This window comes from Metabacillus rhizolycopersici, assembly GCF_020075705.1.
In genome coordinates, this window is the sequence record NZ_JAIQUM010000003.1 from 57672 (window position 1) to 115342 (window position 57671).

At 38.0% G+C, this 57671-nt stretch carries 55 protein-coding genes (2 of these 55 cut by a window edge); 10 read left to right on the forward strand and 45 right to left on the reverse strand.

Going from position 1 to position 57671, the window contains the following annotated elements; genetic code table 11:
* The 5 genes from K9V48_RS02195 to K9V48_RS02215 all read right to left on the reverse strand — a co-directional run.
* A protein-coding gene (locus tag K9V48_RS02195; protein WP_224136512.1) for a CDP-glycerol glycerophosphotransferase family protein crosses the window boundary here: on the reverse strand, positions 1-2160 show its 5' portion. The gene continues 24 nt to the left of window position 1, outside the view; the window shows 2160 of its 2184 coding nt (coding positions 1-2160); its start codon is at positions 2158-2160; the stop codon falls past the left edge of the window.
* A gap of 84 nt (positions 2161-2244) precedes the next feature.
* Complete coding sequence (galU, locus tag K9V48_RS02200) at positions 2245-3126, reverse strand: UTP--glucose-1-phosphate uridylyltransferase GalU (protein ID WP_224136514.1); 882 nt, start codon at positions 3124-3126, stop codon at positions 2245-2247.
* 148 nt (positions 3127-3274) lie between these two features.
* Complete coding sequence (tagD, locus tag K9V48_RS02205; RefSeq protein ID WP_224136516.1) at positions 3275-3667, reverse strand: glycerol-3-phosphate cytidylyltransferase; 393 nt, start codon at positions 3665-3667, stop codon at positions 3275-3277.
* 174 nt (positions 3668-3841) lie between these two features.
* On the reverse strand, positions 3842-4591 hold the full coding sequence (locus tag K9V48_RS02210; RefSeq protein WP_224136518.1) for a CDP-alcohol phosphatidyltransferase family protein: 750 nt from the start codon (positions 4589-4591) through the stop codon (positions 3842-3844).
* Positions 4551-5609, reverse strand: a complete 1059-nt coding sequence (locus tag K9V48_RS02215) for a glycosyltransferase family 2 protein (RefSeq protein ID WP_224136520.1) — start codon at positions 5607-5609, stop codon at positions 4551-4553. Before K9V48_RS02215 ends, K9V48_RS02210 begins: the two co-directional genes overlap by 41 nt.
* Before the next feature lie 460 nt (positions 5610-6069).
* On the opposite strand from K9V48_RS02215, the gene K9V48_RS02220 reads away from it, so the two are divergent.
* Positions 6070-7017, forward strand: a complete 948-nt coding sequence (locus tag K9V48_RS02220) for an NAD-dependent epimerase/dehydratase family protein (protein WP_224136522.1) — start codon at positions 6070-6072, stop codon at positions 7015-7017.
* A 638-nt stretch (positions 7018-7655) separates the two neighbouring features.
* Here the strand turns inward: K9V48_RS02220 and K9V48_RS02225 are convergent.
* Together K9V48_RS02225 and K9V48_RS02230 are read right to left on the reverse strand one after the other, a co-directional pair.
* On the reverse strand, positions 7656-9359 hold the full coding sequence (locus tag K9V48_RS02225) for a NosD domain-containing protein (protein ID WP_224136524.1): 1704 nt from the start codon (positions 9357-9359) through the stop codon (positions 7656-7658).
* Positions 9360-9602: 243 nt separating this feature from the next.
* Positions 9603-10337 (reverse strand): PIG-L deacetylase family protein, encoded by a 735-nt coding sequence (locus tag K9V48_RS02230; RefSeq protein WP_224136526.1) that lies wholly within the window; start codon positions 10335-10337, stop codon positions 9603-9605.
* A 149-nt stretch (positions 10338-10486) separates the two neighbouring features.
* Here K9V48_RS02230 and K9V48_RS02235 point away from each other — a divergent pair, with 149 nt between their 5' ends.
* The 3 genes from K9V48_RS02235 to K9V48_RS02245 all read left to right on the forward strand — a co-directional run bounded on the left by K9V48_RS02235 (position 10487) and on the right by K9V48_RS02245 (position 15113).
* Positions 10487-11599: a heparan-alpha-glucosaminide N-acetyltransferase domain-containing protein gene (locus K9V48_RS02235; protein ID WP_224136528.1), complete on the forward strand. Its 1113-nt coding sequence runs from the start codon at positions 10487-10489 to the stop codon at positions 11597-11599.
* A 382-nt stretch (positions 11600-11981) separates the two neighbouring features.
* Positions 11982-14267: a cell wall-binding repeat-containing protein gene (locus tag K9V48_RS02240; protein ID WP_224136530.1), complete on the forward strand. Its 2286-nt coding sequence runs from the start codon at positions 11982-11984 to the stop codon at positions 14265-14267.
* Between the two features lie 186 nt (positions 14268-14453).
* A complete protein-coding gene (locus K9V48_RS02245; RefSeq protein ID WP_224136532.1) occupies positions 14454-15113 on the forward strand; it encodes a hypothetical protein in 660 nt (219 codons plus the stop codon).
* Between the two features lie 179 nt (positions 15114-15292).
* On the opposite strand, the gene K9V48_RS02250 is transcribed toward K9V48_RS02245, so the two are convergent.
* The 3 genes from K9V48_RS02250 to K9V48_RS02260 form a co-directional block, all read right to left on the reverse strand.
* Positions 15293-16264, reverse strand: a complete 972-nt coding sequence (locus tag K9V48_RS02250; RefSeq protein ID WP_224136533.1) for a cell wall-binding repeat-containing protein — start codon at positions 16262-16264, stop codon at positions 15293-15295.
* Between the two features lie 249 nt (positions 16265-16513).
* Positions 16514-17719, reverse strand: a complete 1206-nt coding sequence (locus K9V48_RS02255) for an SEC-C domain-containing protein (protein WP_224136535.1) — start codon at positions 17717-17719, stop codon at positions 16514-16516.
* Between the two features lie 161 nt (positions 17720-17880).
* Positions 17881-18024, reverse strand: coding sequence for a YwzD family small protein (locus tag K9V48_RS02260; protein ID WP_224136537.1), 144 nt, complete (start codon positions 18022-18024; stop codon positions 17881-17883).
* 591 nt (positions 18025-18615) lie between these two features.
* Between K9V48_RS02260 and K9V48_RS02265 the strand changes: the two genes are divergently transcribed.
* Entirely contained in the window at positions 18616-20247 is a 1632-nt protein-coding gene (locus K9V48_RS02265) for an SWIM zinc finger family protein (protein WP_224136539.1), read from the forward strand.
* A complete protein-coding gene (locus tag K9V48_RS02270; protein ID WP_224136541.1) occupies positions 20240-23002 on the forward strand; it encodes a DEAD/DEAH box helicase in 2763 nt (920 codons plus the stop codon). The genes K9V48_RS02265 and K9V48_RS02270 overlap by 8 nt, the downstream gene beginning before the upstream one ends.
* A gap of 333 nt (positions 23003-23335) precedes the next feature.
* Here K9V48_RS02270 and K9V48_RS02275 read toward each other — a convergent pair whose 3' ends face one another.
* Positions 23336-23683, reverse strand: coding sequence for a single-stranded DNA-binding protein (locus tag K9V48_RS02275; protein ID WP_224136543.1), 348 nt, complete (start codon positions 23681-23683; stop codon positions 23336-23338).
* A gap of 628 nt (positions 23684-24311) precedes the next feature.
* On the opposite strand from K9V48_RS02275, the gene K9V48_RS02280 reads away from it, so the two are divergent.
* The gene (locus tag K9V48_RS02280) at positions 24312-24752 is read left to right on the forward strand and encodes a YwpF family protein (protein ID WP_224136545.1); all 441 of its coding nucleotides are present in this window, start codon (positions 24312-24314) and stop codon (positions 24750-24752) included.
* Between the two features lie 137 nt (positions 24753-24889).
* Here the strand turns inward: K9V48_RS02280 and K9V48_RS02285 are convergent, their stop codons facing one another.
* The 10 genes from K9V48_RS02285 to K9V48_RS02330 form a co-directional block, all read right to left on the reverse strand.
* Positions 24890-25459: a manganese catalase family protein gene (locus K9V48_RS02285; protein ID WP_224136665.1), complete on the reverse strand. Its 570-nt coding sequence runs from the start codon at positions 25457-25459 to the stop codon at positions 24890-24892.
* Positions 25460-25514: 55 nt separating this feature from the next.
* Complete coding sequence (locus K9V48_RS02290) at positions 25515-25781, reverse strand: spore coat protein CotJB (RefSeq protein WP_224136547.1); 267 nt, start codon at positions 25779-25781, stop codon at positions 25515-25517.
* A gap of 3 nt (positions 25782-25784) precedes the next feature.
* Positions 25785-26033 (reverse strand): spore coat associated protein CotJA, encoded by a 249-nt coding sequence (locus K9V48_RS02295; RefSeq protein ID WP_224136667.1) that lies wholly within the window; start codon positions 26031-26033, stop codon positions 25785-25787.
* A gap of 804 nt (positions 26034-26837) precedes the next feature.
* Positions 26838-27098 (reverse strand): hypothetical protein, encoded by a 261-nt coding sequence (locus tag K9V48_RS02300; protein WP_224136549.1) that lies wholly within the window; start codon positions 27096-27098, stop codon positions 26838-26840.
* 321 nt (positions 27099-27419) lie between these two features.
* On the reverse strand, positions 27420-27860 hold the full coding sequence (gene fabZ / locus K9V48_RS02305) for a 3-hydroxyacyl-ACP dehydratase FabZ (protein WP_224136551.1): 441 nt from the start codon (positions 27858-27860) through the stop codon (positions 27420-27422).
* 84 nt (positions 27861-27944) lie between these two features.
* Positions 27945-28226, reverse strand: a complete 282-nt coding sequence (locus K9V48_RS02310; RefSeq protein ID WP_224136553.1) for a DNA-directed RNA polymerase subunit beta — start codon at positions 28224-28226, stop codon at positions 27945-27947.
* A 12-nt stretch (positions 28227-28238) separates the two neighbouring features.
* Positions 28239-29069 (reverse strand): flagellar hook-basal body protein, encoded by an 831-nt coding sequence (locus K9V48_RS02315; protein ID WP_224136555.1) that lies wholly within the window; start codon positions 29067-29069, stop codon positions 28239-28241.
* Between the two features lie 15 nt (positions 29070-29084).
* Positions 29085-29885 (reverse strand): flagellar hook-basal body protein, encoded by an 801-nt coding sequence (locus K9V48_RS02320; protein WP_224136557.1) that lies wholly within the window; start codon positions 29883-29885, stop codon positions 29085-29087.
* A gap of 232 nt (positions 29886-30117) precedes the next feature.
* Positions 30118-30456, reverse strand: coding sequence for an ArsR/SmtB family transcription factor (locus K9V48_RS02325; RefSeq protein WP_224136559.1), 339 nt, complete (start codon positions 30454-30456; stop codon positions 30118-30120).
* Positions 30457-30482: 26 nt separating this feature from the next.
* Positions 30483-32243, reverse strand: a complete 1761-nt coding sequence (locus K9V48_RS02330) for a SulP family inorganic anion transporter (RefSeq protein WP_224136561.1) — start codon at positions 32241-32243, stop codon at positions 30483-30485.
* A gap of 152 nt (positions 32244-32395) precedes the next feature.
* On the opposite strand from K9V48_RS02330, the gene K9V48_RS02335 reads away from it, so the two are divergent.
* Both K9V48_RS02335 and ytzI read left to right on the forward strand, forming a co-directional pair.
* Positions 32396-32845, forward strand: coding sequence for a DNA mismatch repair protein (locus tag K9V48_RS02335; protein ID WP_224136563.1), 450 nt, complete (start codon positions 32396-32398; stop codon positions 32843-32845).
* 52 nt (positions 32846-32897) lie between these two features.
* Positions 32898-33056: a YtzI protein gene (gene ytzI / locus K9V48_RS02340; RefSeq protein WP_224136565.1), complete on the forward strand. Its 159-nt coding sequence runs from the start codon at positions 32898-32900 to the stop codon at positions 33054-33056.
* A gap of 89 nt (positions 33057-33145) precedes the next feature.
* Here ytzI and K9V48_RS02345 read toward each other — a convergent pair whose 3' ends face one another.
* The 3 genes from K9V48_RS02345 to spoIIQ all read right to left on the reverse strand — a co-directional run bounded on the left by K9V48_RS02345 (position 33146) and on the right by spoIIQ (position 36280).
* On the reverse strand, positions 33146-34147 hold the full coding sequence (locus K9V48_RS02345; RefSeq protein ID WP_224136567.1) for a rod shape-determining protein: 1002 nt from the start codon (positions 34145-34147) through the stop codon (positions 33146-33148).
* 142 nt (positions 34148-34289) lie between these two features.
* Positions 34290-34565: a sporulation transcriptional regulator SpoIIID gene (gene spoIIID, locus K9V48_RS02350; RefSeq protein WP_111616055.1), complete on the reverse strand. Its 276-nt coding sequence runs from the start codon at positions 34563-34565 to the stop codon at positions 34290-34292.
* Positions 34566-35335: 770 nt separating this feature from the next.
* On the reverse strand, positions 35336-36280 hold the full coding sequence (spoIIQ, locus tag K9V48_RS02355; protein ID WP_224136569.1) for a stage II sporulation protein SpoIIQ: 945 nt from the start codon (positions 36278-36280) through the stop codon (positions 35336-35338).
* Between the two features lie 101 nt (positions 36281-36381).
* On the opposite strand from spoIIQ, the gene K9V48_RS02360 reads away from it, so the two are divergent.
* Positions 36382-36801, forward strand: coding sequence for a VanZ family protein (locus tag K9V48_RS02360; protein WP_224136571.1), 420 nt, complete (start codon positions 36382-36384; stop codon positions 36799-36801).
* A gap of 201 nt (positions 36802-37002) precedes the next feature.
* Here the strand turns inward: K9V48_RS02360 and spoIID are convergent, their stop codons facing one another.
* The 21 genes from spoIID to K9V48_RS02465 all read right to left on the reverse strand — a co-directional run.
* A complete protein-coding gene (gene spoIID, locus K9V48_RS02365) occupies positions 37003-38013 on the reverse strand; it encodes a stage II sporulation protein D (RefSeq protein WP_438803859.1) in 1011 nt (336 codons plus the stop codon).
* Between the two features lie 816 nt (positions 38014-38829).
* Entirely contained in the window at positions 38830-40134 is a 1305-nt protein-coding gene (gene murA, locus K9V48_RS02370) for a UDP-N-acetylglucosamine 1-carboxyvinyltransferase (protein WP_224136581.1), read from the reverse strand.
* A 32-nt stretch (positions 40135-40166) separates the two neighbouring features.
* Entirely contained in the window at positions 40167-40895 is a 729-nt protein-coding gene (locus tag K9V48_RS02375; protein WP_224136582.1) for a YwmB family TATA-box binding protein, read from the reverse strand.
* Between the two features lie 286 nt (positions 40896-41181).
* A complete protein-coding gene (locus tag K9V48_RS02380; protein WP_111616048.1) occupies positions 41182-41412 on the reverse strand; it encodes a DUF1146 family protein in 231 nt (76 codons plus the stop codon).
* Between the two features lie 562 nt (positions 41413-41974).
* Positions 41975-42370: a F0F1 ATP synthase subunit epsilon gene (locus K9V48_RS02385; RefSeq protein ID WP_224136584.1), complete on the reverse strand. Its 396-nt coding sequence runs from the start codon at positions 42368-42370 to the stop codon at positions 41975-41977.
* Between the two features lie 25 nt (positions 42371-42395).
* The gene (atpD, locus tag K9V48_RS02390) at positions 42396-43814 is read right to left on the reverse strand and encodes a F0F1 ATP synthase subunit beta (RefSeq protein WP_224136586.1); all 1419 of its coding nucleotides are present in this window, start codon (positions 43812-43814) and stop codon (positions 42396-42398) included.
* A gap of 198 nt (positions 43815-44012) precedes the next feature.
* The gene (atpG, locus tag K9V48_RS02395) at positions 44013-44870 is read right to left on the reverse strand and encodes an ATP synthase F1 subunit gamma (protein ID WP_224136588.1); all 858 of its coding nucleotides are present in this window, start codon (positions 44868-44870) and stop codon (positions 44013-44015) included.
* A gap of 84 nt (positions 44871-44954) precedes the next feature.
* On the reverse strand, positions 44955-46463 hold the full coding sequence (gene atpA, locus K9V48_RS02400) for a F0F1 ATP synthase subunit alpha (protein WP_224136590.1): 1509 nt from the start codon (positions 46461-46463) through the stop codon (positions 44955-44957).
* 15 nt (positions 46464-46478) lie between these two features.
* A complete protein-coding gene (locus K9V48_RS02405; RefSeq protein WP_224136592.1) occupies positions 46479-47024 on the reverse strand; it encodes a F0F1 ATP synthase subunit delta in 546 nt (181 codons plus the stop codon).
* Entirely contained in the window at positions 47021-47539 is a 519-nt protein-coding gene (gene atpF, locus K9V48_RS02410; RefSeq protein ID WP_224136594.1) for a F0F1 ATP synthase subunit B, read from the reverse strand. The genes K9V48_RS02405 and atpF overlap by 4 nt, the downstream gene beginning before the upstream one ends.
* A 261-nt stretch (positions 47540-47800) precedes the next feature.
* The gene (gene atpE, locus K9V48_RS02415) at positions 47801-48013 is read right to left on the reverse strand and encodes a F0F1 ATP synthase subunit C (protein ID WP_111616041.1); all 213 of its coding nucleotides are present in this window, start codon (positions 48011-48013) and stop codon (positions 47801-47803) included.
* Between the two features lie 76 nt (positions 48014-48089).
* The gene (gene atpB, locus K9V48_RS02420) at positions 48090-48800 is read right to left on the reverse strand and encodes a F0F1 ATP synthase subunit A (protein ID WP_224136596.1); all 711 of its coding nucleotides are present in this window, start codon (positions 48798-48800) and stop codon (positions 48090-48092) included.
* Between the two features lie 21 nt (positions 48801-48821).
* Positions 48822-49190, reverse strand: coding sequence for an ATP synthase subunit I (locus K9V48_RS02425; protein WP_224136598.1), 369 nt, complete (start codon positions 49188-49190; stop codon positions 48822-48824).
* A 379-nt stretch (positions 49191-49569) separates the two neighbouring features.
* On the reverse strand, positions 49570-51795 hold the full coding sequence (locus K9V48_RS02430) for a S8 family serine peptidase (protein ID WP_308012490.1): 2226 nt from the start codon (positions 51793-51795) through the stop codon (positions 49570-49572).
* Positions 51796-52023: 228 nt separating this feature from the next.
* Positions 52024-52653, reverse strand: a complete 630-nt coding sequence (gene upp / locus K9V48_RS02435; RefSeq protein WP_224136600.1) for a uracil phosphoribosyltransferase — start codon at positions 52651-52653, stop codon at positions 52024-52026.
* Between the two features lie 231 nt (positions 52654-52884).
* Positions 52885-54126, reverse strand: coding sequence for a serine hydroxymethyltransferase (gene glyA / locus K9V48_RS02440; RefSeq protein ID WP_224136602.1), 1242 nt, complete (start codon positions 54124-54126; stop codon positions 52885-52887).
* A 604-nt stretch (positions 54127-54730) separates the two neighbouring features.
* Positions 54731-55303: a TIGR01440 family protein gene (locus K9V48_RS02445; RefSeq protein ID WP_224136604.1), complete on the reverse strand. Its 573-nt coding sequence runs from the start codon at positions 55301-55303 to the stop codon at positions 54731-54733.
* Between the two features lie 19 nt (positions 55304-55322).
* Entirely contained in the window at positions 55323-55769 is a 447-nt protein-coding gene (gene rpiB / locus K9V48_RS02450; RefSeq protein ID WP_224136606.1) for a ribose 5-phosphate isomerase B, read from the reverse strand.
* A 208-nt stretch (positions 55770-55977) separates the two neighbouring features.
* Positions 55978-56427: a low molecular weight protein arginine phosphatase gene (locus K9V48_RS02455; protein WP_224136608.1), complete on the reverse strand. Its 450-nt coding sequence runs from the start codon at positions 56425-56427 to the stop codon at positions 55978-55980.
* Positions 56428-56635: 208 nt separating this feature from the next.
* Positions 56636-57196, reverse strand: coding sequence for a manganese efflux pump MntP (locus K9V48_RS02460; protein ID WP_224136610.1), 561 nt, complete (start codon positions 57194-57196; stop codon positions 56636-56638).
* 98 nt (positions 57197-57294) lie between these two features.
* Positions 57295-57671, reverse strand: the end of a protein-coding gene (locus K9V48_RS02465; protein ID WP_224136611.1) for an L-threonylcarbamoyladenylate synthase. 673 nt of this gene lie beyond the right edge of the window; only the last 377 of its 1050 coding nucleotides appear in the window; the start codon falls outside the window, past its right edge; its stop codon occupies positions 57295-57297.

Consider the following 57671-nt stretch of genomic DNA (forward strand, 5'->3'; position numbering starts at 1 on the left):
ACTACCTAAGTTACGTACGAACCGAATTTTTTTATATCGAAACCAAGTCGACTGAATTAAATCGCTTTTTCGTATAACGGATAGCAAGTCCCCTCTTTTTACTAGGTCTTTTTCCTTGAGCTTAATCTCATTGAAAATTCTTGAGCTGTTCTGCTTATCGTTATATTTAAAATACTGATTTCTTTTTAACGTAAATATCGGCTTTTCTTTAAAATTAGTATGAATATACTCTTCTATTTTATCCACTAAAGTTGTAGCATCATATGTTACCTCTCCAAATAGGTCATTTTCTAAATCTAGATATGCCCCTTGGTACTCGTTATATTTCGCAAGATCAAATTGGAAGAATAAAACCGGTTTTTTCAAATAATGCATTTCCCAAGCCACACTCGAATAATCCGTAATTAATAGACTTGATCGCATAATCAGCTCATTCACCTTCTCATCACCAAATTGGATGATTCGTACATTTGAACGATTTGTATGAAAGTGAGGAACATAAGGCATAAATTTAGGATGAATATAAAAGTTCAATCGCACATTATTCTCTTTTAATAAATTATTTAATTTTTTCGACTGTAATAATGCACTGTACGATTGATAATAATCTGATTCCATAAATTTTCCATCTTCAACCTCTTCAAGCCAATTTCTCCAAGTAGGCATTAAGAGGATTTCTTTCATAGCCTTAGAACTTACTTCAGACTTATCTTCTAATACATCCCATCTTGCAAGACCTGTGACGGCAATATTCTTCGGATGATAGTCAAAATCGTTTTCGACAATTTCCTTTTCAAAATCTGAAGATACGATAAATAGATCTGCTGAGTTTGCCGAATTCACTTTAAACGTATTTTCTACCTTTTTTAACCCTAAGACACCGTGTTGTAAAAAAACGAATTTTTTGGCAACGACATAATCTCTAATAACACCTCTAGACACTCGCCAAGCATATCCATGCCCTTTTGTCTCAGAGGAGATAATTAATTTTGAAGCAATTAATAAAAGCAAGTGCTTGACACTCATGAAATACACAACACGTTTTTTGTATTTAGTCAGGTTCTTCGTATCCTGTGAATCTTTTTTAATAACGTAATAGATCTTTTGAGAGTAATGATTTTCATAGCAATCCTTAAAGAAATAGAACCCGTTATCTTGTGCTGTTTCTGAGTATTTTTCATGGATTAACCAGATTGGATTAAACGAAAAATACCAGAAAAGGATACGATATAAAAAGAAAGCAACATATTCATTAACCTTATATTTTAAAGCCTCGTATTCTCCTTTTTGTCGATAGGTAATACTAAAACCACCGTGCATCGTAATATAAGGATAAATTTGATAGTTATCGTCTGTATGAATCGTATATTTCAACATTCTATGCTTGAGCTTTTTACTTATTAAATAGCTATCATTTACAATTCGAATGAAACGTTGCTCACCATTTTCAACTTGTATCGCTACAAACACATCCCAATAGAACTGTTGAAAATGAAGATTGTTTAAATTAACTGAACAGGTGATCTCTTTTTTGTTTACCCCTGTGTCTTTTACATCTATTTCGTGGACAACCATTTGTTGATTATGGTCATGGCGAAGTCTCAAAAGAATATTCGTTACTTTAAAGTCCTTTAGTCCATCCATTTGAATAAATGTTTTAAAGCTTAATGTACCACTTTTATTATCCATGTTAATTTTTCGTAAAAATGCATATCCAGGATATTTTTCTTTTAAGTATTGATCGTTAGAACATATATAGATAGCAAATTTATGATCTTTCGTCATGTATGGGACAACAAACATGTCATTGTCTATTGATATTTTTCCGCTGATACGCTCAGTAGTCGATTCTACGTGTTGTTCAATCCTACTTATTACTTTGCTATTCTCTTGAACATGTTCGAGATACATATCCCAGCGACTAGTTTTCAGCGTTTTCCCTGTGAATTGTGAGATTGGAATAAGTATACAGTCATCCATTTTGTTAAAATCCAGATACATCTTTTCTTTCGATTTTCTGTTAATAATGACTATCTCAAAATGGAACGTTACACTCTTATCATTAATTTCAAAACAGATCTCGTTATTTTTCGTAATGAAAAGATTATCGGCTATTATGCTGTGTTTTGGTTTAATATTTTTAAGTTGTAACCATTCCATCCTTTGTCTTCTCCTTGCTGCCTAGGCACAAAAATAGTCTCTCTAACAGCTGTTAATGAGACTATTTTTACGCACAACTAATTTTTATTTTATCGTTTCACTTTTCAATAATCCCTCTAAATAAGGGATTAATGACGAGCGTAATTCATCATTTTTCAAAGCAAACTCGATCGTTGTTTGTACAAAGCCTAACTTTTCACCAACATCGTAACGTTTCCCTTTGAAATCATACGCATAAACCGGTTGCTCACTGTTTAATTTTTGAATAGCATCCGTTAATTGGATTTCTCCTCCTGCACCGATATCTTGTTGCTCTAAATAACGGAAAATTTCTGGTTTCAAGATATATCTTCCCATGATTGCAAGATTCGATGGAGCTTCACCTTGGTTTGGTTTTTCTACAAAAGAGTTTACACGATATCTTCTTCCATCTTGTGTAAGAGGATCAATGATTCCATAGCGATGTGTCTCTTCATCTTTAACCGTTTGAACTCCAATGACTGAAGACTGTGTTTCTTCGTATTGATCGATCAATTGCTTTAAGCAAGGCTCATCACTTGCAACAATATCGTCGCCTAATAAAACGGCAAACGGCTCATCACCAATAAATTTCCGAGCACACCATACCGCATGACCGAGGCCTCTCGGTTCTTTTTGTCTAATGTAATGGATATCAACAAGGTCTGAAGCTTTACGAACTTCATTAAGTAATTCAAATTTCTCTTTTTCAAGTAAATTTTGTTCCAACTCAAATGCATGATCAAAATGATCTTCAATTGCACGTTTTCCTTTACCAGTTACAATAATAATGTCTTCTATTCCTGACTTTACAGCCTCTTCAACAATATACTGGATCGTAGGTTTATCAACGATAGGTAACATTTCCTTCGGCATCGCTTTTGTTGCTGGTAAAAATCTCGTTCCCAGACCTGCAGCAGGTATAATTGCTTTACGTACTTTTTTCATGTCATCCTCCTAAGGTTTTTCCCACTTTAATCTATCTGACTTTTTCATCTCTTTATCTCTATTTACATGGAACATTCGAAAGACAACTCGCCCTAGTGGTTCCCACAAAACAAGTTGTCTTCTATATTTTTCAAAACGTTAATCGTTTTTATTTGGCAATAGCTAATTCTTTCACAATCTTTGTCGTTGATATTCCAGCTGTACGAGGGAGATACACGACCTCACAATGTTCTTTTAGAAAATCAAAATGTCCATCCCAGTCACTGCCCATCACGAAAACATCAGCATCATTTGACTTAATGTCGTTTATTTTTTGTTCCCAATTATTTTCAGGAATAACTTCATCAACGTAACGAATAGCTTCCAAAATCATTTTTCTATTCTCATAACTATGGTAAGCCTTCTTATTTTTAATCGCATTGAATTCATCCGTAGATAATCCAACGATTAGATAGTCGCCAAATGATTTTGCTCTTTTTAGTAGAGCGATGTGACCCCAATGTATCAGATCAAAAGTCCCGTATGTGATAACTTTCTTCACGTATACTCCCTCCTCCTCTATTAATATATCAAATAAATCTATCTTAATAATTTACAATTATTTTACATAAAATATGTTGCTTTTTACAAACTGTTAATAATCCATCATAGAATTATAGCATATTCTTACAGTAAACGACATGCTACTTCAAGCAGAATGTTCCTACTTGTTCTCTCATTTTATATTTCTCAATGTTGTCATTAATCTCACAAACGTTTTTACTATTGTAGTTGTTAAGAATAACAACAAATAAAACTTAACTACGTGGATTTCGAACAACATAGTAAACAGGAACAAACAAACGAACAAGCCTGGGAGACCTGTAAGAAAAGCGATCAAATCAAGCACAAAGGACTTATTCCGAATCTTATTTAATGGATCTTGAACCAGATTTGCAGATTGAGTTAACTGATAAGAAATCGGAACCAACAACCCCATAATAATAAATACAGTGATTGTATATATGAACAGGATTTCTACGTTTGTTAAAAGAAGTTTGTCTGTATGAATTAACAGTGTCATAGCAATCGAAAGGTAAACAGGTAAACTCGCTGCCTGTATAAGAAAATCTATGAATATACCTTTTTTAGATGTCCTCTTTGTTATTCTTGCTAGTTCTCCATCTACACAATCAAACAAATAACCAATATTATAAAATAATGCCGCTAACAAATAAGTGAATGGTTGAGAATAAACAATCATTAAGCCTGAAAGTAACATAAAAAAAACACTCAACCAACTAACGAAGTTCGGAGTTGCTTTGATAGATTTAAAGAATAAAGTAAAATAGATTGAGATCCTTCTTAAGACAAACCAAGACCATAAATCTTCTTTTTCACTAAATCCTTGACTCATTTCACGATATCTTACAATAGAATTTGTATCAAAGAACGTTATTGGAAGTTGCTTTTTGGCGTTTCTCATATCCTATTTTCACCTTCCAATATTGTTTACTTGTTAAACCACTTAATAATCCATATCCTCTAATAAAATGAAGTAAAAAGAATACTAAAAACGTTGGGAAAAAATAAGCAATATTTTTACGTTTCTTCACCATACTTACAGAACCGATGCCAATAAGCGTAAAATAAATCGCTAAAAGTAAGATAAAACTCTTTAAAATAAGGGGGCTAAAAAATGATCCGAGAGTAAACATAATTCCCATCATAAAGACGATAATAGGTACGAGATGTCGAAAACGAAAAAGGCCCTTCGTACCACTAGATGCGATCATTGTCCATTTTCCGTCAGCCAATGCTTTTTTAGTAAATGCTTTCAATGTAGACCTTGAAAAATATGTGGAAACAATTGAACTTGATAAGAAGAACTTCCCACCAGCCTTACGAATTCGTGCATGCATATCCAAATCTTCACTTCGATTTAATCTTTCATTGAAAAGTCCAACCTCTTTAAAGATCTCACGTTTATATGCACCGTATGGGACCGTGTCAACTTCACCTTCCCATTTGTCTTTCGTAATCCTAAATAAACTGTTACCAACCCCAAATGGATGCGAGTATACATGAGCAATTATTTCTCCCCAAAAACCTACACCCTTTGTCTTAATTACTCCACCAACACATGCCATCTCAGGTTTCCTTTGGATTAAATCATAATATTTCGTTAAAAAGTCGGTTGGGATTTGTGTATGGCCATCTACCCTAATGATATACTTTCCACTAGAATTGGTAATGCCGATGTTCCACCCTGTTGGTAAAATCCCCTTTGGGTTCTCATAATAACTTATTCGATTAGGATGCTCGTCCATAATTTTTCTTACTACTTGCTCAGTACTGTCTGTCGAATCTCCATTTATTACGATAATCTCATATTTCTCTTCTGGAAAATCTTGATTCAATACTCTTAGAAGTAAATCATTAATATATTTTTCTTCATTCCTTATGACCAATAGGAATGAGAATACTATTTGTTTAGAATCCAATTTTCCTCCTCCAATAATCAGTTCTTTTCTCTGTATATAAAAGTATTAAGATTTTTTATGATTTTTGTAAATTTTATTACAAACGCATTTACAAAATAGTATACATATAATTAACTCAAAATGAAACAGTTAATTATTTTCCAATAGGAAAAAAGACTCATTTCCCCTGAGTTTCGTCCGTCTTACATCCTTCTCACCATCCCACTCTTGTTTACAACTTAATTAAAAATTACTATTATAAATAGTTGTATGTGTGTGCCAAATTTCAATGGTGGTACAGACATTTACTTAGCATGTTAGTATTTTCTTGTTTAAAGTCTGAGATAAAGCGAGACTTATCGGGCTTTTACGGGCAGTTATCCCCCACCTTCGCCTCTTTGTGATTCACTCAAGCTTAGAGGTGGGGGTATTACTGCCCGTTAATGCGGGATAAAATTTAGTGTTTAAGGGAGTTATCCGATTGCAAACTGTACTTATAACAGGAGGAGCTGGCTTTGTCGGCTCGCATATTGCTCGTGAATTGATAAAGCGATATGAAAAAATAGTGGTATTAGATAATCTTTCAACGGGGTTAAGGTCAAATATTCCTACGAATGAAAAGATTATTTTTGTTGAAGGCGATTTTTCAGATAGGAATACGGTTGAACAGTTATTTTCTATCTATCGATTCAATTATATTTATCATTTAGGAGCAATTGCTAGTGTAGCTGCTTCTATAGATAATCCTTTATTCACACAACAAACAAATTTCCAAGGTACCCTTAACTTACTTGAGGCTGCTCGCAAACAAGGGATAGTCAATCGATTTATCTTTGCATCTTCAGCTGCTATTTATGGAAATGAGGGTACTTTACCTAAAAAGGAAAATACAATGATACAGCCTCAAACTCCATATGCGATCGATAAATTTTCATCTGAACAATATGTCCTTGCTTATCATCATTTATACGGATTGCCTACAACTGCTCTTCGTTTTTTTAATATATATGGAATAAACCAAAATCCACATTCTCCATATTCAGGTGTGATTTCGATCATGACAAAGCACTTCGAATTGAAATCGAAAGGGGAAAATCCAGCATTCACACTATTTGGATCCGGACAACAAACTAGAGACTTTGTTTATGTGAAAGATGTTGTTGATGCTAGTTTACTCGTAGCAACAAATGCAGCAGCAGTAGGAAAGGTGTTTAATGTGGGTACCGGGAAGGCAGTTAGTATTTTAGATATCATAAAAATCTATGAACAAATCTCTGGTTATTCATTAGACCTAACTTATCAACAGAAACGCAATGGAGATATTGATCATTCCTATTCAGATATTTCTCTCCTTTCATCATTAGGATATAAACCCAGATACTCTATTGAAGAAGGTCTAAAAGAGTATTGGGAAGAAGTATCAAATTGAACTCTATTTCCCCAATATCTGTACGTTAGCAATGTCACGCCTAACAAGTTTCTTCCTTTTACAATATCATTCGTTCTATACTTTCCAGTCTATCCATTCAAAAAAGACAGCGGATTTCAACCTCCGCTGTCTTCTTAACGTTCAACTACCTCTCACTATTTTTGGGCTAATAGGATGGGGTCATTCGTTGTACTATTTATACTTTGGCTTATTCTATATAAAACCACAATAACTGTCTATATAATCGCTACTTTTATTATCCATGATCATTCTATTTGTGCAAAGTCAGTCAAACACTCAAACCACATCTGTTAATGAAATTGGTTGCTTAATTTGTTCCTACAATGACTGTATAATAAGTTCAATTAATGCTTCGGATACCATAGATTAACCGGATCATCCGTATCTACATAAAATTCGTCTTGTATTTCTTCCTCAAACTCATTATACTGCTCATTATCAAATTCAAGCTTGCTTTTTATTATAGAGAAAAATTTTTTTAACAAAAAAAGCACCTCATCTCATTTGGTTAAACATGATAGATTCATTTTATCCAAAACATATTAAGCAAATGTTAAGAGTGTTATAATCTTTTGTTAATATTCTTGTCCTTGTGTAGTGAATAATCGTAGGTGTGATTATCGAATACCTATAATCTTCCTTATGTGACATGGTCCATGTATATCATCAATTGTTATAGTATGAAGGTTATTTGAGTCCGTATCAAAATGAAATTGTATAAAATCTGCCATTGATGGTGATGGCATAAACCGAAACGTGTTTACACTAGACCCAAAACGTAATAATGGTCGAGGAATATTCATTGTCACCATAGAAATAACAGATGAATTATTATTATTGCCGATAATAATAATCTGACTAAATGTCCGTAAATCATCCTTAAAATTAACCGTATTACCGACCAATCGAAGGTCACCTTCAAACAAAACAACATCTTTAGCACCAAAATATTGTGAAGCTAACTGATTACCATCCCCGCCAATACCCCCACTATCTTTTGTTCCGGTGCCTTTTGAATAGTCAAAATTTCTAATAATGTTTCTATAACTGTCACTAAAATACATTGCATATTGATGGAACGTTTTACTACCACTTCCGATCACATCGTCATCAAACGTGTTATCATTACTAAAATCAAGTCTGATCGCACTATGGCCTTCTGCTTTACACGAATCTCTAAAATAATTTTTCTTAAAGTTATTCCTATCTGAATAGCTTAAATAAACAGCACTTTTACTTGAACCGAACCCTGTGTTACTTTCAACTTTACAATGATGTGAGTGGTGTAAATAAACGATATATTCCCCAATGTCTTCAAATACATTATCTCTAATCATCACATTTTTAAAAGCTTCCATATGAATAGCAGTTGAAATTGTATTTTTAAAGACATTATTGATGATCGAAATATTTTCACAATACTTTAGAGGTTTGACACCATTTTTTTCTCTTATATAGCCGTGCGTACCAATAGCACGTACAACATTTTCAAATCTACAATTTTGAATGGTTATATCACGTGAAACGGTTCCATCATAGCCACCAAATGGCGGAAAGGATAATTTTGTTAATATCTCAATTTGGATTAATTCGAAGTCTTTAGATCCGGCATGGTTTGTGTAGTTCACATCACCAAGCCAACAGGACTCAATCAATATATTTTTACATGAAGAAATTTGAAAATAGTGTCCATTCTGCCCATTCTTTATTGTTAAGTTCTTGAATGAGAAATTCTCTCCATGTCCTAGGTCAAAAGCAGACACGTTATTATTGACAGTTTTTAATGGACTTTTAACTGTATTAAGATCAATTGTTCCACCTTCAAAGTGAATATTTCCATCACCATTGTATTTCGTCGCATAGGAGGCATTTCCTCTTTCTCCATTTGCGAAAATATTCGTATGAGTAGCTCCACCAATCCTTTTTATTACGCCTTCCTGGTGAATTGTAATCTTTGTATTTTTAAATAAGCGTAAGGGCTCTGCAACACCATAGATTCCTTTAGGGAAATAAATACGGACAGATCCTTCATTTTTAGCAAGGTCTAATATTTCTTGAATCACAGAACTTTCGTCTGATCCGTCTGCTTTAAGGTTAAAAGGAGGTTGTCTCACGTTTATCTCACGCTGAGCTAAGTCATTCACGGTTTTTGCTAATTCTTCCGTTATTTCATCAATACTGTCATAAACTGATTTTCCTTCACTATCTTTAATCTTTGCGGGAAAAGACGAATTAGAATCACCAAGATTTCCAAGTCTATAGCCCACAAAGACAGATAATACCCATAGGAAAAAGTTTACTAAGAAGTTTCTTCTGTTCACGAGATCACCCCATTTAAGACTATACCTTGAATCCTTTATAAATAGCAATAATCCTAATAGCATATAAACATTACATATAATGGAGTACTTATAATAGAGAATCAAGGGAATGGATGGGGTGACTTTTTGTCGAGTATTTATCTTATTTTTTAAACAAGTTTGAGTATAGTGGTGATTCTTCCAGATGCTTGTGTGATGCTTTCATCTGCCATTCGTTAAGCGACGACAATAAATTTTAATAATCTAGTCATGCCATCTACTTTCCATAAATACCTCCGCTGTGTTGAAGTAAGGAAGAACAGATGTATTACCAATAGCATAAAATCCATTATCAGGGTTCCATATCTTATATGTGTTTAAGCTGTTTGTAAAACCTTCTTTATACCTTTCTGGAACTTTATAACTCCCTTCTGAATCAATGTTTTTATGTTCTTGTACAGGTATATAAAATAATCCCGAGATGTTCTTTTCTTCTTCCATTAATTCCTTTAACGCATAACCGGATGCCGCATGATCATGGTGTGGATCTAAGTAGGACAAAGCATGATTAGTTGCTGAAGGGTATCGCTCATTCATTTCCTTCATAATCTTTTTTACGTCTTCTTTTTGAATATCACCATCTGGTAACTGATAGACAAATACATCATCAGGCTTTACCCCTAGTGCTTCTACCGATTTCTTAAATTCACTTACTCGTGATGCGCCAAATTCGTCTCTTGTAATCGTTGGTAGCCCTTTTTCTTCTAGTTTCTCATTGACTTTATGGAATGCACCGCTTGCCTTCCCCTCCGATAATAAGACGACGACAACCCTATCACCACGTTCTCTATGATGTAAAATTGATGGCCCTAGGCTAAGTACCTCATCATCTGCGTGTGGCGAATAGAAGATCGATGTTTTCTGTTCATTACCCGAAAGTTCACAAGCAGTTAGGATCGGCAATATGATTGTAGAAAGTAATACAAAGAGAATTCTCATGATAACCTCCATTTTAAAATCTTAGCGATTATGATAGCATCTTTTTATAGATTGTATTGTAACATTAGTTTATATGGCTAGTGTGTGCTTTGCTACTAGTAAGCAGGTTAAACTTGCGTTGAAAGGAACGTATTATGGAACCTTTACAAATGAAAACTGTTAAAAAAGGAAGAATTTATTCCCTAGACATGTCGAGAGGATTAATTGTCTTCTTGTCTGTTTTTTTAGGCACCATTCCAGCCGGAGGATATGAATATTTCCGCCATGCTGCATGGTATGGTTTTACCATCATTGACCTCATATTACCATCCTTTATAACCATTTTTGGGACAAGCATGGCGATTGCTTATCAAAAAGGAGTAAATTGGGGGAAACTCACAAAAAGAACGATTCGATTGATCGTTTATGGGTTAGTATTTACGATTATCGTGTCTTGGAGTTTGGATTTTTTTACACTGAGGCTAACAGGAGTCTTACAAATGTTTGCTTTGTTAGGCATTGTCACAGTGGTCATTACAAAGTTTGTCAAATCACCGATCAAATTAGTCCTACTAGCATTCTTACTTCTTTTTGTTTATGGATTCGTTACCTTAGCGACAAGCCAATCGTGTGAAGGTGGTCTACCACAACCAACATGTAATCTCTCAGGGATTGTTGATGCAAACGTGTTTGGTGAAAACCATATGTATGCCCAAGGTGAAAGAGGATTTGATCCAGAAGGGTTAATGACTAGCTTCGCTGCCGTTTCAAATGTCCTCATTGGTTTTGCGATTGGACGTTTGCTCCTCACCAAAAAAGAGAGTGGAGCATGGAAAGAAATATTGACTTTAGGTATGATACTCGTACTATTATCACTGGTCGTTTATCAGATTATACCTTTTAATAAGAGAATTTGGTCCCCTTCATTCGCCCTACTTACTTCTGGTATAACAGCCATTTTGATTTCAACCTTTTATTTATTTTTTGATAACAGAAAAAATGGTGATGTGAAGGAAACTGCCCTAGGACCCATCGTATGGTTTTTAGAAGCCTTTGGCCGAAATAGCTTCTTTATCTACTTTGGTAAATTTATTATTGCCTCTCTTTTGGCTCATATTACGATCATGGTTCATCACGAGGAGAAATCTCTTGCGTCAATTTTGTTCCATTGGATTGAAGCAATTAGTCCCTATCCGCAGCTATCATACGCTTTTTTCATGCTGTTGTTTTGGACGGCTATCGCTTTAACTTTTCATAAGAAGAAATGGTATGTAAAGGTATAAGAATTAGGTTACTTAAAGAAGAATCTGGTTTCTGCTACATGATTTAGCATATTACTATTAAAGAGTCTGACACAAAAAGAAGAGGATGATTCAATTAGTCGTTATACAACGAGCTTTTGAGTCATCCTCTTTATTTATTTTCAGTTTTTAATTGCCTCTTCTATTAACCTTCTATAGCTTATTTTATAAAATAAGTATCCCTTTTACTCAAATGATGTTTAAATCGTACTCTTCAACAAAAAAACGCGTTTTCTGACAGATTACTAGTTAAAGAGAAAAATAGGAATGTAGAATCATGACAAATATAGAACTTTTATCCTTTCCTTCATTTGGCTTATTTGTTATAACTAATAGAGTAAACTATATTATTCGGGGGAATTAGATGCGAAATTTCATAAAAATCGTACTAGCAATCGTAATTGTCTTTCCAATTCTATTTAATCCAAATGTCGACGCAAACGCTGCAAGTGAACCCATTGTCACTGTTGAATTACGAAATTATATAGGAAATAAAGACTCCTTACAAATAAACATGAATGGTCAATATCTGACAGGAAATGATGCTAATGATGAATTACTCAAAGAACTTACTAGTTTTATCTTAAAAATTGAGAATGGCACATTAGTAGTTTATGATGATTCTGAAAAATTAGGAATTGTTGAAGGTAATCTGTTCCTAAATCCTACTAATATCGCAACAGATAGTGTTCAAATTGTTGGTGATAATGGAACAAGAAGATATCGAGGTTCGTTTGAATTTAAAATTGAAACGATTGAAGCTAAGGAGTATATACGTCCTTATAACGAAGTGCTATTAGAGGAATATGTAAAGGGTGTTGTCCCTAGAGAAGCATTGGCAAGTTGGCATAGTGAAGCATTAAAATCACAGGCCATTGCTGCAAGAACATATGTGACTCGTAAAAGTTTTAACGTAAATGATACACAAGGAAATCAAGTTTATGGGGGAATTGAAGAAACCTCCTATCAACAAAAAATTTCAGATGTTGTCGAAGCAACTAAAGGGGAAGTATTAAAGATTGGTAGCTCTTATGCAGATACTGTTTTTTCCTCAAGTAATGGAGGGCATACTGAAACGAATCAAGGTGCTTGGGGATATCCAGCCCTTTCCTATCTTCCTGCAAAACCAGATTCCTTTGATCCATTACATCGTTGGGATTTCAGCTTAAAAGAAGATCAAATTTCATTACAAGGATATAACTTAGCAAAACCAGAAGCATGGTGGAATAACATCCAAGAAGCTGATGCTATTGTTCGAAATAATATGAAGCCTTGGCTTAAAACAGAGCTTAAGCTTCCTTCAACCTCAGATATCAAGATTTTATCTATTGAAGAATTAACGATTCATCCAGAGAGAACTGCTGGAAAGAGAATAAAAAGTGGTACAGCTAAAATCAGCTATATCGAAAAGTCCAATACTGACTTTAGTAAGGATGCTAATGGAAATATCGACATTAAAATCTATCAAAATACTAAACTAACTGGTGATCAAATACGAGCTATGTTCGGAACAATGAACATGAAAAGCTTGCTTGTCGATACGATCGAATCGCCAACTTCTACAGATATTACTCGAATTAGTGGTACAGACAGAATTGCAACATCAGTAGAAATAGCAAAACAGCTTTATCCAAATGGTTTTCCAGCAAATCATGCTCATAAAACAGTTTTCATTGCAACAAGTAATGACTTTGCAGATGCCTTATCAGCAGGCCCGCTTGCATACCAATATGGAAATGCCCCTATCTTACTTACAGGTGCAACTAGTCTAAGTAACGACGTAGCAACTGAGATTAAAAGATTAAAAGCAACGAAGGTCTTCATATTGGGTGGCAAAGTGGCAGTATCTGACCAAGTAATGAATCAAATTAAAAATATCAGTACAGTCGATTCTAACCAAGTCATCCGTATAAGTGGACCAAGTCGTTACGAAACCAATGCTGAAATTAATAATCGATTAACTAGCGTTGAAGGTCTATTTGTTGCTTCAGGAGAAAACTTTGCAGATGCATTAGCTGGATCTTCTGTTGCTGCTATCAATAAATATGCTGTTGTCTTAACAAAGCCAAATGCTTTACCTAATGGTAGCCAAACATTCATTTCAAAGCACGCAAGTAAGCCGGTTTATCTTTTAGGTGGACCAATTGCGATAGCAGACAATGTCTTACAACAAGTTAAACAGGTAAAAGGTAACGCAGAAAGACTTTCAGGTGCTGATCGTTACGCAACATTAGCAATGATTCTAAATAAATTCAAAGCTTCCTTTAATGGAACTGAAGTCATTTATTCAACAGGAAGCGACTTTCCAGATGCTTTAACAAGCTCATCTTTAGCAGCAGCTAAAAAAGCCCCACTAATCCTTGTTGGTGGAGATTTAAGTAAAGCAATTGAACCATTTTTAACTGGCTATCGAGATAACCTTGAACAAATCAATGTACTCGGAGGAACTGTTGCCGTTTCTGAAGATAAAGTAAACCAATTGAAGGATAAATTAGATGTGATTACAATCCTTCGCCTAAGTGGTACTGGCTTCGGTCACGGTGTCGGAATGAGTCAGTATGGTGCACAGGCACGAGCTTTAAAAGGTCATTCCTATACTCAAATTTTAGCTTTCTATTATCCTGGTACGAGAATAGATCATTTATATTAATTTACTTGAGGATGCTCAAAAGCTTGGATTAAACAAGCCGTTGAGCATCCTTTTCTATTTATTAAAACAAAATGAAAAGTTGATATTGTCGTTTATAAGAATTACAAATATCGACAATATTATGGTAAGAATTTCTCCTATTATGTATACTTTTTTTATTACATCTAAGAAAGCAGAGGATCGATTATGATACATAAAAAGAAATCAAAAGCAATTCTTCAAAAAGTCGGAATCATTTTCATAAGTAGTATGGCAGGCATTCTAGTGGCTTGTTCCAATGAAACGGTAAAGGAAGAGGAGAATGCTCCGGGTCAATCGAATTCAAGTGTAGTAGAAGAAGCTGTACCAAATGCTACGGAAACAAAAAAAGAAGAGGTACAAGAAGAGGTACAGGAAGATGTACTTCTTACTCATGAAGAATTTATCAAACGTTGGAATCAGATTACGGAAGAAAATGGCCAAACAAACTATCATTTAAACGGTGAAATTGAAACCCTTGATAGTGATGAAGAAGTCTTAGAAATGGGGTTCATCTCAATTTCAGATTCTTATCTCGTTCTAGCAAATCCTGAAACGGGTGCAATTCAAAAAGTCTCCCTTAATCTATCTTATCCAATAGACGAAGATCCAAATAGTCCGCATATTCATGATGTAACAAAAATTCTTATGCAAGTACTGCAGCCAACATTGACAGAGGTTGACCTTAAATTCAACTTAAGTGAGCTAGGAGTCAGCACAAATGACTATTCAAGGGAAGAAGTAACCCTAGTTGAAAATGGTGTGACTTACACAATTAATAACGGGGACGATCGTTTTTGGTTAGATGCGATTGTTGAAGAAAATTAAAATTTAGAATAAGGAGTCAGACCCAGTTGTGATCGAGGTCTGACTCCCTTTTACCTTGTAAAATGTAGCGATAGTGGTACCTTTCCTTTTGGGTTCTTCTCCCACCATTTTCAAGGTCAATGTTTCTATTTATTTGTAAATCTAAAATGATATCGACTCCTGAATTTTGAATGAATTGTTTACTTCAACAATTCATTGATCACACTAGTAGGAAGAGCTTTTTCACCACCAACGATGATATATCCTTCAGCAAGATCAGCGTATTTTTTAACAGTCGCTTTCGTTGATGGATAAGGTTTTTTAGGATCTGTTAAGATGACACCATTATAATATCCTGCTGCTAAAGCTGATGCAGATAACGCATCAGGGAAGTCCTGTCCTGTTGCGATAAATGGATAATCCATATCTAGAATGCCCTCATCAGCAAAGTAAGTAATAATTTCGCTGTTCGTTTCATATCGGTCTTTACCACTAAGTCTCTCTGGATTAGGCAATTGCGTCATCACATTGTTAGAAATTACTCCCTCTCCTCCAACAACAAGAGAACCTGAAACTGAATCTAGTGAATCAACATATTCTGCAACTGATTTCGGAAGTCCTTCTTTATTTGTTAATAGAATTGGTGCTTCTAATTGTGCAGCAACTGGCGCAATCGAAAGAGCGTCTGGAAAGCTTTGACCTGCTGCAACAACAATCCCTTCAGATGGACCTACTTCCTTTGCAATATTGACCGAAGTTTCATAGCGATCCGCACCCTTGATTCTAGTAATATCGGTAATTCCTAATTCTTTCAGTTGGTTTTCAACATTAGCTGAAATAGCAACAGCTCCGCCAATAAGAAACACTTTACTTACCTCTAAGTCAACTAATTCTCCTTTTACACTATCCGACAATGATTTCGTTCCTGTTAACAACAAAGGCGCATCGTATTTATATGCTAATGGCGTAGCACTAAGAGCATCAGGAAAATCTTGGCCAGTAGCGATTACTGCAACGTCTGATGTTTCCCAGCCTTCATAAGATATATTTGCTGATGTTTCATATCGATCCACCCCTGAAATTCGATATGTAGGTGGTCCTTCTGCTGCAAAAGCTTGTCCGAATGGCAGGCTAAGCGTTAATAATAATGATAGAGCAATTGATTTTTTCATATTATCCTCCTAAGTTGTTTATCTTAAGCTATTAATTATACATGCTCGTTGGTTTCATTGTTTAGGTATTCCTTCGACATTTTCTAACAATAGCTTTAGGACGTACCTGATCATCACTTTCATAGTATGGTATCGGTATGTTGACCTAATCATAGAAATCGAAATATTAACTAATAAAGTGCCCATCCATTAGGTGAATGAACACTCCCCTTATGGACAGGCACTTTTACTTTTTTTGATATTTACCCCTTATTTGCGTTTTCGGTTGAAGGGTGATTCTTTATCTTCCGAAAAAAAATCATTCCTATCAGGGTCATCCTCATCAATCCCATCTTCATCATCGAAGTCATCCTCAGCGAAAATATCTTCAAACGTGACATCATCAAAATCGAGCTCATCTTGTTCCATGTACTCGCGGAAATGATCCAGTTCATCTTCTAAACCATTTTCAAGCTGGCGATAGGCCTTAGATAAAGAACCTACACTGACACGGTGAAGCTCAGCGATATCTCCTTGTGTATAAAATTCAAGGAAAGAGATGTTTCGATCAATAAAGTAGTGCAAGGCTGCCGCATAGATTTCCGGCTTGCGAAAAACTGGTTTTTCCTTTGTACAGAACTTATACCAAAACATCACCCCTAAATCCTGAAATTGCTTTGGTAGATCCTCTTCCTCAACATGTTGGCGGTATAAATCAGCAACTTCTTCATACTTAGGGTTATCCCATTCTAGTTGTTCGATATTAGACTCCTCACCTAATTCAGCACCAAATATGGCGAGGATGAGACCTGGGAAAACACTTCTCATAAAGTCCTTTCCATTCTCAAGATCAGCTTCCGCAAAGCCTTGGCGGATTTCCGAAACCAATCCAGGGGTTTCATTTGCCTCAAAATCGAGGTACATCGTGAAGTACATTTCATAATTTCCATAAGGAAGGAGCAATCCTAAAAGCGATCCCCCTTCTTCAATCATCTCATCCTTTTCAAGCAGTTTAACCGTTTTCTTTTCATTTGAAAACACATCTTCAATCTCCAAATGAAGATCATCGATTATCTTCGTGACAATAGAATAAGATGGAGCCGTATCCACCCAAGACTCTAGTTGCTTCATTGTCGAAGTACGCAATTTATTTTCTTTCTTTTTCAGATTGATAAATTGCTCCATTATTGTCTGTTTTCCATCATATTGAACGGTAAAGATCACCCACATTATCAGATATACTACGAGGATTTCCTCTTCGTCATCATCTAAATACTCATCATCTAAAAATTCATCTACCAGATCATCGATAAATTCATCATGCTGATAGGTAGCAAAGTCCAATAACTCAAACTGAAGTCTATTTAATTCAAAATCACGAATATTGTCTAATGAAACTACGTTATTTTTCATGCAACATTTCTTATATTTTTCCCCACTGCCACACATGCAGAGGTCGTTTCTACTAATACTCATGATTTCACCGCTTTCTGTTGATATATTGCTAGTTTAACTTATTTTGATGCGGGAGTGAAGTCGGGTTCAGGGCCTTCTTTTTCTTAATAGAAAGTTCCATTTTGTAAAATAGTGACTGTCCCTAACTCCAAAAAACGCAAGCACCTAAGGCGCTCGCGTTTTTATGCTGTATATATTTTCTTTATTTGAGCGATTAGATCCGCTAATAATTCGGTGGTTGTGATGTTCATTGTTGTTTCGCCTTTATCATGGGCGTGTAACAGAATTTGCAGCAGCTCTTCCTGTTTCAGCTGAATTTCCTTCATATTTTACAAATCCCTTTCTTTTTTTACAATATCAGACAATTTAGATTCATTATACTTGCGCGTAGACATCAGCGCAAGCAAAAAAATACTAGATGAATTTCATAGACTACTGAAACTACGAATCAATTACTATTAATATTTTCATATTCTGAACATGAAAATAAATCATACGGATTTACACTGAAAAAATGGACAGTGAAAATCCCCTCTTTGTAACACGAATAAACAATTCGAAAGTAGCTTAGTTTTTGTGTCCAGCGCAAGCGTCCTAGCCCCTCTTGAATTGAAGGTAAAAACACCTTCTATTCAAAGAGCGTCTTATTTACCCGAGGCTGATCAAGGCGCTTGCGCTTTTCTTAGTCCCCTGTGTAATATTTTACAAAACCTTTTTGATCGAATCGTAATAAGTTATAATAGAAGAATTAGGGTTTTCCCACATTAACTGAATGTACGCAGCGCACATTTTTAGCAAGATATCGCAGGAGTTTGCGGCGGGAAAAACGTCCAGTCATAGTCCGATAAGTTCAACTAGCCATCATGGAATCAACCTGATGGAAGTTTTGCTTGTTTATCGAAAGGGGTTCAAAGTATATGCTTGGTCGGGAACTTAGTAAAGAACTTGTACTTGGTGCCGGTGAACAAATTAAACAATTGCTTCCTCACAAGAATGAGGATGATCGGAATTTAATAAAAAAAGGACTTATCTTATATCGACAAGGCAGTATTTATAATGTAAGCACAACGAGTCATACTGTTTCGGCAAAGGTACATGATATCACTGGTGTGCAGGTTGAACTCGATTTAGATGATTTTGTGATGAGTACTTGTACGTGTCCTCAAGCTGATATATGCAGGCACCGCATTGCTACTTTCCTTTATGTATATGCAAGTGTTGACCGAGTTGGTACTTTTGTCGACCTTTGGAAAGAAGAAAAACCAGTTGATGACGTGCTAAAATCGGTTCGTAAGGCGAGCTCGTTCTTAAAGCCTGACAAGGATTATGAGGATTCATCATTAGCAAGCTGGATCGCGTTTTTTGATCGTGAGTATGATGAGTGGTATGAAAACCTTGTTTCAACAAATCAGCTATATCAAAGTCTTTTTCATCACTATTATCAAACACTTAAGAAAAAGGCACCTAAGTCACCTGAGATGAGGCAATTTTTTATTGTGCAAGCATCTGTGACTGTATTATTAAAAATCTTGCAGCTCCTTAATGAGACGAAGCCATCAGATTATCTGTTACAGCATATTGTTTATCCATTTGTTGATCAGCTGATTGACAATGTCGGAGCAGCCATCCGTGAGATGAAGCGCTATGCCTTACCGTTTGCGCTTGATCCGCTTTTGGTTGACAGTATTGAACGTTTTCGGGAGCTTTTATATACAAGCAAGTATTATCAATATGAACGAAACAATCTTTATCAATTGCTTTGGATTGAACTATTGCGACGTGATAAGTTTATCTCGATTGAACGAGAATGGCTTGAAGATCATCTTGAACAAGAGCTTGAAGCTGGTTCACCTTCTGCCGTGGAATTTGAAACGGCGTTAATGCATATGGATTTCTTACAGTCACGTGATGAGCAAATTTTTACTAAGATGCGTAAGCTAACACCAACTGCATTGCCGTTCATGTTTACTTGGGTTGAGGACATTTTGAACAAGAAAAATTGGAAACGGCTTTCGAGTTGGGTTTCCTATCTGATGGCGCATTCCCCAGAATATATTAATAGTCCATTACCATATGAGGAAAGGCGGCAAACGATCCGCTATTTGATGCAATTTTTAAAACAGTACGGGGACGCCACAAAGGATGAACAGCTATTTGAAAAAGCTTGTCAAACCATGCTTCCATTTAGCTATGCGGAGTATCATGATCATCTGCTCATGAAAGAGAATTATAAAACGTGGATTGAGCTTCAAGTCTTATTAGGGTTTTCCTTGGATGAAATGGACTCTTATGTATTGAAGGACATTGAGAAACGTGAGCCTGGAGCTCTTTTACCTCTTTATGTCAAAACGGTTCAGGAAGAGATTGGCATGAAAACACGTGAAAATTATAAAATGGCTGTCCGCTATTTAAAGCGAATTAAAGCCCAGTATAAAAAACTGAAACGCGAAGAAGTGTGGGAGAATTACCTCGGGCATCTCACAGAGGAGCATAAGCGTCTCCGTGCCTTTAAAGAAGAATTAAAGAAAGGGAAGCTGATTCATGATTAATACGGTCAACATTGTCGTTCATGCAGAGCAAATTGAGGATCATCATTTTTATGTGTATTGTACATCCGAACATGATGATTCCCCTTTAGAAGTTGCTGAATTTACCCGCTACCTTTTCACATGGCATGAATCCTCCTTTTTCGGCACAAATCTAGAGGAGATTCCATCATTCGCAGTACCTGCTGTGCGGCTTACTCCATGGATGATGGTTGAACTGCTTGGGAAGGAAACATATAACTCGCTGGCATCGATCACCTTATCAGAGGAGACACTGAAGCTCGCAGATGAGGCACAGATCATCTATGAACTTATTTCGAATGGACAATATGTACCAGATTTTGAAGGCTGGAAGCATGGTGTGACACGCTTTAAAGATTCCACTAATTCGCTCGAGGGCTTTGCGTTAGATTGGTTCTCTGCCGCCCTTACCGACTTGATTAAACATGATCGGGTTCTCCATGATGCGTGGGCAGATATTGTGAATGCCTACCCTGTCTTAGACACATTCATGGGACATTTCATCGATGAAACGGATTTCCTTGAAAAAATCGGTTGGCAACTAGATGCAACGCCATTTTCTATTGGCTTGCGGTTAAATGAGCCAGATGTAGATGGCGATGACTGGCAACTTGAAATCCTCCTTCGCAGCAAGACGAACGAAGAGGAGCTTATCCATTTTCAAGGTGAAGGAGAACTACCGAAAAAGTGGCATCCATATCTTAATAAAATTGAACGCGAGCAAGAGCGCTTTTCAAAAGTTGTCCCTTGGTTAAGCTTTCAAACTGGAACAACATTTGTTACTGAAGATGAAGCTTGGCTCTTTTTAACCGATGCAAGTGAGACGCTTATTAATATGGGTGTCGAAATTTTACTCCCTTCTTGGTGGCAGGTCGTCAAGGAATCACAGCTTATGTTGAAGGCTAAGGTTTCGTCAACTCCACGCGGGCAATCCTTTGTCGGCATGAATTCCCTTATTGACTTTAACTGGCGCTTTGCAACGAATGGTGTGGAAATGAGTGAGGAAGAGTTTTTAGAGCTTGTGTCACAGCAGCGTCGTTTGGTTCACTTTAAAGGCCAATGGATTAAGCTTGATCCCGCTTTTATTAAGCAGGTCCAAGCGATTTTGAAAAAGGCTGATCGTGAAGGCTTGCATCTGTCAGATATTTTACAACAGGAGCTGAATGCAAAGGATATTGATGCAGATGACGAAGACCTGCTTGATACGCGGGCGTTCGCGAATATTCAGATTGAGCTTTCACAGCAAATGAAAAGTATGCTACGTAAGCTGACAGACACGAGCGAGCTGCCGACACATGAGATTCCGAAAGAGTTTCTTGGCACACTGCGTCCATATCAACAAAACGGTGTCGATTGGCTATTATTTTTACGAAGTGTTTCCTTTGGTGCCTGCCTGGCTGATGATATGGGATTAGGGAAAACGATTCAAATGATTGCCTATTTTTCGTATGTCAAGAGTACGGAACAACTTGAACAGCCGGCGTTAATCATTGCCCCAACATCTGTCCTCGGAAACTGGCAGAAGGAATTTGAGAAATTTGCCCCCCATCTGCGTGTAAAGCTTCATTATGGTGGGAATCGAGCGAAGGGTGAGAATTTCACAGAAGCGATTAAGGATGCTGATATCGTCTTAACATCCTACGGCTTGTCACATGCTGATGATGAGGAAATTTCGGCAATTACTTGGAGCACAATTTGTCTTGATGAGGCGCAAAATATTAAAAACGCCCATACGAAGCAATCGCGCGCCATTCGTAAGCTGCATGGTCAGCATCATATCGCGTTAACAGGTACACCGATGGAAAACCGTTTGACAGAGCTATGGTCGATTTATGATTTCCTTAATCGAGGTTATTTAGGTAGCTTGCATAGCTTCCATAAGCGCTATGTCTTACCGATTGAAAAGGAGCGTAATCTCGCACAGATTGAGCAATTGCAGCGTTATATTAAGCCGTTTTTATTAAGACGAACGAAGCGTGATGAAATGGTTGCCTTAAACCTTCCTGAAAAGCAGGAGCAAAAGGAATATGTCCCACTGTCAATCGAGCAGGCCTCACTTTATGAACAGCTTGTGAAAGATACGTTTGACCAAGTAACAGCACTTGCCGGAATGCAGCGCAAGGCATTAATTTTAAAAATGCTCGGCAAACTTAAGCAAATTTGCAATCATCCGGCCTTATATTTAAAAGAGCAACAACCGAAACAGCTTGTCACACGTTCACATAAAATAGAAAAGCTCGTTGAGTTAGCAACAAATATTCGCGAGCAACAAGAAAGCTGTCTCATTTTCACGCAATACATCGGAATGGGTGAAATGATGAAAAGCTTGCTCGAAAAGGAATTCGATGAAAAGGTATTGTTTTTAAATGGAAGTGTCATGAAGTCAGAGCGTGATCGCATGGTTGAGTCCTTCCAAAATAAAGAATACCCATTCTTAATTCTTTCATTAAAGGCTGGTGGCACAGGGTTAAATTTAACGGCCGCTAACCACGTCATCCATTTTGACCGCTGGTGGAATCCAGCTGTTGAAAACCAAGCAACTGACAGGGCATATCGAATCGGCCAAGACCGCTTTGTTCATGTCCATAAACTCATTACCACTGGTACAATTGAAGAAAAGATTGATGAAATGCTCGAAAAAAAGCAGTCACTAAACGACGAAATCATCCAAAGCGAAAATTGGATCACCGAGCTTTCATCTGACGAACTTGAAAAGCTCTTTACCTTGTCGATTTGAGGATGGGAAGAGGGTGCGAGCAAGCGGTGAATTGTAGCTTCTTTGTATTCTTAATTCTTTAAAAAGGAGTCGTGTGATGGCAGTTAAGCAGAAGAAGTCGAAAAAAAATGTAGAACAAAAAGCCCCACAATGGGAAAAACTCGTAAAGCTAATTGAAAAGAAGGTTCAGAAGTAGAGCGACAGTTTCATGACTGTCGTTTTTTTGCCTTTATACCACTCTTCGTCAAAAAAATTGGCTAGTTACTCGAGGGAAAGTAGTAACCAGCCTTATCATTTGGGGAAGTTTCGGGGCTACCATTGATTTCCTCTCATGGAGAAAAAGATGGATATTGATTAACTCTCTTGCTCGACTAATTCACGTGGTTTTCCACCCATAAAGCGGATGGAATCAGCGATAACTTCAGTGACGTAAACACGGTTTCGTTCAGCATTTTCATAGTTACGGGTTTGGATTCTGCCGGTGACTCCGACGATTGATCCTTTTCGACAATAATTCGCGGTATTTTCTGCCGCTCGTCGCCACACTGTGCATTGCACGAAATCAGTGTCTATTTCTCCAGCGGCATTACGAAATTGACGGCTAACTGCAAGCGTGATGTTCGCAACAGGTGCCCCATCGGATGTATAGCGAATTTCTGGATCCTTCGTTAACCTGCCTACTAAAATAACTTGATTGATCACTTCGTTCCTCCTCTCTTTCCATGTACAAGCGTATTGTAATCGATAGATGAAAGTTGGAAAAATGAGTGAATCGTTGTTTTGCTTTTTTAGATTGCTCGTAAATTGTTTTTTTCTACCTTGTATTTTTCCTATTTAAAAGGTAGTCGATGCTTTATTTAACAAGATTCAACAATTTTCAACCTTTTTTCTAGCTAGTGTATCGGTTGATGTTTGTCGAGAATTTACGATGTAAGAAAAATGATTTTTTCCAGTGAAGTTTATACCTTGAAGTATCATTTGAAAGGAGAGCGATTGTAGCATTCCATTCTCTAAAGGTGCCTCTATGTAGTGCTGTTCAATCTCATTCCAGATGAAATATTGGATTGCCATTTTTTTCTGATCTAATTGGAAGATGAATCGTAAAAGGCCTCAAGTTTGCAACAACTTTTATCCTTTAAAACGAAGCAACGCAAGCTAATTGAAGATACATTAATTACACTTATTGACAATTCATCAAAAACGTCTGAATAGCGATGACTTTCTTTAAAAAGTCCTTTATATGGTACAATGAAATGAGACTTATCTTTAGGGCTTAGAGTTACCTGCTTATGTGGGATTAAGAGAAAAATGAGCTGACGAGGTGATGATGATGAGAACGTTCAAGCTTGTCGGCTTAAAAATTGAACAAGAAGCCGAGAACGAGAAAACGATGAAAGAGATCCCCTTAGAGGATGGGTTAGTCATTAACTTGGAAGATGGCGAAAACTCCTGGTTAATTGAGGTATTAATTTCGAAAGATTTGCACGCTTTTTTTGAACATTTATCAGAAGCTAAGTCGAAGTTTAGAATTTTTGTCACGATTTCTAAAAAAGGCAATGCACCTGCTCAGATTATCGCAAAGGTTAAAACACTTACATCACTCGATCACTACCTCTCGATTTTACTAGAAGGAAAACTCATTACCTCAAGACCAATCCATAATCCAGAGGAATTGCTTCGTTCCTTAATGGGACAAGGTTTATCAGGAGATACTCTTTTGAAGGCCTTTTCGGAGAGTGTCCATCAGCGAAAGGAAACGACGAAATATTAATTCTTTTTCAGGGCGGCACAATATTTTCCTTGTGGGGCCCTATTTTTGCATACTACGGATAAGGCGAAACGGTATTACTTATTACTAGGGGTTAGGGGTTAAAAACTCGGAACGATGTACCGCTCCGAGTTTTCAGGCTAAAATATTTTTTTCCGATCACGTTCTTCTTTTAAAATTTCAACCGCTTCTCTAAATCGTTGCGAATGAATAATTTCACGTTCTCTTAAAAATGCTAGACTATCATTTAGATCAGGGTCATCTGATACATTAATAATCCATTGATATGTAGCTCTTGCCTTTTCTTCCGCTGCGATATCCTCATATAGGTCGGCAATTGGGTCACCTTTCGCTTGAATATAAGTGGCGGTAAACGGAACACCACCTGCATTTTCGTAATACAGGGCAGAATCATGGTTTACATAATGCGGCGCAAGCCCAGCTGCTTTCAATTGCTCAGGGGTGGCGTCCTTCGTTAGTTTATAGATCATTGTTGCGATCATTTCAAGATGGGCAAACTCCTCTGTTCCGATATCATTTAATAAACCGACTACCTTATCTGGGATTGTATAACGCTGGTTTAAATAACGTAATGCTGCAGCCAATTCACCGTCTGCGCCACCGTATTGCTCAACTAAATATTTCGCAAGGGTTGGATTACACGTACTAACTCTTACTGGATATTGAAGTTTTTTTTCGTATACCCACATGTTTTGATCTTCTCCTTTCGTAGTAAGAGGATCGGATACGATACCGATCCTCTCCTTACACTTGCCATGGCCAAGGTGCCGTTCCCCAACTCCAATTTGCATCGGCAAAGCTACCGCCAAATTGCTGCAGCATCCCAAATTTTGCTTCAAATGATTGCTTAAGCTGCTTGCTTTTCAACGTAAATTGATTGAATTGCTGAAGTGCTTGGAGATCATTTGGGTGAGTATCTAAATAAAGCGTCAGCTCAACAAGGACAAAATCAACCTCTTGGATTTCGAGAAGTAACCGGTAATATTCATCAGGCAATTGCTGCGTGCTCACGATTTACTCCTCCCTTTTTCCTTTATAAGGATTCACATATGGATCATACAACGCCGGCCAAAGTGTCCCCTTCCTCAAGGCAACCTGAGGCGAGAACTGCTCAAGATTCGGCGGTTGAAATCCCATATATAGATGTGGTGGCGTTGAGTAATACTTCACTCCAATCGGTCGACAAGGATCAAAACGGCTATGAAACGGTCGATAGGATTTCATGTTAGTGAACGCGACTTTTTGCTCATGAGGAACATTCATATCTTTCACCCTTCTTACACCTCTTTCTCATGTGAAAAAAATGGGCTTCGACACTCAATGAATTATCCCACTTTTAACGACACTTCTATTTTTTAAAAAGGATTCTTATTGTCTTTTCCTTGCTCTATTGTCATCATATTCAATGTGGCATCCTACTTATGAGTGATTTATTGGAAAAGGTTTATTTTTGTTGGGTGGTTGGCTATTTGTGGGATTTTACCTTTGAGGGCGTGGGGGATTTTTGATTGGATTACTTCCAATCTTAATCAAAGGCTGTTTTCGCAGACTTTGTTGCTATTGTCATTTAGAGTGCGACCAACAGTGACCGGTTCGTCTCCATATTTCAGGAATTAGGTAACTAACTCCAATAAAGTTACCCGCTCAGGCTCCAAAATTCAGAAAACGGGCACGTAAACCCAATAAAGTTGTCCGCTCAGGCCCCAAAATTCAGAAAACGGGCACGTAAACCCAATAAAGTTGCCCGCTCAGGCTCCAAAATTCAGAAAACGGGCACGTAAACCCAATAAAGTTACCCGCTCAGGCTCCAAAATTCAGAAAACGGGCACGTAACTCCAATAAAGTTGCCCGCTCAGGCCCCAAAATTCAGAAAACGGGCACGTAAACCCAATAAAGTTGCCCGCTCAGGCCTTAAAATTCAGAAAACGGGCACGTAAACCCAATAAAGTTGCCCGCTTTTGCTCTTTTTCCTTGATTCGGGCTTCTACCCATCCAAAAACAACAATCATTTAGAAAACAGCCTAATTAAAACAAGGCCAACCAACAGGTTAGCCTTGTCTGTCTTTATTATTCTGTTTTATCAGCTTGTTCATTTACGTTGGATTCTTCTACAGTTTCATTTGTGTTATCTGTTTCTGCTTCTTCTCCCACTTTATCTTCTGTTGGGTTATCTACCGCGTCTTCTTCATTTACTGTGTTTTCTTCTTTTTGCTGCTCATGATTTGAATGATCTTCTTCTGGGGCGGGGTCTGGGTCGTCTGCACAGCCTGTTAGAAGCATCGTTGTGAGTAGTGCGCCTGTTATTAGTAAAAACCATTTATTGCTCATGATGATTGCTCCTTTCGTTCTTAGAATTGCGATTATCTTTTGTTAGATTGCCCAGGCGATGTTTCATTCATGCGCCTTTTTTGAAAGGTTTCATCTTCTTTCCATCAGACAAAAAAAGACAAATCGCCAGTAGTTGGTCAATTTGTCTCTTTTGAAAGGATAAGAAAGTATAAATTTTTTGACTTAGTTTTCATGTCCAGCGCAAGCGTCCGTCCCCGAAACACAGGACGTGCAAGTGCAGTCAAGGCGATTAACGTCGCGTTCTTGACTGCCTCTTGGGTCTAAGCCTGAGGCTGAACAAGGCGCTTGAGCTTTTCTTGCTTATGCGTCTTCTTTTTTCTCACCTAGTGCAAACATGATTTCTGTTTCACAGGCAATTTCTCCATCTACTGTTGCGATTGCTTTTCCTTTACCGAGCGATCCTCTTAAACGGGTAATTTCAACTTCAAGGCGCAGTTGGTCACCTGGTTGAACTTGTTTTTTGAAGCGGCAATTATCGATTCCAGCGAAGAAAGCTAGGCGCCCGCGGTTTTCTTCTTTTTTGAGGATGGCAACTGCACCGACTTGTGCTAGTGCTTCGACAATTAGAACACCTGGCATCACTGGATAGTCTGGGAAATGACCGTTAAAAAAGTCTTCATTTGCTGACACATTTTTTATCCCAACGGCACGTTTTCCTTCTTCAACCTCTAGTACGCGGTCCACTAACAAAAATGGGTAGCGGTGTGGAATGATTTCTTTTATTTGTTGGATATCTAACATATGTATAACTCCTTATTTTGAATTTACTTACGTATACGACAAAAGGAAGGTATTCACCTTCCTTATCAAAGTATAATCTTCTGTTTATTCCTTTTCAACTAAATCAATAATATGCTGCCAAGTTGATTTATTCAGTACATCCTCAGGATTCCCTTTGCCGATGACACCATAGCCGATTACCAATCCGGCAAGAGCACTAGCAGCCATAAAGATTAGGACGAGTAGGATTCTCACCCAGATCGGAATAAGACGGATACGGATTCCCTTTATCTTACTTTGCACCTTTTCCTCTTGTTCTTTCTTTGGTTTTTTCGTTTTCTTTATTTCTTCACGGGTGGCCATTTTCGCAGATTCTTTTGCAACCAATAGTCAAAACTCCTATCTTACACCGTTTATTAATCCCATCATTTGGTCACCCATCGAGATCGACTTGGCATTCATCTGATAGGAACGCTGTGAGATTAGTAAATCGGTCATTTCCTTTGCTAAATCAACATTGGACATTTCGAGTGCACCTTGCTGTAGCGAAACTTCGCCACGTAATGCTCCCTCTAAGTAGATAAGTACATCTGTGAGTTGATTATTTCCTAAATCTTTTAATCCATAACGATTATTGCCGTTTTGAACAAGTAATTGTGGGCGGTCGATTTGCACAACGCCTAATCCAAAAACTTGTGGTAAATCTCCGTCATTTGTTGGGACTGCTGTGATTGTCCCGTCTTTTGAAATAACTAATTCTTTAAAAGTATCATCAAAAACGATCGGATTTTGATTTTCATCGAGAACTTGTCTGCCTTCAGCTGTCGTGAGCATGAGCCGGTTTGTCCCATCAATGGTTGGTGAAAGGTAAAGAGCACCATCTCTTGTAAATTGGGTTTCGCCATCGACATCAATTTGTAAAAACTGCTTTGGATCGGTAAAGGCAAGATCAAGTGCCCTGCCTGTTTGTTTCAGTCCACCTTGCGTAAAGACGAGACTGCTTCCAAGCTTTGCACCTGTTCCTTGTCTAATCCCTAGCGCTCCGATACGCTCTGTGTCCAGAGGCTCATCCGTGTGATTGTTAATTTGCTGGCGTATTAGCTCTATAAAGGTTGTTTCTGTTCGTTTGTAGCCTTGTGTATCGATATTCGCTAAATTGCTGCCAATTGTATCAAGTTGTTTTTGCAGCTGGCCCATTGTATTCGTCGCTGTAATCATCGAGCGTAACATTTGCTGTCCCCCCTCTTATCGTAAGCGGCCAATTTCGTTCACGGCCTTATCCATGCTTTTGTCATATGCTTGTAAAACCTTTTGATTTGCTTCAAAAGAACGATAAGCTGTCATCATTTCTACATAGGTTTTTCCCACATCAACAGTCGAATTTTCAAGATAATTTTGTTTTAAACTATATTGAACTGCCCCATTTCCTAGTGCAGTTGGCAGTGCACTGTTATCAGCTGTGCGATAGAAGCCATTCCCTTCGTTTGCAAGATTACGGATATCATCTGCAAAGCGAACATCAATTTGTGCAACGAACTCACCATCTGCAAAAATATCACCGTCTGCAGAAATTTGATAATTGCTTGATTGAATCGAGATTGGTTGACCTGTTGTTGATAGGACCTGATTGCCATTCGAACCCAATGTACCATTTTCATCGAGGGTAAAATGGCCATTTCGTGTGTACCGCTCTTCTCCAGCTTGGTTTTCCACAGCAAAGAGAAGCACACCCTTCTGATTTGTTACTGGGTGAATAGGAACATTTTGCTCGATTAGTGCAACATCACTCATTAAACCAGTTTCACGGAGCTCACCTTGGTTGTTTTGGCTATTAAGCTCTTGTAAATAAACGCCCGTATGAAAAGAGCCAACGGCAGTTGACTTCGTATCCATTCTATTCAACAGCATTTCTGGAAATGCGCGAACTGATGCTTGGTCTGCTTTGTAGCCCGGTGTATTGGCGTTTGCCATATTATTTGAGAGCATTTCCGTACGCCTTTGCTGCGCGATCATCCCTGCTGTAGCCGTATATAAACCTTTTAACATGTGTTTAGCCACCTTCCCCATGTCTTTCCCGTACATTCTGAATTCTTTCGACAGAATTCCCTACCATTTATTATAAAGGAGGACGATTGTTTTCTCATTACATTTTTTTAGGAAATGGTTGCTAGACTTTTAGGGGGATTCAGGATGGGATTGTTATTTGTCTCACCTGTATATAAAAAAAAGAACCTGAATTCAGGCTCTTCAAATTTATCAAAGGAATTTTTCCTTTTTTCTACTCCTCATTTTCCGTATCAATGAATTTATCTAACATTGTGATTGTATCAACTAGGTGATTATTAAAAATTTGACGAGCAACACTGAGCAGCTCAATAATCATTGGATCTCTTAAGGAATAGATCACCCGATTACCATCTTTAGTACCTGTCACAATATTTTTTGCTCGTAAGACTGTTAAGTGCTGCGATACTGCAGAACCTTCACTTCCTACAAGATTTTGAATTTCATTTACATTTTTGTCTCCATCGGCTAAAAGCTCAAGAATTTTTATTCTAAGTGGATGAGCAAGAGCTTTAAAAAATTCCGCTTTAAACCGTTGCATTTCTAAATTCAATATATTCCCTCTCTCTCTAGATACAATTAAGATGTCGTGACTATTCTCTCTTTTTCTTTCACATTCTCATGTGCACCTGAAAGGACTGTACATTCCCTAAAGGCAAAATGCTTACAGCCGAGGCACTTATCCCTTTTTAGATGTTGAAGGGCAAAATTGATTGCATCTCCAGTATGTTCAAAAAAATGCTCTTTTCCTATATAACCATATAAACCGGTCTTTTTTAACATACTTTTTGGCTGCGGCCTAATACCAGATATCATCACAACCCCATACTTTGAAAAATCCTTTACGATCCTTGATAAATAAGCTTCGCCAGTTGTATCCATAAAAGGAACCTTCGCCAATCTTAAAAGTAAAACCCTTGGTTTGTAGTTGAGCCTATTCATGATTGACTGCTCAAACTCCCCGGCAGCCCCAAAAAATAAAGGACCTTCTACATTATAAATACTAATTTGAGGACAGTCATGATCATCTCTTACCATCTGAGACTCTACCTTTTCATGTTTATTGTCGGGATTAGGTAGTGCCTTTGCTGTTACTATCATATCACTCATTCGTTTTGTAAATAACACTACGGCTAATAAAAGTCCTACTTCAACAGCAATCGTAAGGTTAACAAAAACCGTTAATAAAAACGTGACAACTAAAACAAATGAATCTTCTGTTTTCGTTTTTAACACATGATAAAACACATGTCTTTCACTCATATTCCAAGCAACTACCATGAGGATAGGAGCCATACTCGCTAATGGAATACTTGAAGCATAAGGGGAAAATAAGACTAATATGACCAAAACAACAATTCCGTGTATCATCCCAGAAAGTGGAGAGACCGCCCCGTTTTTGATATTGGTAGCTGTTCTAGCTATCGCTCCTGTAGCGGGAATTCCACCAAATAAAGGCGTAATCATATTGGCAATACCTTGCCCCAGCAGTTCGCGATTACTATTATGCTTAGTATTTGTCATACCATCAGCAACCACTGCCGATAATAACGATTCAATCCCCCCAAGTGCCGCAATCACAAAAGCTGGCCCAATTAAGGTTTGGATGTGTTCAAATGTCATTTCTAGGACCTTAAATTGAGGTAAAGCACTTGAAATCTCACCAAATGTTGAGCCTATTGTAGCAATTTGCTGAGGATAAAATAGGCTGGCTACCACTGTCGAAAGAACTAACCCTATTAGAGGGCTAGGAATCTTCGGAAAAAATTTTGGCATGAATAAAACAGTACCAAGGCATATTCCAGCTGTTAAAACACTATAAAGATTAATCGTATGAATATGCATGATAATTTCTTTCATATTACGATAAAAGGTTTCATGTTTTTCTACCCCTGTAAGGCCTAAAAAATTTGCAATCTGACCGACAAAGATAATAACCGCTATTCCAGATGTAAAGCCTATCGTTACTGGTCTTGGAATAAATTTAATCAATGAGCCAAGTCGAAAGACTCCCATTAAAAATAGTATAATACCTGCAAAAAAACCGGCAATTAATAAGTTTTCATACCCATATGTCATGACAATTCCAAATAAAATGGGAATAAATGCTCCTGTAGGTCCACCAATTTGATACTTCGATCCACCGAACAACGAAATTAAAAAGCCAGCAATGATAGTAGTATAAATGCCATACTCCGGCTTGACTCCAGAAGCAATTGCAAACGCCATCCCGAGAGGAATAGCAATAACACCAACAACTACACCAGACAATAGATCCTTTTGAAAGCTTTGTAAGGAATACCCACTAAATCTCCCAGAAAACAACCAGTACCGTTGCATAATCAACCCTTCTTCGTTATATTTTGTAATATAAGAATATCTGATTATTTGAATATACTATAATATAAATGTATAATCTTTCCTTAATAATGTCAAAAGAAAAGTAGTTAATTTCTTAGGGGCAATAATAAATGACGGATGGAGCGAGTAAGTTGAGTATAGAAATAAGGAAAGAAGATATTATCCAGCATGGATTGAAGGTACTTCAATCAGTTGGGTCCCATCATATTTGTAAGGTTTGTATAGAAAGTGGGAATTCCTGCTGCATAGGGTGTCAATTTTTAAAGGACGGTATAGGATGCCAAAACAGAAATACAAGCTGTACTGCATGGTTATGCGGTTTACAAAAATTCTTTTTACATGAAATTGGATTGTTGGACGAGTGGGAAAATTTATGGGACCAGGTTCCGGGACAGGGCTTTCGGAAAGATAACAGCCCAGATACTATAAAACTAAAATCATTACTTAATTTGGAACAGCTAGATAGTCAAGTTGGGAAATTGATAGCTGAAAAATTGAAATCATTTGTAAAAGAAGGAGGGAATATAGAAAAATTAGACAGAAAGCTGAGTCTTGATTTTGAGCGTAAGAGAAACAGCTAATGTTTATCCATTGTATAATGGATAATATTGAATTAGAGGGGGAACAAGAGCGATGACGATTATCTTAATCACAAGCATAGTAATTGTCTTACTTATTTTATTGCTAAGCGTAAAAACGACATCAAAAGCCTACAATTATAAACATACGATCGATCCAATTGATCATACAGCTGCAAAAGATAGACAAAAAAAGGACACTGAACAAAAGTAGATTAGGACAAGATTCTAAACGACAAAAAAATCCTGCATATCAATACAGGACTTTACTTAATCTTTGTTTTACATCTATATTCTATAAAATCAAACGAATTTTTTGCGTGGAAGACGGTCCATATTGTCTAACATAATTCCTGTTCCAATTGCAACACAATCCATTGGTGCTTCAGCAATTAAGACAGGTACCTTTAGTTCTTCTGCTAAAAGCTGGTCTAATCCGTTCAAAAGGGCTCCGCCGCCAGTTAGGATAACGCCACGATCAATAATGTCTGCAGAAAGCTCTGGAGGGGTGCGTTCTAACACACTTTTAGCGGCTTGTACGATTGCAGCAACTGGTTCACGAAGTGCTGATTCTACTTCTTTTGAGTTCACTGTAATTGTGCGAGGTAGACCAGTCACCATGTCACGTCCACGTATATCTATTTCTTCATAACGTGCGCCTGGGAATACCGTTGCAACATTAATTTTGATATCTTCAGATGTACGTTCACCGATTAAAAGCTTATACTCACGTTTAATGTAATTTAAAATTTCAAGGTCAAACTTGTCCCCTGCCATTTTAAGTGAAGAGGCGGTGACAATATCGCCCATTGATAAAACAGCGACATCTGTTGTTCCACCGCCAATATCAACTACCATATTTCCATAAGGTTGGAAGATGTCCATGCCAGCACCAATCGCTGCTACTTTCGGCTCTTCCTCAAGGTACACATTTTTACCACCGCTTTTTTCAGCAGCTTCTCTGATAGCCTTTTGCTCAACAGATGTAATATTTGTTGGACAGCAAATAAGCATGCGTGGCTTCGAGAGTAATCCTTTTACATTTAGCTTATTAATAAAGTGCTTTAACATCGCTTCTGTTACTTCAAAGTCTGCAATTACGCCATCCTTTAATGGACGCATTGCAACAATATTCCCAGGTGTACGTCCTACCATACGTCTAGCTTCTTCTCCAACGGCAAGAACCTTTCCTGTATTTTTATTTAGCGCAACAACAGAAGGCTCATTTAACACAATGCCTTTTCCCTTAACATGTATCAGTACATTTGCCGTACCTAGGTCGATACCAATATCCCTCGCAAACATTCTATTTAAATCCTCCTTGCAAATCTTCATTCCCAGAATTACTAACCTAATTAAACATTGTATCACAAAATCCAAAAAATAGTATGATTTTGTAAAATATTTTTGTGGGAATTTGTCGAAATTTGGAGAATTAAATAGATATTTATTTTACTGGTTGCTCTTCTAGCAATTCATCCTTCTTGTATTTGAGCTTTGTCGCTTCTCCACCACGTAAATGTCTAATTGATTTATGGTAATCAAGTATCTCCTTTACTTCATTCGCAAGATCAGGATTAATTTCAGGTAGCCTCTCCGTTAAATCTTTATGGACGGTACTTTTGGAAACGCCAAATTCTTTCGCAATTACACGAACGGTTTTCTTTGTCTCCACGATATACTTCCCAATCTTGATTGTGCGTTCTTTGATGTAATCGTGCACACCACTCGACCTCCCTAATATGGATGTGAGAAGTGTGAAATGAGACCCGCATTCCAAGACATTTTTGCTGACTTTCTCTTAGTTGATCGTATGATGTCTCTTTTACAATGATTAGAATATACGCTCACGATCCCTCACCTCATACACTCTCTTTGATAGGTTTGTAACATTTTATTAGCTTGGGTAAAGGAATATGCACGAAAAGTCAAGAGGGACAAGGGTTTCTTCGATTTTTTTTTGAAAATCACTAAAATTTATCTTTATTTATTGTTCTAGAAAGCTTGATTTGTAGGGGGTAACAGCCTATTTCTAGTGAAAAATTATATTCGTGCTGTTTGTGAAAATAATTTGAACAGAGGATGAGATTGTTTCTTTTATGATGTGTGCATTTCTTCCGTTGCTTTCGATTATTTCCCGAGAAATTTGTCGAGGATTGGGGGATGGAATTTTCCATTTTCCCCCTCTATCTATCTGAATTTCCACCACTGTTGTGGATTTATCCTCCATTGCTGGCAGTTTATCAACGCTACACTTTGGTTTTCCTTCATTACTGGACTTTTTTCCGCCATTCGTCTGGATTTCTACCACTTTCACGGATTTACACTACGGATTATCCTACTAGGTACCAAGAGAAGCCTAGAAACCTAGCAAGGAAGCGTTTTAAGACATTCCTAGTATAAAACTATGGACGTTACCCACGCTTTTTCAGGACATAAAAAATCGAGGCTGATCTCATCACTTTTGAGTTCAGCCTCGTATTGGATTTATCCTTACGAATTTATACTATTTGAAGCCTCAGGCTTGTCAGATTGCTCGCTGCCTTCAGAATCTCCCTTTTCAGTTTTACCGTCTTTATCTGATTTTGGAGAATCTTCTTTTGATTCTTCATCTGGCTTAGCGTCTTCTTTTGGTGCTTCAACGTCTTTCTTTGGAGCCTCAGTTTCCTCTTTTGGTGCCTCAGTTTCTTCTTTTGGCGCCTCAATTTCTTGCTTTGGAGCTTCTTTTCTCATTTCATCTTCTTTAGCAGCCTCTTCGATGGATGTTACCGGCTTATCCATATAAGTAAGGGGATTTACAGCTGTACCATTTTGACGAATTTCAAAGTGGACGTGAATGCCATCTTCTTCGTTAAAAAGGTTTTTACCAGCTGTACCGATTAACTCATTTTGCTCGACTTTATCGCCAGCTTGAACATTTACATCTGCTAATGATTGGTAGACTGTCACAAGATCGTTGTCATGATCAATTTCAACGACATAGCCTAAAATTGGATCATTCTTTGCTTTTGTTACTGTACCACTTAGTGATGCTACAACATCAAACTCTTTTTGATCCTCTCTAGCAATATCGATACCTTTGTTCATTCGATACGAATTGTTGTAGAATACTAGTGCTGCTTCTTGCTCTTCAGTTGACGCGTTTGGATCATAAAACTTTTTCACAACGTTTACAGAATCTGGATCTAGAGCAGGGATTGTAAAGTTTTCTTTTGTTGCATTTACTTCCACCGCTTCTTGATCATTTATTGCGTTTTCTCCTTGTTCAGGAGCGTTTAAATTCTCTGCTACATTATTACTAATGTTTTGATACCATAAAACTGCTGTAAGGATAACTGCTGCACTCATTAGGTAGATTGCCGGAAATACCCAACGCTTTCTAAAAAATGCTTGAAATTTTGTATTTGGAGAAGTACGTTTCTTTTCTTCCTCTCTCATTCTATCATCACCTCAGAAATCATTCTGAACAGATTCAACAAAATATATACACGTTCTAAAAAAATTTTTTTAAATTTAGTATGCACGTTGTTTATAATAATATGTATTGCTTCATCATTTTTTTAGAAAGTTATCGCATAAAGGAGATTTTTTGCATGAAAAAGCTATTGATCACGATTCTTCCCTTTCTTTACATGGTGCTTATTTGGATTTTATCAAGCAATCCAGCTGATGCGCTTATAGAGACACCTTTTTCCTTTGATGATCTGATGAAGGAATCTTTACACTTAATTGAATTTGCGATTCTCTATTGGCTGATTGTGTTTGCTTTTATGGCACATAACAAATGGAGTGAGCGAGCAAGCTTATTTGCAGCGATTGTGGCTATCCTTTACGGACTAACGGATGAAATCCATCAATCCTTTGTCCCTGCTCGTTCAGCAACACTCATTGATTTTATAAAGGATACAATTGGGGTAGTTGTTTCTTATCTCATTGCAAAGCGGAGATATTTCCACTAAGAAAAGCGCAAGCGCCTTGTTCAGCCTCGGGCAAATAAGACGCTTTTGAATAGAAGGTGTTCTTTGCCTTCAATTCAAAAGCGGCTTAGACCCAAGAGGGGCTAGGACGCTTACGCTGGACACGAAAACTAAGTCAAAAAGCTTATACTTTCTTATCCCTAAATATAGGCAAACAAATAAAAGGAGCAAACGCTGCCCCTTTTATTTGTTTGCTGTATATTTAGTTAAAAATGGATCTGCATCAGAAATTTCGGCCCCTTTATAATAATAGGAAACAATATCTGTATAGACCTTTCCGTCTGCTGCCATGAAATTCGCACCATATTGACTCATACCGACTCCGTGTCCAAAGCCTTTCGTTTCGATTACGACTGAATCACCCTTTAACTCCCAAGTGAAATCAGATGATTTTAACCCGAGCTTTTCTCTTATCGCTTTTCCTGAAAACTTTTTCCCACCAACCTCAACTGTTGCAACACGCTTTCCTGGTGTGAGCCCCGTAATTTTACCAACAGACCCACTGTTCTTTATGGTGACTCCTAATTTTTTTTCAAATTCCTGAAGCGGAATCACTTCTTTATCATAAAATTTCGGCGATTTTTCATCCCATATGCTTTCCACACTTTTTAAATAGGGTATCGGTTCTTGCCAATAGTCTTCAGAGTTTTCCGTATACCCATTACTTGTTGAAAAGAATAAGGCCTCAATTGGTTGACTGTCATATGTAAGAATCTTTCCTTGTGTGGCGGCAACTGCCTCTGTAATTTTTTTTAATTTCCAGTTATAATCTTTCCCCCATATTTCCTGTAATTCTTTATCGCTTTTATAGACCTGGTGCATTTGTGTATCTGTTACGACAGATCCTTTTGGTGCGCTTAGTGCTTGTTCATTCATCAGTTGCTTCGTGATATATGTTCTTGCAGCTAACGCCTGCGCCTTCAGTGCCTCTGTCTCAAAGTCTGCTGGCATTTCTGAGGCGACTACACCAATTACATACTCCTCTAACGCAATGTTCTCAATTTCCTTTGATTGGCTTCTATATACGGGGACATCGAGGGGTGATTCCCCTAAAACGGGTGCATCTTTTTTAGCTTCAGAAAGCTCTTCACTTAATTTTCCTTTGGATTGATCCATAAAAGGGGCAACTAACAAGGTTGGAATGAGTAGAATAATGAAAAACAATGCTCCAAATGCAATGAGCGCTGGTTTAATTCGGTTCATGTGTAAGTCCTCCATTTAGATTCAGGTTGAATGAAATATCCATAGTTCATCTTATGGGTATGGACAAGCATTTATGACTGAAAATCATCTTGACTTGAAGTTCCTTTACATGAACTTAATTGGCTTTTAGATGCGTTGAATTTAGATTCGTGATCTCTTGGTTAATAGAGGGATATGCGATTTCCTTTCGGGGCTGATGTTACGATTATTTAGAGAAAATCTGGTTCCGTAAAAAGATTTTTTAAAAAGAAAAGCGCAAGCGCCTTGTTCAGCCTCAGGCTTAGACCCAAGAGGCAGTCAAGAACGCGACGTTAATCGCCTTGACTGCACTTGCACGTCCTGTGCTTCGGGGACGGACGCTTACGCTGGACACGAAAACTAAGTCAAAAAATTTATACTTTCTTATCTTTTTTTAAAAAAGAAGCATGAAATAAGATTTCTTACATTACTATGTATAAAGCCCTTCCAATATGGCTATTCTAGTAAAGTCATTCTTTTACATATGGAGAGGGTTCTATCTCTATTTTATCGTTTTTTAAAGAACAAAAGCGAAAGCGCCTTGATTAGCCTCGGGCAAATGAGACTCTCAGGAATAGAAGGTGTTCTTTGCCTTCAATTCTTGAGTGGCTTATGACCCACAGTCAAGAACGCGACGTTAATCGCCTTGACTGCACTTGCACGTCCTGTGCTTCGGGGACGGACGCTTGCGCTGGACAATTCTCCAAACCAAAACTTATAAATTTCTGATAGTACGAAAAAAAGAAGCAGGTCTTCGCTGACGATGACTTCTGCTTCTCTTATGAAGGTTTATAGATCTGATACTGCCGCTTGTTGTTTCGGTTTTGCTGTGATTTCTTCTTTTACCCGTTGAACATCTGCGCCGATTCCCGCAAGTTTATTGTGGAAGCCTACGTAGCCACGGTCTAGATGCTTAAGCTCTGTTACACGTGTATAGCCATCTGCGCATAAACCTGCAAGGATAAGAGCAGCACCTGCTCGTAGATCGGTTGCTGCAACCTCCGCACCTTGTAATTCAACTGGTCCATTGATGATCACTGAACGTCCTTCAATTTTAATATCTCCATTCATGCGACGGAATTCTTCTACATGCATAAAGCGATTTTCGAAAACTGTTTCCGTAATCACACTTGTGCCATCCGCTTGCAATAGTAATGCCATCATTTGCGATTGCATATCTGTTGGAAATCCTGGATGTGGCATTGTTTTGATGTCGATAGGTTTTAGCTTTTTAGGTCCAATAACACGTAGACCATCTTTTTCTTCGATGATTTTAACTCCCATCTCTTCCATTTTTGCTATAAGAGATGTTAAGTGTTCTGGCACAGCACCTTGAACGAGAACGTTCCCTTCAGTAATGGCAGCTGCAACCATAAACGTTCCTGCTTCGATACGGTCAGGAATGATGGTATGTTCTGCTCCTTTTAAGGATTCAACACCTTCAATACGAATTGTACCTGTACCTGCACCGCGAATTTTACCACCCATTGCATTAATGTAATTCGCTAAATCTACAATTTCGGGCTCTTTCGCACAGTTTTCAAGAATAGATGTTCCTTCTGCAAGAGAGGCAGCCATAATAATGTTTTCTGTTGCACCAACGCTTGGGAAATCAAGGTACACTTTCGCACCCTTTAGTCTACCCTTTACTTCTGCATCGATAAAACCATTTCCTACTTTAATTGAAGCACCCATCGCTTCAAAACCTTTTAAGTGTTGATCAATCGGACGAGATCCAATTGCACAGCCACCCGGTAGTGCAACACGTGCTCTACCATTACGTGCTAAAAGTGCGCCCATAACTAAGACAGAGGCACGCATTTTTCTTACATATTCAAATGGTGCTTCAGTTGATAGCTCTTTAGATGCATCTACAATCACTTGATTATTTTCAAAATGGACATCCGCACCTAAATGGCGCAGAACTTCATTAATTGTATACACATCGGAGAGCGTAGGTACATCACTAATTATACTTTTTTCTTTACTTGCTAATAAAGATGCAGCAATCACTGGTAATACGGCATTTTTTGCTCCCTCTACCTTTACAGTGCCGTTTAACTTACGACCGCCGCGGACGATGATTTTTTCCAAATTTTTCCCCTCCGCGTCCCAATTTCTCTATATTAATATTCAGACGTAATGATTGGTGTTCCTATAACAACCGTTGTTTTATCGCCCATTCCGTCTGTCCTCATTGCAATTTGAATATTCATTTCACCGTTTGCTGTTGGTATAGCATCTTCCCACACAGGAGTTCTTGCTGATACGGAAAGAAAATCTTGCTCCAAAAGTTGTTCAATCGGATTCGCTTTAAATTCAGTAACTAGATTCTTTGACATTTCCATCAAACTACTCTTCATCATATCATCAACAGATCCAACCACACAAGCGTAAATTGTTGCATCTTCTTGGAAAATGTCGAAAGTTTGTTGGCTAAAATAATCAGTTATATTGCTCCAATTGACTTGTAAACCATTACCGACAACCTCATAAAGTATATACGACCCAGTATAATCATTTGTGAGGGTTGTTAGAATTTGTAGATTTTCAGTTACATTTTTTGCTTTGTTTTCAAAGACACCTATCGCTTTAAATACATGCTTATCTTCTTCGTATGTCCAATTATATTGACGATATTGATCTGTCATTTGTTTCACTTCACTGACAGATTTTTTTTCGAAATTCTTTTTAGAATATAAGGACCACTCATCAATTTGTACGTTTTGTTTCTCCATACCTTCAGCGATACGTGCAATCTTGGACTCATTACCTTCTGCTCCAATGTGAGTAGCAATGACAGAACATAAAATAAAAATGGCTAACGCTACAGTTACTATTTCTTTCTTTCTCATATTCGTTCACTTCCTCTCCTTAGTAACATTGTTACCGGATCGGAAGGATGCATACGTGGAAATAGTCGTCATTAATAGACAATTCATTTTTATATCACGTACAAATTCTGTTCAAAATACCTATTATCAGGTCTTCAATCAGTGAGGTTTTTCTTAAAGCACTCACTGATGGCTAGCTGCACTTATAAGAGCATGACAAATCGTTTACACACCGAAACGCCTGAGGTGGCAATCATATCGCCTGTTATAAATGAGATGAAAAGACTTAACGTTTGGTTTATTCGCATTAGAATAACAAGGGCAATTGCTGTGACCATAACAAATAATCAAGGAAAAAATTACTTACAATCGAACCGATTGCAATTGTCAATAAAATTAAAAGTATTTTCGCTTGTATAACCTTGCCCGCTTTCATCCATTTCTCGATGTTTAATGCTTGTAAAGCCCACCATGTTACAAACATAAAGGCAAGGTTTACAATCATACTTATTAAAGCAATTTGGCCGTACTCGGGCATTAAGTTCATCCCTCCATTTTGCGTATCTTACTACACACAAAGCAACTTAAATCATACAATATTCTCTCAAAAATACAAGCACAATTTTACCTAAAATCATTAAAAATTAGATATCTTATTAGTCAGAAAATCTACCCTTGAACATTATATAAATAAAATAGGTTTACATGATAATTTTTTTGTTTTTATAAAAATTTCATACAAATTAGGTTCTATTTCACATTCGTTCATGTCGAATTTATGCTGCATAACCGAGTAGTCGTACCTATATATTGGAAATTATAAAGCGTAAACTTCCTCCTCTAATGTCTTGATTCAAGAAAAAATGTGACAACTTTGTGTCCCTAACCTTCGTATAGTTTGGTATTCGTCTTTTGATTTCAACATTTCTCATTAGCTTGCTAGTTCATTCAGGGATGTAGGCGATCAGACGATCTATGATAGTTGCTACGATTAAAGTAGGTTTGTTGTGAGGTTTTTTGGTACACAATGTAATCTCGTGTATTTCATTAGAAAAAGGATGGTTAAAGAGCACTGAAACTCTAGTACCATCCTTTTTTCACTATTTCGTTACATTTAAACGGTTGATGGCACGTTGAAGTGCTAATTCAGCACGTTTAAAATCGATTTCATCTGTTTTTTGATTTAGACGCTCTTCCGCACGTTTTTTAGCGGCTTCTGCACGAGCGACATCAATAGACGCTCCTGTTTCAGCTGCTTGAGCTAAAATCGTCACCTTGTCAGGTCGAACTTCGATAAAGCCGCCACTAACTGCAACGAGTCCAGTGCTGCTCCCTTGCTTTAGACGAACTACTCCAATTTCCAATGGAGCAACCATCGGAATATGGCCAGGTAAAATCCCAAGCTCACCACTTTGAGCCTTTACACTTACCATTTCTACGTCTGCATCGTAAACTGGGCCATCGGGAGTAACGACATTAACTAATACTGTCTTCATACTCATACCCTCCTAGGTCCCTAATTTAGACTTCTACACCCATTTTTTTCGCACTTTCAATTACTTCTTCAATACGTCCAACTAAGCGGAACGCATCCTCTGGAAGATGATCGTACTTACCTTCAAGAATCTCAGTGAAGCCACGTACTGTTTCTTTAACAGGAACATATGAACCAGCTTGGCCAGTAAATTGCTCTGCAACGTGGAAGTTTTGAGATAAGAAGAATTGAATACGACGAGCACGACCAACTACAAGCTTGTCTTCATCGTTCAGCTCATCCATACCTAAGATTGCAATAATATCTTGAAGCTCTCTATAACGTTGTAACGTTTGTTGTACTTTACGAGCTACATTGTAATGCTCTTCTCCAACGATTTCAGGTGATAATGCACGTGAAGTTGAAGCAAGAGGATCTACCGCAGGATAAATACCCATTTCAGATAATTTACGCTCAAGGTTCGTTGTTGCATCTAAGTGAGCAAATGTCGTTGCTGGAGCCGGATCCGTATAGTCATCGGCAGGAACGTAAATTGCTTGGATTGATGTAACAGAACCTACGTTAGTAGATGTGATACGCTCTTGTAATTGACCCATTTCTGTCGCTAATGTCGGTTGGTAACCAACGGCAGATGGCATACGTCCAAGTAGGGCAGAAACCTCTGAACCTGCTTGTGTGAAACGGAAGATGTTATCCATGAAGAAAAGAACGTCTTGTCCTTGATCATCACGGAAATATTCAGCCATTGTAAGACCTGTTAAAGCAACACGCATACGCGCACCAGGTGGCTCATTCATTTGTCCGAATACCATTGCTGTTTTCTTAATAACGCCAGAGTCAGTCATTTCCCAGTAAAGGTCATTTCCTTCACGAGTACGCTCACCAACACCTGCGAATACAGAAATACCGCCGTGCTCTTGTGCGATGTTGTTGATTAACTCTTGGATTAATACCGTTTTACCTACACCGGCACCACCGAATAGACCGATTTTACCACCTTTAATATATGGTGCAAGTAAGTCTACTACTTTAATTCCTGTTTCTAAAATCTCAACCTCTGTTGAAAGTTGATCAAATTTAGGAGCTTGTCTATGGATTGGATCACGACGAACTTCTGCAGGAATTGGTGCATCTAAGTCAATGTTATTTCCTAATACGTTGAATACACGACCTAGTGTAACATCACCAACAGGTACTGAGATTGGAGCACCTGTATCCGTTACTTCTGTTCCACGAACAAGACCATCAGTAGAAGACATTGCAACTGTACGTACTGTATCATCACCTAAATGTAAGGCAACTTCTAAAGTTAATTCAATACCGACTTCATTTTCACTAGCATCGGTTTTAATTGTAAGGGCATTATAAATGTCTGGTAGTTGACCGCTTTCGAACTTTACGTCAACAACCGGACCCATAATTTGAGTAATGCGTCCTTTATTCATCATTTTCCCTCCTATCTCGAAATGCGTAAGCGCCTTGCTTAGCCCTAAAAGCCATAAGACGCGGATAAATAAAATAGAAAGCGCTCTTTGCCTTCCATTCACTCGTGGCTGATGACCCCGAGGGGCTAGGCGCTGTAACTAGACATCAAAACTAAGTAAAAACGGATACTTAGTTCGCTATTTTTGAATAGAATTAACCTATTCTAATGCCGCAGCACCGCCAACGATTTCTGTAATTTCTTGTGTGATTGCAGCTTGACGTGCACGGTTATATGTTAATGTAAGTCCATTAATTAACTCTTTTGCATTGTCTGTTGCATTCTTCATTGCTTGCATACGAGCTGAATGCTCAGAAGCTTTACTATCAAGTAATGCTCCATAGATGAGACTTTCAGCATATTGCGGTAGCAATACCTTTAAAATTTCTTCTTGGTTTGGTTCGAATTCATATGAAGTTAATTTCTTATTTGAAGAAATACCAGTCAACGGAAGAAGCTTCTTCTCAGTAACCTCTTGCTGTATTGCACTTACGTAATGATTATAGTACATGTATAATTCATCAAACGCTTCATCTGTAAACATGTTTACAGCATTACTTGCAATATCCTTAATCGTTGAGAAGGATACTTCATCACCCATACCAATAATTTCTGAAATCACATTCATCTCACGCTTTTTGAAGAAATCACGACCCATTCTACCGATTGCAATGATAACAAATTCATCATTCGATTTATGTCGCTTTTGAATGGCTTGGAAAGCGGCGCGAATAACATTACTGTTAAAGGCTCCTGCTAAACCACGATCTGATGTAATAACTAAATACGCAGTACGTTTTACAGGTCTGCTTTCTAGCATTGGATGATTTGCATCAGAACTACCATTTGCAATACTAGCAACAACCTCTTCGATTTTATCCATGTAAGGAACAAATGCCTTTGCACTTGCTTCCGCACGGTTTTTCTTAGAAGCTGATACCATTTCCATTGCTTTTGTAATTTGACTCGTCTTTTTTGTCGAATTAATTCTGGTTTTTATGTCACGTAATGATGCCAAAGGTTCTCACCACCTTCGATTATTCTCTACTTAAACATGCTTAGTGAAAGCCCTCATGAACCTTCACCTTTGCACACTTATTTATTATTCAGAAACAGCAAACGTCTTTTTAAATGCCTCTATTGCAGCTTTCATGTCTTCATCTTTCGGAAGACCGCCAGTTGTACGGATTTCTTCAAGAAGTGCTTTGCTGTTTTGTTCGATATATACATGGAATTCATCTTCAAAACGAGTGATATCTGCTACAGGGATATCATCTAATAATCCTTTTGTTAATGCATAAAGAATCATAACTTGCTTTTCAACCTTTAACGGTTTGTTAAGTCCTTGTTTAAGTACTTCAACAGTACGAGCACCACGATTTAATTTCGCTTGAGTTGCTTTATCAAGGTCTGAACCGAATTGAGCAAATGATTCTAGTTCACGATAAGAAGCTAGGTCTAGACGAAGCGTACCAGCAACCTTCTTCATCGCTTTAATTTGTGCTGAACCACCAACACGAGATACAGATAGACCTGCGTTAATCGCTGGACGTACGCCAGAGAAGAAGAGGTCAGACTGAAGGAAGATTTGTCCATCAGTAATAGAGATTACGTTTGTCGGAATATAAGCCGAAACGTCACCTGCTTGCGTCTCAATGAATGGTAATGCAGTTAATGAACCTGCACCTTTTGCATCACTTAATTTTGCTGCACGCTCTAGTAAGCGAGAATGCAAGTAGAAAACGTCACCAGGGTATGCTTCACGACCTGGAGGACGACGAAGTAATAATGAAAGCTCACGGTATGCCGAAGCTTGCTTTGTAAGGTCATCATAAACAACAAGAACGTGCTTGCCGTTATACATGAACTCCTCACCCATTGTTACCCCAGTATAAGGAGCTAAGTATAGCATTGGAGCTGGTGATGATGCAGAAGCTGTTACAACGATTGTGTAATCTAGAGCACCATGCTTACGTAATGTTTCAACAACACCACGTACTGTTGATTCTTTTTGACCGATTGCAACATAGATACAAACCATATCTTGGTCTTTTTGATTCAAAATCGCATCGATTGCTACAGATGTTTTACCAGTTTGACGGTCACCGATGATTAACTCACGTTGTCCACGTCCAATTGGCACAAGTGCATCGATCGCTTTAATACCTGTTTGTAGTGGTTCATGAACAGATTTACGATCCATAACACCTGGTGCTGGACTTTCAATTGGTCTTGTTTTTGTCGTTTCAATCGGACCAAGTCCATCAACAGGTTGTCCTAATGAGTTTACAACACGTCCGATTAATGCTTCACCTACAGGAACCTCCATGATGCGTCCTGTACGACGAACTTCGTCACCTTCACGGATATCTGTGAAAGGTCCTAAAATAATAATACCAACGTTATTTTCCTCTAGGTTCTGAGCCATACCCATAACGCCGTTTGAGAATTCTAAAAGCTCTCCAGCCATGACATTGTCGAGGCCATGAGCACGAGCGATACCATCCCCAACTTGGATAACAGTACCAACATCGCTAACTTTAATTTCAGACTGATAGTTTTCAATTTGCGTCTTTAGAAGAGCGCTAATTTCCTCAGCTTTGATGCTCATGAGATTCACCCCTATCTACAATCTATTTGCGACTAATTGTCGCTCTATACGTTCAAGCTTACCGCTAACACTGCCATCATAAATACGATTCCCTATACGCAGCTTAACGCCACCTATCAACGTTTTATCAACGATATTCTTTAAACGAAGTGATTTTTTTCCAACCTTTTTCGCGAAAGAGGCTGAAATACTTGAAAGCTCCTCTTCATTTAAAGGACGAACAGTGTATACCGTTGCATCTGCAGTACCATGCAGTTCGTTCGCACTCTGAACAAAGTAAGTAACCATTTCTTCAACAATATCAATGCGATTGCGATCAACTAAAAGCAATAAAGTATTGACGACTTGTTGTGAAAGGCTAGCAAATGATTTTTTAATCATTTCCTTTTTCTTATCTTTCGCTACTTTAGGATGATTAAGCACATCCAGTACTTCTTTATTCGCTGCAAATACTTCTTTTACAACGAGTAATTCACTTTCAATTAGGTCAAGTTTGTTTTGTTCCTTTGCAAGTTGAAAAAGAGCTGCTGCATAACGTTTCGCAACGATTTCATTACTCATCGACCTTCGCCTACCTCATTTATGTAGTCGTTAATCAGTTTTTCTTGTGCTTGCTCATTCAACTCTTTTTCGATGACTTTAGAAGCAATTAAAACAGATAAAGAAGCAACTTGCGCGCGTAATGCTGCAACAGCCTGTTCTTTTTCTTGTTCGATTTCTTTTAAAGCTCCATCTTTCAAACGACCTGATTCTTCACGAGCAGCTTGGATAATTTCTTCTTTTTGTTGCTCACCAAGCTTTTTCGCATTCTCAACTAAACTTTGAGCTTCAAGACGTGCTTGCTTTAAAAGCTCACGTTGCTCTTCGATTAGTTTTAGAGCTTCTTTATTTCTTTCTTCAGAACTTGTAATTTCATTTGCAATATGTTCTTCACGTTGCTTCATCATGTTCATGATTGGTCCCAACGCAAATTTCTTCAATAGCGCAAGTAGAACTAAGAATATAACAAGTTGATAAAGGATATCACCTGTGTTTAGGCCTACACCTGCACCTAATGCAAGATCATATGTTAACATAGCTCGGCTTCACTCCCTTCAAGAGTTCCATGATGGGTTATGATATTTTTTTAATAATAGTTGATTGTTTTATCGTGAGAGATTAAACTAAACGTCCGTCAGCTTGTGTAATCCTTTATGGTTGCTTACGGCTCGTTTAACTTATTCTTTACTAAATTCCTTCTCTACTGAATGATGACTATTCATTGTCAAAGTGATAAAGGAAAGGCGAAGGTTCGCTTTGAATGATCTTCGCCATATTAATCCATTTACTTTATCGAATTATTGTCCCATAACGATGAATGCGATAACTACCGCGATGATTGGAATCGCCTCTACTAATGCAACCCCGATGAACATAGTTGTTTGTAATTTTGATTGCGCCTCTGGTTGACGTGCAATTCCCTCTACTGTACGAGATACGATAAGACCATTACCAATACCAGCACCTAGTGCCGCTAAACCAATTGCAATTGCAGCTGCTAATAAACCCATTGTTAATTTCCTCCTTTGAATGTATGAAAAATAATATTACATTTGTTTTAGTTCATAATGCTTGAACATTTATTAATTAATGGTCTCGACTCACTTTGTGTGCCATATAGACCATTGTTAACATTGTAAAAATGAATGCTTGGATTGCACCAACAAAGACACTAAACCCTTGCCATGCTAACATTGGAATTGCTGCGCCTAGAGCACCAAAAACACCACTTGATCCAAGACCCGCAAGCAAGCCTAATAAAATTTCACCTGCAAAGATATTTCCGTACAGACGAAGACCTAGCGTTAATGTGTTTGCAAATTCTTCGATAATCTTAAGTGGAAACATGAATGACATCGGTTTAAAGAAATCCTTGCCATATTCAGAAAGACCCTTCATCTTAATGCCATAGTAATGTGTTAATGCAATTACTAAAACGGCCAATGTTAATGTGATAGCAGGATCTGCTGTTGGTGATTTCCACCATAATTCATGCCCAAAAACGATTGCAAATGGAAGACCCAACATATTAGAAACGAAAATATACATTAACAACGTAATTCCTAATACTAAAAAGCGGCCACCTGTTTGCCAATCCATTGTACTGCCGATAATATTTCTTACAAAATCGATAATCCACTCAAAAAAGTTCTGCATTCCTGTTGGCTTCATTGCCAATGTTCGTGCAGCTAAAACTGCGATTAAGAATACGATTAAACTAGCGATCGTAATCATTAATACATTTGATAAATTAAAATTAAGACCCAAAAACGGTACCACTGGAGCTTCGTGACCCATTAGATTCACCTCTCTTCCTAGCTAAGCGCGAGAATGTTCAATTACATAATCTATCATAATAACGATATACATCGTCATTAATCCAATAATGATACTAATTAAATTAAAATACTCTGGATACCTCAAGGCAAAAAAGATTGCAACACCAGCAGCCGCCATTCGCGATGTCGTTCCTAGCGACCCGGGTTTTCTATTTTCCCGGAGGGCACGATCAAATTGATTGTGCTTTCTAACTAAAATCCATAGATTATATAGAGTTATACAAGTTCCAAGTATTAAGCCTAGGAATATAGACTGATATTCAGTGAAACCCCAACCTATTACATATATAGCAAGTAGATAGAATATGTACTTTCGATACCTTTGAAACATTTGTTGCATATCAGTCATGAAATGTATAATCTCCCGAAAAATAGTGGTGAACTAACTTAAGCAAGGCATATATCCAACTAGCTAGTCCAAACAAAAGGCTTGTAATCAAAATAATCGTTTAGTGAGCCATAAAATGAAGCGAATGACATCTTCCATGCATCGTAAACATGACATTGACGTGCTATGTGATTATGCTTGTCATAGGGGGTTAAAAAGCACGGATGTTGTCTAAAAATGTAAACCTTACCATTAGAACCTATATTAGCATACAATAGCCATAAAGTGATGTCAATCCGTTTTAAGTTAAATCGTTCACAATCTCCCTATTTCTACAGGATTCATCACAATTCGTTCACATTTAATCGCTTACAGCCTTGATTTTATTGCATATTGTTAATTATTCAATAAGTGAAATATCCACTTCTATTTGATCTTCTTGGCCCATTTTTTTCGCAAAGATAATTGCCTTATACAGATTGGCTTTTACATCTAAATCTTCCTTCTTTATTTCCTTTTCGATAAGCCCTTTCGGAGCATTTTTTTGCCAATCTAAAAAGCCAACAAACGTCAAGGTGTCTGGATCATACAAAGCAATTCCCATTTCTTCCGCACCACCAGGTAAATACATTCGATACTTATATGTATCAGGATGGTCACCATACGTTAATTCAAACCCCATTACACGTGGATAATTTGGTTCATCAACCACAAATAGATAAGGAAGGTCGATTGTATCCGTCCCTTGTTCGATTTGAAGCCACTCTTGATGGATGCCTGGTTCCATCTGGTTTGGTGTCAGATCCATGCTAATTTTCACCTTTTCCTTTTCTCCTGGATTAAGCGTGACCCTGTGCGGAAGCTTCCATTGTATTCCTGCTTTTTTGCTTGGTGGTTTAAACGTAATCACTTGACTCTTATCTGATTGATTATCAACTGTCAGTACGGCTGTTTTTTTTGTTCGTGGATGGCTTGTTTCATATTGACCAAATGTAAGGGAACCCGGATAGATGAGAACCTCTGCTTCAATTGCGTCTTTTACGTTTATTCTACCTGTCCCTTGTTCGTTCGGTTTTAGCTTCTCGCGGCGATCATTTTCTAATGGTGTGGCTGTATTCATAAGGGATGCCTTAATCTGCTTTGGACTCCAATCGGGGTGTGCTTGTTTGATAAGCGCGCATGCCCCTGCTACATGTGGAGCAGCCATGCTTGTTCCATGCAATGCTAAATATCCCTTTGGAACGGTGCTGTCGATGGAAACACCTGGTGCAACAACATCTGGTTTGATTGCCCATGTCGTTGTTACCGGACCCCTTGAGCTAAAATCAGCTAGTTTATCCTCCTCATTTTTATATATCGTTCGGACGACTGGACGTTGTTTGATTCGCTTCTTAATCATTTCACCTGCTTGTTTTGAAATCGACACAACCGGAATTTTTAGTGGTATTTCTAACGCACCCGAGAAATTCCCACTCACATTATTCGTGATAATAACAGCCTTCGCTCCTTGTTCCTTTGCATTTAAGACCTTTTCTGTGAAGGTAATTCCCCCGCGATCAATCAGGATCATTTTGCCCCGCATCGTCTTATCTAATTCGTGCTTTTCTCCTTTTCCTCCATATACAATCTTACCTAGACTTGTGAATTCCCAAGGTTTAGCCCCTTGCATTCCATTCATTTGAATGAGTTCCTTCACTCCTGATATTTTTAAATAAGGCATGCGTAGTGGAGGCGAGGAAGCTCCAACTGAAATTGCCTGTGCAGAGGTGCCGGGCGAACCAACAGTCCAAACACCAGGTCCCGAATTTCCACTAGAGGTTACGGCAACAATCCCTGACTCTACCGCGCGATCAAGCGCTAGGCTTGTCGGCCAATCTGGTCCATTAACAGCATTACCCAAGGAAAGATTAATGATATCGACTTTATCTTTGATTGCTTTATCAATTGCCGCAATTACTTGGTCACTTGTCCCCATCCCACCAGGTCCCAGTGCTCTGTATGCAATAATTTCAGCCTCTGGCGCAATTCCTTTTAATTTTCCGTTAGCAGCAATAATTCCTGCGACATGTGTGCCATGAATAGTTTCGTTCCCTTTTAACGTCGTTTCCATTGGGTCTTCATCACCGTCAATAAAATCGTAGCCACCTCGGTAATTCCGCGACAAATCAGGATGATTATAATCTACTCCTGTATCAATAACGGCAATCTTCACACCTTTACCAGTTAACCTACGATTCCCCTGATCAAAAAGTCCCCTTACATCTTCTCCACCAATAAACGGAACACTCTCTTTTATATGTGACGTGTAGGATACGACCAGACTTGAATGTAGAACCGCGGAATCACTAGTTAGTTTTTTTAGCTTTTCTTCCGGACCTTCAATCGAAAAGCCGTGGAATACATTTTGATAGGTTTGATGAATTGTTAATCCAGCACTTTCCTTTACCTTCTTTTTAAAGTCAGTAAAGGATTCCTTCTTAACGACAACCATGATCTTTTGATTTTCGCGATGAGTTTCCACTGGGAGTGGCGGTCGCTTCGGATAGATTTCACCATGAACATTCGCCTGGAAGGTTGTTACAACTAGCAAGGTTAGTACTAGAATGAAGCATTTTCTTAATTCCATCAGATTCCACCTCCTTTTTAGTTTGTTCGTTTGTTTACGAAAACATGTAACAAATTGGTAGGAGAGGAAGCCGGTGGATTTCCTTGTAGAGACTGGTTGAATTGGAGTGTTATTTAAGGGAAGGGAGCTGGATGTCGTGCACTTATCCACAGTACAAGAATTTTCTAGTTTCCTAAACGGCAAAAAAGGGAAAACCTCCACATACGAAGTTTTCCCTTTTTGTTTCTATTATTTTGTTCCGAAAAGTCTGTCGCCAGCGTCGCCCAAGCCAGGTACAATATAGCCGTGGTCGTTTAGTTTTTCATCTAATGCCGCTATATAAATATCAACATCCGGATGTGCTTCCTTAACGAGCTCTACACCTTCAGGAGCTGCAATTAGGCACATGAATTTGATATTTTTCCCACCGCGCTTTTTCAAACTATTGATTGCTTCGATTGCTGATCCACCAGTTGCTAGCATAGGATCAACGACAATTAGTTCACGCTCTTCAATATCTGAAGGAAGCTTTACGTAGTATTCAACTGGCAATAATGTTTTCGGATCACGATATAGGCCAACATGTCCTACTTTTGCAGCTGGGATTAGCTTTAAGATTCCGTCTACCATCCCTAAACCCGCACGCAAAATTGGAATGATTCCAAGCTTTTTCCCTGCAAGAACCTTCGATTTCGCTGTCGTTACTGGTGTTTCAACACTAACCTCTGTCAATGGTAGGTCTCTAGTGATTTCAAACGCCATTAAGCTTGCAACCTCATCAACAAGCTCGCGGAATTCCTTCGTTCCTGTATTAATATCACGAATATATGTAAGTTTATGTTGAATTAATGGATGATCAAACACATATACTTTTCCCATCAAATCATCTCCTTTTCTTAGACACTTCAATAGATTCTACAGAAAAAAAAGAGGAGTTTCAAGTTTGATTTTAATTCTTTAAATCCACCCTTTATCTATCCTTTACATTTTGATAGCGACTAATGCTGAAATAAAACTAAAAAAACAGGTACTGACTTACGTTGCTTAAGTCGGTACCTGTCCTTTAAATGGATTATTTTATTATTATCGAAGACACTTCTATGTTTCGAATTAAAGGTTACGATATAAAGGGAATTTACTTGTTAAGTTTTCAACGCGTTGTTTTGCTTCAGCTAACTTCGCTTGATCTTCGTGATTTTTTAATGCGAATGCAATGATGCTACCGATCTCATCCATTTCGTCTAAACTAAAGCCACGGCTTGTCACAGCAGCTGTTCCGATACGGATACCACTTGTTACAAATGGACTTTCTGTTTCAAATGGAATCGTGTTTTTGTTTACTGTAATACCAACTTCATCTAGGACATGCTCAGCAACTTTTCCTGTTAATTGAAGTGAACGAACGTCAACTAGTAATAAGTGATTGTCAGTACCACCAGATACAAGCGTCAAGCCCTCTGATTGTAATTTTTCAGCTAAGCGTTTTGCATTGTCAATGATGTTTTGTGCATATGTTTTAAAGTCGTCTTGAAGTGTTTCACCGAATGACACTGCTTTTGCTGCAATGACATGCATTAGTGGTCCGCCTTGAAGACCAGGGAAGATCGATTTATCAATTTTCTTTCCAAATTCCTCTTTACATAAAATCATTCCGCCACGTGGTCCGCGAAGTGTTTTATGAGTCGTTGTTGTAACGAAATCAGCATATGGCACTGGGTTTTCGTGTAAGCCAGCAGCAACTAAACCAGCAATATGAGCCATATCAACCATGAAATAAGCGCCAACTTCATCAGCGATTTCACGGAACTTTTTGAAGTCAATTGCTCTTGGATAAGCACTTGCACCAGCAACGATTAGCTTCGGCTTATGTGTTCTTGCTTTTTCTAATACATCGTTATAATCGATGAGATGTGTCTTTTCATCAACACCATAGTCAATAAAGTTGTATTGAACACCACTAAAGTTAACAGGGCTACCATGTGTTAAGTGACCGCCGTGTGATAAATTCATTCCGAGAACTGTATCACCTTGCTCTAAAATCGTGAAATATACACCCATGTTTGCTTGTGCACCAGAGTGAGGCTGAACGTTAACATATTCTGCTCCAAAAATCTCCTTCGCACGGTCTCTTGCAATATCCTCTACTACATCCACATGCTCACAGCCACCATAATAACGACGACCAGGGTAACCTTCAGCATATTTATTCGTAAGAACTGAACCTTGCGCTTCCATTACAGCTTCACTTACAAAGTTCTCAGAAGCGATTAATTCAATTTTTGTTTCTTGGCGAGTACGTTCATTTTGAATAGCTTCAAAAATTTTTGCGTCTTGTTGTGGTAAATGTTTCATTTAGTTGAAATCTCCCTTCATTCAAAACCGATAGTTAGTATTTACATTACAAAGCTTTTTCATCGTCTAGTTTCCCCTATATTGTACACGTATACTACCCGGATTGTAATAGATTTTCTGAAAAATTTTTCGGTTCCCCAACTTATTTCCCCAATATGTCGGTGTAAATGCGAATATTTTAAGATTAAATCGACAAAATGTTCGTTTATTTATTTTAAGGATTTAATCATGTCTATACTTTTCTACTTTAACCTTTAAGAAAATTATTAAACCTATTGTCGTTACTTTTTCTCTTAAAGTCAACCGTAAATAATAGAATATTTTGTATTTTTTATTTAAGTTTATATTATTTGATTGAATTTGTCTGGAGTATGGTTCAATTCTTTGGATGAGTAGTTCGGTCATTTGTATGGGTGGCTCTTTTCTTTGAACTTGAGAGTAGAATTCTGAGCTTGGTTCAATTTTGATGGGATAGGGTTCAATTATCGGGAAAAGCGGTTTAATCCCTAGAAAGTGAGGACCCTTTTCTAGGGATTGAACCATTTAGTTACCTATTTTTGCCCACTAAAAAAGAACCAACCATTCCTAGTTGATTCTTTCCGTTTTAATGACATGCATTGTTTTCTGTTGTTGCTTCGTAAACGGCTCTTGTGCCACCGATTAATTTTGGGCGTGTTTTGGCCATTGTGATGTGAGCTCCACCTATTTGCTTGATTTTACTACGCAATGGTACTGCTACGTGTTTTAGGTGCATGCCGATAAATGTATCGCCAATGTCGATTCCTGAATCCGCTTTTATAAATTCAACGACGGTTGGATGTTCCATGTGTTGATGTGCATAGGTAGCCATAGCGCCACCAGCCTGTCTTACTGGAATGACAGTCACTTCCTCAAATCCTTTTGCCTTTGCTACTTCCTTTTCGACAACTAGTGCACGATTTAAATGTTCGCAGCATTGAAAGGCAAGATGGGCACCGGTTGTGCTCGTAAGTTCTAATAGCGTGTGAAAGATCATCTTCGCTACGTCTTCTGAACCTGCCGTCCCGATTTTTTCACCAATTACTTCACTTGTACTACAACCAATTACAATGAGATCGCCATTTTCAATGTCCGCTTGTGTTTGAAAGTCATCAAGCAGAGTTTGGAGATCTTGTTGCCATTTTTCAAGATTCGTCATTGATTATACGACTTCCTTTTTAAAGATGATTTTTTTCATATTCACCGATTTTTCCTACTCGATTCGCGTGGCGTCCACCTAAATAGTCTGTTGTGAGCCAGATTTTCGCAATTTCTCTAGCAAGTCCCGGACCAATTACACGTTCTCCCATTGCTAATACATTGCTATCATTATGCTCGCGCGTTGCTTGGGCACTAAACATATCATGAACAAGTGCACAGCGAATGCCTTTAACCTTATTTGCTGCTATGCTCATGCCAATACCTGTCCCACAAATTAGGATTCCGCGATCAAACTCACCATTCGCGACCCTTTCTGCTACTGGTAGTGCATAGTCTGGATAGTCTACAGATGTCTCACAATTGCAGCCCATGTCCTCAAATTCAATATTTAACTCTTTTAATAACGCAATAATTTCTCTATGAATATTTATCCCGCCGTGATCTGATGCAACTGCTACTTTCATAATACCCTCCTAAAGGTTTGATTTGAAACTACTTTGTTTCCTCTATTCTATCGCTTATATAACAAAACGAGCAATTGTTTTCCTTAGTTCTTCCGCACTTTGAGCTAATTTATGACCTAATTCATTTATTGCTGATGCGACTTCTTGTGAGCCAGCTGATGTTTCCTCAAGCATTCTCGCTGATGCTTGTCCATTCGCTTAGAAACAATTAGATTTCAAGTTTTTTTATGAGTCTGTTGATGAATTCTTCTAGGTCAGATAGCGTTTGACGATACATCGGCAATGTGCCTCCAAACGGATCAATAATATCTCTTTTCTCCTTGTCATCTTCAGCGACATATTCAGCAAGTGTATAGCTTTTGCGACCTGCATGTGGATATAGTTCAATGACTGTTTGCTTATGATTATTCGTCATCGTTAAAATAATGGTCGCCCATTCAACTAGCTCTTCACTTAAGCTAGAGGATTGATGACTACATTGTATTCCTTTTTCACTTAATGCCTCAACTGCATGATTCGATGCAAGACTTCCACCGATCGCAAAAACTCCAGCGGACCTCACTTCAATTTGATTCGTGTTTTTCTTATGCTTTAGCAGTGCTTCTGCCATAGGACTTCGACATGTGTTCCCCGTACATACGAATAGGACATTAGTCATGTTACACCACTCCTTTCTTTCATTATAATTGAAAATTTATTCATAAAGTAGTCGGTATTGTTGAATAATTATGAACTATTGACAATTGAACTACCCCTCCTTAACACCCTTTCCGGTTGTTTGAAGAAGAGGTATTCTCGCCTAAAATGATAAAGCAGACCAAGACTTTATGGCCTGCTTTATCACCTTCTATGTACCTTCCTCTTGCTTAGAAGGGGAAAATTAATTTTACACCGAACGCTAATAAAATACTTCCACCAAGCGCTTCACTATATGAGCCTAACCACGTTTGCACTCGCTTGCCGACCAGCAATCCACACCAGGTTAAGATCATGCTGACGATTCCGAAAATGAGAACAGTCAGAAATGTTTTTGCACCATAAATGCCTAAGCTTAATCCGACAGAGAAGCTATCTAAGCTTACACTAAGAGCAAAAACGATTAAACCCATTCCGACTGGCGTAATCAATGGCTTTTCATCTTTACTAAATGAAGAAAGGACCATTTGTACACCTAATAAAATGAGTAGTCCTCCACCTAAAAGCGTTGCAATCGTCCCAAACTTATCACTTAATACTCTCCCAATCAACATACCGACTAGCGGCATCCATATATGAAAAACACCGATTGTTACACCAATGTAAAATATTTGCTTGAATTTTAATCTTATTAACCCCATACCTAGTCCAACAGAAAATGCATCCATTCCTAATGCCAATGCCATAATGATTAATGCAAGAAGCTCCCCTATCATCGTTTCTATATTCATGATTCTCCTCCTCGGACACGCCTTCTAAACTAACTTTATGCGCGCTCGATTTGGATTAGAACAGATACGAAGCTTGATTAAAACATCACAGCTCTAGCTCAATTCCCCTCCACAATAACCTGATTTCCAGCTGCTTTGAGTAGGCGATTCATAATCGCTTCACCAACACCAACCTGTGGAAAACTTTCACTTAGGATCAGATCGACATCTGATTCATCAAATTTTCTTAATACATCATAAAGTTGTGCAGCAACCGTCTGCAAATCCGCTCGGCTTCCACAGGCTATCACCTTATGCGCATGGAGCTGTGCGACATTTTCAAACGTTGTGAGCACACCGACCTTTTTTCCTTCCCTTTGATGCTGCTCAATAAGCTTTTGTAAAAAGTTGATAGTCCCATCAACGATGACAACAGGTGCATTCGGAGCATAATGTGTGTATTTCATTCCTGGAGCTTTAGGGGCATGCCCCTCTT

Excerpts from the sequence above, each read along its gene's own strand:
- galU (WP_224136514.1), bottom strand. The coding sequence starts at position 3,126 with ATGAAAAAAGTACGTAAAGCAATTATACCTGCTGCAGGTCTGGGAACG.
- K9V48_RS02210 (WP_224136518.1), bottom strand. The coding sequence starts at position 4,591 with ATGAGAAACGCCAAAAAGCAACTTCCAATAACGTTCTTTGATACAAAT.
- K9V48_RS02230 (WP_224136526.1), bottom strand. The coding sequence starts at position 10,337 with ATGAGAATTCTCTTTGTATTACTTTCTACAATCATATTGCCGATCCTA.
- K9V48_RS02235 (WP_224136528.1), top strand. The coding sequence starts at position 10,487 with ATGAAAACTGTTAAAAAAGGAAGAATTTATTCCCTAGACATGTCGAGA.
- K9V48_RS02240 (WP_224136530.1), top strand. The coding sequence starts at position 11,982 with ATGCGAAATTTCATAAAAATCGTACTAGCAATCGTAATTGTCTTTCCA.
- K9V48_RS02245 (WP_224136532.1), top strand. The coding sequence starts at position 14,454 with ATGATACATAAAAAGAAATCAAAAGCAATTCTTCAAAAAGTCGGAATC.
- K9V48_RS02250 (WP_224136533.1), bottom strand. The coding sequence starts at position 16,264 with ATGAAAAAATCAATTGCTCTATCATTATTATTAACGCTTAGCCTGCCA.
- K9V48_RS02255 (WP_224136535.1), bottom strand. The coding sequence starts at position 17,719 with ATGAGTATTAGTAGAAACGACCTCTGCATGTGTGGCAGTGGGGAAAAA.
- K9V48_RS02260 (WP_224136537.1), bottom strand. The coding sequence starts at position 18,024 with ATGAAGGAAATTCAGCTGAAACAGGAAGAGCTGCTGCAAATTCTGTTA.
- K9V48_RS02265 (WP_224136539.1), top strand. The coding sequence starts at position 18,616 with ATGCTTGGTCGGGAACTTAGTAAAGAACTTGTACTTGGTGCCGGTGAA.
- K9V48_RS02270 (WP_224136541.1), top strand. The coding sequence starts at position 20,240 with ATGATTAATACGGTCAACATTGTCGTTCATGCAGAGCAAATTGAGGAT.
- K9V48_RS02280 (WP_224136545.1), top strand. The coding sequence starts at position 24,312 with ATGAGAACGTTCAAGCTTGTCGGCTTAAAAATTGAACAAGAAGCCGAG.
- K9V48_RS02285 (WP_224136665.1), bottom strand. The coding sequence starts at position 25,459 with ATGTGGGTATACGAAAAAAAACTTCAATATCCAGTAAGAGTTAGTACG.
- K9V48_RS02295 (WP_224136667.1), bottom strand. The coding sequence starts at position 26,033 with ATGAATGTTCCTCATGAGCAAAAAGTCGCGTTCACTAACATGAAATCC.
- K9V48_RS02300 (WP_224136549.1), bottom strand. The coding sequence starts at position 27,098 with ATGAGCAATAAATGGTTTTTACTAATAACAGGCGCACTACTCACAACG.
- fabZ (WP_224136551.1), bottom strand. The coding sequence starts at position 27,860 with ATGTTAGATATCCAACAAATAAAAGAAATCATTCCACACCGCTACCCA.
- K9V48_RS02315 (WP_224136555.1), bottom strand. The coding sequence starts at position 29,069 with ATGTTACGCTCGATGATTACAGCGACGAATACAATGGGCCAGCTGCAA.
- K9V48_RS02320 (WP_224136557.1), bottom strand. The coding sequence starts at position 29,885 with ATGTTAAAAGGTTTATATACGGCTACAGCAGGGATGATCGCGCAGCAA.
- K9V48_RS02330 (WP_224136561.1), bottom strand. The coding sequence starts at position 32,243 with ATGCAACGGTACTGGTTGTTTTCTGGGAGATTTAGTGGGTATTCCTTA.
- ytzI (WP_224136565.1), top strand. The coding sequence starts at position 32,898 with ATGACGATTATCTTAATCACAAGCATAGTAATTGTCTTACTTATTTTA.
- K9V48_RS02345 (WP_224136567.1), bottom strand. The coding sequence starts at position 34,147 with ATGTTTGCGAGGGATATTGGTATCGACCTAGGTACGGCAAATGTACTG.
- spoIIQ (WP_224136569.1), bottom strand. The coding sequence starts at position 36,280 with ATGAGAGAGGAAGAAAAGAAACGTACTTCTCCAAATACAAAATTTCAA.
- K9V48_RS02360 (WP_224136571.1), top strand. The coding sequence starts at position 36,382 with ATGTATTGCTTCATCATTTTTTTAGAAAGTTATCGCATAAAGGAGATT.
- K9V48_RS02375 (WP_224136582.1), bottom strand. The coding sequence starts at position 40,895 with ATGAGAAAGAAAGAAATAGTAACTGTAGCGTTAGCCATTTTTATTTTA.
- K9V48_RS02380 (WP_111616048.1), bottom strand. The coding sequence starts at position 41,412 with ATGCCCGAGTACGGCCAAATTGCTTTAATAAGTATGATTGTAAACCTT.
- K9V48_RS02385 (WP_224136584.1), bottom strand. The coding sequence starts at position 42,370 with ATGAAGACAGTATTAGTTAATGTCGTTACTCCCGATGGCCCAGTTTAC.
- atpD (WP_224136586.1), bottom strand. The coding sequence starts at position 43,814 with ATGAATAAAGGACGCATTACTCAAATTATGGGTCCGGTTGTTGACGTA.
- atpA (WP_224136590.1), bottom strand. The coding sequence starts at position 46,463 with ATGAGCATCAAAGCTGAGGAAATTAGCGCTCTTCTAAAGACGCAAATT.
- K9V48_RS02405 (WP_224136592.1), bottom strand. The coding sequence starts at position 47,024 with ATGAGTAATGAAATCGTTGCGAAACGTTATGCAGCAGCTCTTTTTCAA.
- atpF (WP_224136594.1), bottom strand. The coding sequence starts at position 47,539 with ATGTTAACATATGATCTTGCATTAGGTGCAGGTGTAGGCCTAAACACA.
- atpE (WP_111616041.1), bottom strand. The coding sequence starts at position 48,013 with ATGGGTTTATTAGCAGCTGCAATTGCAATTGGTTTAGCGGCACTAGGT.
- atpB (WP_224136596.1), bottom strand. The coding sequence starts at position 48,800 with ATGGGTCACGAAGCTCCAGTGGTACCGTTTTTGGGTCTTAATTTTAAT.
- K9V48_RS02425 (WP_224136598.1), bottom strand. The coding sequence starts at position 49,190 with ATGACTGATATGCAACAAATGTTTCAAAGGTATCGAAAGTACATATTC.
- K9V48_RS02430 (WP_308012490.1), bottom strand. The coding sequence starts at position 51,795 with ATGGAATTAAGAAAATGCTTCATTCTAGTACTAACCTTGCTAGTTGTA.
- upp (WP_224136600.1), bottom strand. The coding sequence starts at position 52,653 with ATGGGAAAAGTATATGTGTTTGATCATCCATTAATTCAACATAAACTT.
- glyA (WP_224136602.1), bottom strand. The coding sequence starts at position 54,126 with ATGAAACATTTACCACAACAAGACGCAAAAATTTTTGAAGCTATTCAA.
- K9V48_RS02445 (WP_224136604.1), bottom strand. The coding sequence starts at position 55,303 with ATGACGAATCTTGAAAAATGGCAACAAGATCTCCAAACTCTGCTTGAT.
- rpiB (WP_224136606.1), bottom strand. The coding sequence starts at position 55,769 with ATGAAAGTAGCAGTTGCATCAGATCACGGCGGGATAAATATTCATAGA.
- K9V48_RS02455 (WP_224136608.1), bottom strand. The coding sequence starts at position 56,427 with ATGACTAATGTCCTATTCGTATGTACGGGGAACACATGTCGAAGTCCT.
- K9V48_RS02460 (WP_224136610.1), bottom strand. The coding sequence starts at position 57,196 with ATGAATATAGAAACGATGATAGGGGAGCTTCTTGCATTAATCATTATG.